Source organism: Dactylosporangium darangshiense (assembly GCF_039537565.1).
Lineage (GTDB): Bacteria > Actinomycetota > Actinomycetes > Mycobacteriales > Micromonosporaceae > Dactylosporangium > Dactylosporangium darangshiense.
This window is the reverse complement of the sequence record NZ_BAABAT010000031.1, coordinates 1-55820: the sequence shown is the minus strand read 5'-3', so window position 1 is coordinate 55820 and position 55820 is coordinate 1. Positions and strand designations below refer to the sequence as shown.

The window sequence follows — 55820 nt, the reverse complement described above, 5'->3', positions numbered from 1 at the left end:
CGCCTTGTCGATGGCCTTTCTGGTACTGCTGGAGGCCCTCTCCCCGGTCGAGCGCGCCGTCTTCATGCTCCGCGAGGTCTTCGGCTACGCGTACCCGGACGTCGCGCGCCTCATCGGCAAGAGTGAGGTCAACTGCCGCCAGATCTTCGCCCGCGCCCGGCAGCGCATCTCCGCCGCGCCCGCCACGCCCGCGATGAGCCGGGCCGTGGGGGAGGAACTCGCCCGCCGCTTCTTCGCCGCCGCGGCCGGCGGCGACCTGGACGCCCTGCTCGGCCTGCTCGCCCCCGACGTCGTGCTGTTCGGCGACGGCGGCGGCAAGACGCAGGTCGTCGGCCACCCCCTCGCGGGCCGCGACCGCGTCGCGCGCCTCCTGGCCGGCCTGTTCCGCCGCGGCCGCACCCTCGGCGTGGTGCTGCGCCCCGCATGGGTCAACGCCCGCCCCGGCGGCGTGCTGTACGACGCCGAGGACCGGGTCATCGCCGTGTTCGAGCTCGCCGTCGCGGATGGCGCGGTCCAGACCATCCGCAGCGTGGTCAACCCCGACAAGCTCGGCCACCTCGGCCCCGTCTCCGACCTGGCGCGGGTCTCCGGCGTGATGTGACACCGCGTAGGGTTCCGATGCATGGAACTGCAGCGCCGCCGCCGTTCGTTGGGCCTGGCCGTCCTCGTCGTCGTGTTCGGCCTGGTCGCCCTGGTCTGCGCATGGGGCGCCGTCAACACGGCCACGCGGATCGTCTACGCGGCCTGCGGCGTGCTCGCCCTGCTCATCGGCACCGTGCTCATGCGCGACGAACTGCGCCCGTTCCGCTTCGTCATCAACGCGGACGGCCTGACCCTGCGCGACGGCACCACGCTCGCCTGGTCGCAGGTCGACCGGATCATCCTGGACGAGCCGACCCCGCCCGCCACGTCGGGCCCGCACCTGATCCTGCAGCCCGGCGACCGGATCGTGCTCAAGCTCGACGAGGTCAAGCAACCCCAGGCCCAGATCGCCGAGGCCCTGCAGCGCTACGCCGGCGACCGCTTCGACAACCGCATGGCCCGCCGCGGCGACCGCGCCGAGTTCCTCGTCGTGCTGCGCGGCTACGAGCCCGGCCGCGTCGACAACCTGCTCCGCCGGGCCGGCGACGCACTACTCTCGGGCGACCCCGCGCAGCGCGCCGAGGCCCGGGAGGCCCTGGAGAACCCCGACCTGCTGGTCGCGATGCGCGGCTACGACCGCGCCCAGGTCGACGCCCACCTGCGCAAGCTGGCCGCCCGCCTCACCGACTAGCGTTGCGTCACGACAGATAGCGCTGCGTGACCGGCTCGGTGATCGGTTAGGTGGCGGATGGTAGGGTGAAACTGCGGAACAGGGGAGCGTGCCCCACCTCTCCGATTCAGCGATAGCCTCCGGTCCGGCGCCCTTCGGCGGCGGCAACGGCCAACTCGAGATGCCAGTCGCTCACGTCATCGACCTCAGAAGGCGGTGTCTTCGGGCTGGCGGCGCGCAACGCCTCGAGGTACCACTCCTCGTCCGCCGGCCGCATCAACAACCGCAACCACGTCACGTTCCGCGCCCGCCGGCACTCGTCGACGGACATCACCGACCGCAGCGCCTCGACCGGATTCTCGCCCGGCAGCAGCAGCCGCAGGATCGGCGCCGCCCCCGGCGGCTCGACCCCCGCGGCCAGCAGCCGCGCCGCCAGCGCATGCGCCGCCCGGGTCAGCAGCAGCGCCCGCCGCGCCGCCGTCGTCGGCCCCCGCACGGGATCGGCGGCCCGGTGCTGGAGGTCGTCGAGCGCCACCCGATACGCGACCATCTCCCCGGCCGTCATCACCCGCTCCGCGTCGTGGCTCGCCACCGCCTCGGCCATCTCGGTCATGTCCGCCGCCTCGCGGTCCGGCGCGACCGCCGCATCGGCCGCCTGCCGCGCCACTTCGCGCAGGAACCGGTCGTCGCGCAAGATCCGGCCGTCGGCGAAGGCGCCCTGGTCGTCGCCAAGGCCACCGCGCGAGTCGCCGAATCCGCCGCGGACGCCTTGGTTGTCGCCAAGGCCGCCGCGTGAGTCGCCGAACGCGCCGGGGCTGTCGCCGAAGCCGCCCCGGCCGTCGGTGAAGGAGCCGTCGTAGGAAGCGGCCCGCGCGGCCCTGGGCGGCACCGACAGCAGCGCGCCGAGCGCGTGCCGGTCGCCGTCGAAGTTCGCGTACCGGTGCAGGCGCTCGATCAGCGGGCGCAGCTCCGGCGCCTCCTGCAGCAGGGGGCGGAACCGCAGCAGCTCGGCCAAAACGGACTCGTCGGGCTCGGCGAGGACGCGCAGGGCGATCGCGGCGCCGGCCAAGGGTGCCGTGGCCGGGTCGGCCGTGTCGCGCAGGGCCTCGGCAGCGGCGCGGCGGACCGCCGCCACGCGGTCGCCGAGCAGGCCGATGATCGCGCGCACCGCGGCCGGGTCGCGGCGGCGGTGTGCCAGGCAGGCCACCAGGGCCGCGCGCACACCGGGATCGGTCTCGCGGCGCGCGGCCTCGGCGAACGGCTCGATGCCCGTGGCCGTGAACCGCAGCAGCAGGGCCGCCTCCGCGCGTACCTCCGGGGCGGGGTCGGCGATCATCAGGTGCAGGCAGACCCGGTCGTCGCGCACGCTTGCCGGGACCTGCAGGCCCTCCAGGCGCAGCAGCGGCGCAGGGTCGGCCAGCAGGCGCGTCGCGAACGCCGCGGTGCGGTGGATCGACAGGACCGCCCGCGCCGCGCGCAGGCGGACCCGTGGCTCCGGGTGCGACTCCAGGCGCTGGCGCAGCGGCTCGTAACGCTGGCCCAGGTAGTACAGCAGCGTCGCCACCCGGTCGTCGTCGTGCTCGAGGTCGGTGACCTCGGACGCCACGCGCGGGTCGATGCCGCCGCGGCGGCCGAGGATCTCGCCGAGCGCGACCGCGGCCGCGTCGCCGACGTGCTCGATGGACTCGCCGAGGCCGCCGGGCATCCGGACCTCGGCCCGGTCGCGCAGCGCGACCTCCAGCAGCGGGCCGACCAGCCGGTGGTCGCCGGAGTCGGCGGCCCGGCGCGCCGCATCGAGCCGGACCACGGCGTCGGGGTCCCGCAGGGCGTCGCGGAGCCGGTCATACAGCGCCATCGTGGTACACCATAGACGGATGGACGCCGTCCGCATCCGATCCGTTTCGGCGGCCCTGCTCCTGGCCGCGACACTGCCGATCGCCGCCTGCAACCTGCGCGAGAAGATCTGCCGCGGCGGGGAGTACCCGGTGAAGGCCGTCGGCAACCGCACCGGCGCCGCCTGCGTGGCGAAGGACCAGGACCCGCCGCGCGGCTACGTGCGCTACCCGGCGGGCAAGGAGCCCGTGTACGTCGACGACGAGTGGGACCGCTACTGGCACACGGTCGTCGTCGACGAGCACGGCAACGTCGTGCCGGGCTGAACCCGGCCGTCAGTCGCCGAGCAGCCGCCACGCGGTCAGGGCGAGGCGCGCCCGCAGCAGGCCGTCCGGCGCCGCGAGGTCGACGCCGAGCGCGCGGCCGATCTGCTCGAGGCGCCGGGCGACGCTGCTGTGGTGCAGGTGCAGGCGCTGCGCCGCCCGGCGCTGGGAGCCGGTCGCGCAGTACGCGTCGAGGGTCTCCAGATCGCCGGGGCACGCGGCCAGGGAGGCGATCGCGGCCACGTCCGCGTTGTCGCGCACGGCCTCGGCCGGCACCTCGGCGAGCATCGCGAGGGCGCCGAGCGCGTCGTGGTGTACCACCGGATCGCGTGCGGTCGCGAACCGCAGCGCGGTGCGGGCCCGCCGCCAGGCGACGTCCGGACTCTCGGCCGTGGCGACGCCGGCCCGCACGCCCTCGGGGAAGCGGGCGGCGTCCACGTCGGCGGCGAGCAGGACGCCGACGCCGCCGACCCGGGCGGTGCGCGCCGGGCGGGACGGGCAGGCCAGGCCGGCGACCCGGTCGAGGGGCACCTCGCCGCGCACGGCGACGACCCGGACCGGCCGGCCGGGCGCGAACCCGAGCAGCCGCAGCGCCCGCGCCCGGGCCGCCTCGTCGCTGCCGGCGCCGATGGCGAGCTCGACGAGCGCCGGGTCGGCCATCGTGGTGTGCGCCGGGCCGTACCGCTCCACGACCCCCGCCGCCGCGATCGCGAGCCGGTCCAGCAGCACCTCGTCGAGCGCGCCGGGCGGGCCGGGGCGCTCCAGCCACACCGTGCCGATCTCCTCGTCGTCGAGGGTGATCGGCGCCGACGTCGACGCGGGCGCGGCCGGGTCCGGCGCCGGCCGGCCGTCGGGCGCGAAGCGCAGCGTGCGGCCGGTGCCGTCCAGCCGGATGCCGGCGACGCACTCGGCCAGGCCCGCCGAGGCGCGGGCGAGGGCGTCGAGGTCGACCCGGCGGCGCATCAGCGTGTCGTAGAACGTGACGACGCGGATCGCGCCCTCGACGTGCGAATCCAGGCTCGACAGCCGCTCGGCCAGGGCTTCCATGGCTGGAGGATACGACCCGCGCGCCCCCGCCGCGGGCGACGAGCGGTGCGCGATCGGCGCTGGATGCGCGGCGGATGGCGGCTGCCCGCACGGCCGCCGGCGGTGAGGATGGGGGCATGGATCCCGAACTGGAAGCCTATGTACCGCTGATTCCCAGGGCCGACCTGTCCGACCCGCCCGCCGAGCGCAAGCGCCTCGCCGCGCTCGTCGCCGGCGTACCGGCGCCCGACCTCGACGGCATGGACGTGCACGACCCGATGGTGCCGGGCGCGACCGGCGACCCGGACGTCCCCGTGCGCGTCTACCGCCCGGCCGGCGCGCACGGCGCCCTCGTCTGGCTGCACGGCGGCGGCATGACCGTCGGCGACGTCGACACCGAGCACCCGCTCGCCGCCCGGCTGGCCGCGGCGTCCGGCGAGGTGGTGATCTCGGTCGGGTACCGGCTCGCGCCCGAGCACCCGTTCCCGGCCGCGTTCGACGACGCGTACGCCGTGCTGCGCTGGGCCGCCGGCCACGCCGCCGACCTGGGCGTCGACCCGGGCCGCATCGCGGTCGGCGGGATGAGCGCCGGCGGCGCGCTCGCGGCCGGGCTGGCGCTGCGCTCCCGCGACGAGCAGGGCCCGCCGATCCGCTTCCAGCTGCTCAACCAGCCCGGCCTCGACGACCGGCAGGAGACGTGGTCGCAGCGGCGGTTCACCGACACGCCGCGCATGGACCGCACCGTCGTCGGCCAGGCCTGGGCGAACTACCTGGGCGGCGCGCCGGCCCCGTCGCCCTACGCGGCGCCGGCCCGCGCCACCGACCTCGCCGGCCTGCCGCCCGCGTACATCGCCACCGCCGAGTTCGACCCGCTGCGCGACGAGGGCATCGACTACGCCCTGCGGCTGCTGCAGTCCGGCGTCCGCGTCGAGCTGCACCAGTGGCCGGGCACGTTCCACGGCTCGCAGGCCCTGCTGTCCGCCGGCGTGTCGCAGCGGCAGAACGCGGAGCTCGCCGCCGCGCTGCGCCGGGCTCTCGTGGACTGAATTCAGGCCGAAGTCCTGATCTAATGCTGGCGTGACGTTCCGTCTTGAGGCGCCCGCCCTGCAGGGCACCCGGGTGCGGCTCGAGCCGCTCGGCCCGCAGCACGCCGCCGACCTGGCCGAGGCCGCCGAGGGCGACCGTGCAACCTACGGCTTCACGTGGGTGCCGCGGGCGCAGGAGATCCCGGAGTACCTCGACGGGATGTGGGAGCGCCAGGACACCGGGCGCATGCAGCCGTACGCGCAGATCTCCACTGCCACCGGCCGGGCCGTCGGCGCGACGTCGTTCTGGGACCCGCGCTTCTGGCCCGGCACCGAGCGGCTGTGCGCGGTCGAGGTCGGCTTCACGTGGCTGTCCGCCGCCGCACAGGGCACCGGCATCAACGCCGAGGCGAAGCTGCTGCTGTACACGCACGCCTTCGAAACCTGGTCCGTCGCCCGCGTCGACCTCAAGACCGACGCCCGCAACGAGCGCTCCCGCGCCGCCATCGCCTCCACCGGCGCCGTCTTCGAGGGCGTGCTGCGCAGTTGGTCGCAGTCGTGGGTGCCGGGCGAGGACGGCCGCCTGCGCGACTCGGCGATGTTCTCCATCGTCGCCGCCGACTGGCCGGCGACCCGCGAGCGGCTGCGCGCCCGCGTCGCGCGCTACGCGTGATCGAAATGCGTAGCGACCCCCCGGCTTCGGCCGTGGGATGAGCGCGTCAACGTCGCACGGATAGTAGATGGCGCAGCGCTGTATGCTGTCGTGTGCCCGTCACGCTGCGATCGAACAGCGATGTCGCCTTTCACGTGGTGTGGTACCCGAACTGCCGGCGGGGTGTGCTCGGCGGTCGGATCGAGGAACGGCCCAGGCAGATCGTCCGCGAGGTAGTCGATGAGAGAGGGCGTGGCTGGTGGCCCTGGAGGTCATGCCCGGTCACGTTCATCTGTTGGTCGAGGTTGCGCAGTTCGGTGTCCACAGGCTCGTCAAGGCCGTCAAGGGCCGCACGTCGCGGGTGCTGCGCGAAGCGTCCCGTCCCTGCGCTCTCGGCTGCCGACGTTATGGACCAGCTCGTATGTTGTGGCGACCACTGGCGGCGCGCCGGTGGCGGCGGTGCAGGGGTATGTCGAGCAGCAGCAGGGCCGCTGAATGTTGACCGGCCGCCGCTATCTGCTGGCGTTCACGCCTGAGCAGGCCGGCTACGCCGAACGGGTGGGTGCGATCTGCCGGGCGGTGTGGAACACCGGGCTGGAGCAGCGCCGGGAGTACCGGCGCCGCGGCGCGTTTGTGTCGTATGTGGAGCAGGCTCGGCAGTTGGCGGAGGCGAAGCAGGACCCGGACTGCGGGTGGTTGGCCGATGCCCCGTCGCACACGCTGCAGCAGACTCTGCGTGACCTGGAGCGGGCCTGCAAGGCTCACGGGACGTGGCGGGTGCGGTGGCGGTCGAAAACCCGGACCGCGCCGTCGTTCCGGTTCCCCGACCGCAACCACATTGCGGTCCGCCGCCTGAACCGGCGGTGGGGCGAGGTCCGGCTGCCAAAGTTCGGCCCGGTCCGGTTCCGCTGGACGCGGGCGATTGGCGGCACGATCCGTAACGCCACTGTCTCCCGTGACGGTGGGCGCTGGTACGTGTCGTTCTGTGTCGAAGACGGTGTGGCTGAAGCCGTCCCGAACGGCAAGCCGCCGGTCGGTGTCGACAGGGGTGTCGCTGTTGCGGTCGCCACCTCCGACGGTGACCTGCACGACCGGGCGTTCGTCACCCGCGGTGAGGCGGCACGGCTCAGGCGGTTGCAGCAACGGCTGTCGCGGTCGCTGCGTACGCATGGCCGGAACCGGCGGTCCGGGCGCCGTGACACGGTGCGTGCCCAGCTCGGCCGGTTGCACGCCCGGATCCGAGATCGCCGGTGCGGGTTCGCGGTGCAGACCGCGGTGCGGCTGGTTCGTGACCACGGCCTGGTCGCTGTCGAGGATCTTCGGGTCAAAGATATGACGGCCAGCGCCAGGGGCAACGTCGAACAGCCGGGCCGTAACGTGCGGGCCAAGGCGGGGCTGAACCGGAGCATCCTTGGCAAAGGGTGGGGCAGGTTCCTGCTGCACTTGGAACACGCGGCCCGCTATCACGGTGCGGCTGTGGTCAAGGTCAATCCTGCGTTCACGTCGCAGACCTGTCACGTCTGTGGGCATGTCGCCCGGGAGTCCCGCGAGAGCCAAGCGGTCTTTCGGTGTGTTGCCTGCCGGCATCAGGCGAACGCCGACGTCAACGCAGCGAAGAACATTCTGGCCGCCGGGCTGGCGGTTACCGGGCGTGGAGACCTCGGCATCGGCCGGTCTGCGAAGCGCCAACCGCCCGTGAGGTCCGCGGCATGAACGCCGCGCAGCCACGGGAATCCCCGCCTTTTGGCGTGGGGAGGAAGTCAAGCGGTAGTATCTCCCGCGGCGGTGGGGCCCGCCGACCCGCAGCCACGCGGGTGAACCGCGACGATGCCAACGGTCCCTACCAGTGCGCTGCAGCATGCCCTGGTGGGGAAGGAGACATCGTGGAGCACGAGCCGGTCCCGATCGACGCCGACATCGACCTGCACGTCCCGGCCGAGCGCGCCGAGCTGCGCCCCAGCCCCGTGCCGGTCCTCGCGGCCATCTCCGCCGGTGGCGTGTGCGGCGCGCTCGCCCGCTACGCGGTGGCGCTGATGTGGCCGCACGATCCCGGCGGCTTCCCGTGGGCGACGCTCGTCATCAACGTGACCGGGTGCCTGCTCATCGGCGTCCTGATGGTCATTGTCACCGAGGTCGCCACCGGACGCCGCCTGCTGCGGCCGTTCCTCGGCGTCGGGGTCCTCGGCGGGTACACCACCTTCTCCACCTATGCCGTCGAGATCCACCAGACCGCCGCGGCCGGCGCGCCCTGGACGGCGCTGGCGTACCTGGCCGGGACGCTGGCCGGCGCGCTGCCCGCGGTGTGGGCCGGCTCAGCGCTGACGCGGGCCCTGATCGTGGCGAAGGTGCCGCGGTGACCCTGCTGCTCATCGCCGTCGGTGCCGCGATCGGCGCCCCGCTGCGCTACCTCACCGACCGCGCCATCCAGGCCCGCCACGACTCGGTGTTCCCGTGGGGCACGCTGACCGTGAACGTCGCCGGCTGCCTGGTGCTGGGCGTGGTCACCGGACTGCCCGCGACCTCCGCCTGGACGGCCCTGCTGGGCACCGGCTTCTGCGGCGCGCTCACCACGTACTCGACGTTCAGCTACGAGACCCTGCGCCTGGCCCAGGAGGGCGCCCGCTTCTACGCCGTCATGAACGTCGTCGCCTCGGTCGTCGCCGGCCTGGGCGCCGCCGCCGTCGGCTTCGTCTTCGCCCAGGCACTGCAGTAGCACCGCGGACACCCCGGCCGCTCCCGAGAAGTTTGGGCAGCTGGCCGGTCCCGGCCCGGGGTGTTCCGCGGTGCTGTCATCACAGTGCCAGGGCGTCCTGACGCGGCGCTGAAACGATCCTGAGCTGCGCTCGCGGTGCAATGTGACCCCGCCCATAAAGGAACGATCATTCTTGACCGTTCGTTCCTCAACTCGTACGGTTGATCCATGGGACGACCGAAGGGCTTTGACGAGCAGGAGGTGACGCGTGCGGCCGTGGCGTTGTTCGCCGGCCGGGCCTACGACGGCCTGTCCGTCGACGACCTGGTCACCGGACTGGGCGTGCACCGCAACAGCCTGTACAAGACGTTCGGCAGCAAGCGGGGCCTCTACCTGACGGCGCTGCGCTGGTACCTGGCGAACGAGGTCGAGCCCCTGCTGGCGCGCGCGGCCGCCAGCGATCAGCCCCGGTCCGTGCTGCTCGAGGCGGGCGAGACGCTCGACCTGCTGCTCCTGGCGGCGGCCGAGCAGGCCCCGCTGGACGCCGAGGTGGGCGCCTTGATCAGAACCACGTTGTCTCGCCTCGACGCGGTCCTAGGTCAGTCCCCGGCGAACGAGCTGCTGGGCGAGCGCCTACGCGCCCGCCTCCGGACGGACGACCGGTGAACGACATGACACGAAACGGAATGCGGCGGCGACGTCGCGGAAGGAGCCGGCAATGGCCACTGTCAGCATCGACGGCGAGTCGCTCGTCGTCGAGATCGAGGGGCTCGACAAGCTGTGGGCGCTCAAGAGCCGCCTGGTGATCCCGCTCGCCAACGTCCGGGGCGCAACCGCCGACCCGGGTGTCGCGCACGAGCCCAAGGGGATTCGCGCGCCCGGGGCGTACATCCCGAACGTCATCACCGCCGGCACGTTCCACCTCGATGGCGAGAAGGTGTTCTGGGACGTTCACGACGCCCGCAAGGCGGTCGTGATCGCGCTCGCGGACGAGAAGTACGCGCGGCTGGTGGTCGAGGTCGACGACCCCCGAGCCACCGTCGAGCTGGTCGAGCGGGCCGTTCGCCGGTAGAGGCACATCCGGCTGCGCGGGCCGTCCGTGCTTCTTCTTGCATCCTACAGGACCCAACCAAATTATGGATCTTCTCAAATGCGCAGCGTCAGCAAACCGTCACGCTACTAACAGGTCGGAGGGGGCAGGGACGGAGAGGGCGACGACGGGGGAGACGAGGGCGCCGAAGATGACTCCACTGTGGACGGCGACGGCGACGGGCCGCCGTAGAGGACGGTCTGGCTGGGCTGGAAGTCGTTCTTGCCCAGCGCCAGGCCGCTGACCGTCGCCTGGTGGCCGTAAATGTCCGAGATGCGCAACGACACGGGCGACGGGACAGCGCCCGACGGGGCGGTCCAGGTGTTGTCCTCGCCGTGACGCATCGTCGTGAAGCCCGTCGCGGTCTGTAGCTCCACTGCGGACAACGGGTTGCCGTGGTTGTTCACGATCGCGGTCAGCGACGAGTACGCGGTGCCGCCCTTCAGCTTCACCTGCAGCGGGCCGACCTGGGGGTCGCGGACCGTCGCGTACGTGACGGGGATGATGCCGGCGCTCAGGGCGCCGATGCGGGCGAACGCGGCCTTGCCCAGGTCGACCTTGCCGGCGGGGCAGCTCGGGCACAGGTCGACGACCTGGACGCGCGTCGTGCCGTTCGGGCCCGTAACGTCCAGGTAGGTGCCGCAGCCCTTGCCGCCGGCGTACTCGGCGCGGCCGACCGCGGCGTAGGCGCCCTCGGCGGGGGTGCCCAGGTTGCACATGCCGTTGCGGCCCGCGGTGTAGTACGAGGCCTGGCCGCCCGCCGCGCACGCCGCGCTGCCGCCGACCTGCGTGGCTAGGACGACCGCCACCACCGTGGCTAGGACGGCGGTGGCGGCGGGCACGATCCAGCGCAGGTGACGGCGGTTCATGTCGGGGATCGTAGCGTCTGGTAATTCATACGCATGGACTTCCCGTCGTACCTCGGAACCATGCCGATGCACGCGATTACGGAAATCTACGGCGAACCTGGGCTCCGGGAGCGGTACCGCCTGGAGATCGAGCGCTTCGCGCCGGGCGAGCGGGAGCGGCTCGCGGCGGCGCTCGCGCTCGCGGCGCAGCTGCACCGCGACGACCGGCGGGTGCGTGAGCCGTACCTCAACCACCTGCTGCGCGTCTCGATCCGGATCATGCACCACTACGAGGTGTCCGATGTGGACGTCATCGCCGCCGCGGTGCTGCACGACGCCGTCGAGGACCATCCGGACGAGCTGGCGGGCCGGGCGGGTGCCGGTGCGCAGGAGGCCCTCGCCGTGCTCGCCGAGCGATTCGGGGAGCGGACCGCGCGGTTCGTCGGGGCCGTCACCAACCCCGAGTACGACCCGTTATTCGACAAGCACGAGCAGTACCGCGAGCACGTCAGGGAGAGCCTCGACCGCGAGCCGTGGGCGCGCGTGATCAAGGTGTCCGACTTCACCGACAACGGGGTCGGTGTGATCCACACCACGGGGCCGAAAGTCGAGCGGTCGGCAACAAAATACCGCCCTATGGTGCCCGTCCTGCGCGAACTCGTCGCCCGGGCGGACACGCCGCTGTCGCGGCTCGTGAAACAGCACATCTTCCGGCAGCTCGACCTTGCCGAGGAGCGGTTCGCGGCCATTCTTGACGGGCGGTGAAGTATGCGAAGGTATGCACCGTGACGATGGTGGAACTGGCGGTCGGCTGGCTGGCGTCGCACCTGTGGAGCCGCGGGCAGGCCGATCCGGCCGAGCCCGCGGTCGAGGAGCAGCTGCGCGGGCTCGCCGGGCTGGTGCAGGCCAAGCTGGAGGACGATCCGGCCCTGGCCAGCCTGCAGCGGGAGGCCGCCGGTTCCCCGACCCCCAGCGCCGGCACCCGCCGCCGCATCGTGCAGGCCCTCGAGGACGCCGTCTGGACCGACCCGCACTTCGGCGAGGCCCTGGCCGCGACCGTCCAGCGACTCGGTCCGGTCATCCCACGACCAGCGGACTAGAGCACACCGGTCACGTCGTCGAGCAGCTCCCGGAACGAGCGGTAGACGACCCGGGAGCCGCCGCCGGGCTCGAGGAGCAGCACGCACTCCGTCTCGTCGGTCGCGGCGGCCAGGACCGAGTCCCCGCAGCGGCCGACGATCATGCGGCCGCCGGCGACGTCGAGGCCGAGCTGCCAGGCGCGGCCGGGGAGACGGCCCAGGTGCAGCGGCGGGGCGTCGCGCAGTAGCAGCCACCTCGGGATCCGGGCCCGCAGCAGGTACGCGCCCGGCAGCAGCGCCGCGTAACGGCGGGCGGCGGCGTCGAGCGCCGGCGGCGGGTCGGTGCGCAGGGCGACGTGCGGGAAGCGCTGGGCGAAGCGGTCGGCGCCGAGGCGGTCCTCGGCCCACAACTCCAGGAACGCCCAGCGCAGCAGCGCGGCGCCGGGCGGGTCGGCCGCCGCGGCGACGAGGGAAGCGGCGCCCGGCGGGGTCAGCGCCGAGTAGCGGGCGAAGACGCGCTCGAGGGAGAACCCCGGCGCGGCGAGCTCGCGCTCCAGCTCGGCGGCGGCGATCCGCACCGCGTCGAACGGGGCGGCGGTGAACGCCGCGGGGCCGGGACGGACCAGGACGCCCGCGCCGAAGACGGCCCCGGTGCGCCGCCAGAGCCGCACGCACTGGACCCGCTCGTACTGCGAGGCCACGTCCCCGAGCTCCGCCCGGTACGCGGCGGCGGAGCGCGAGTGCGGCACCCCGGCCACGATCCCGCCCGCCCCGGCCAGCAGCACCTCGTCGTCGCCGGCGTCGAGCCGGTCGAAGGCGCTGAAGAGCAGATCGCGCCGGTACAGCGCGGGCGCGTCGAGCAGCGCGCCCAGGTCGCCGAGGCGGCAGGCGACGAACCGGACCTGCGTGAGCGAGGGCAGGTGCGGCAGGCGGCGCACGTCGGCGCCGACGACGGTCAGCCGCCGCAGCCCGGTGCGGCCCGCCAACCCGTCCAGGGCGGCGGGGCCCGCGACGGTGAGGGCTGTCATGGCCGACAGCGTGGCACCGCACGCTGACGGCGGCCTGAAACCGGCCGTCAGCGTGCGGTGCCACCCGAAGGAACCGAGGGTCAGCCGCCGGTGAAGCTCGGCGTCGTGCCGCACTTCGCCTTCTGGTCGAGGCAGATCTTGACCAGCGGCCCGAGGTTCTCCGGCTTCCACGCGTTCATGAAGTCGCCGTGCATGGAGGAGGCCATGCCCGAGGAGAGCGCCAGGCCGTTGCCGCCGAGCGAGTCGTAGTTGACCATGAATGAGAGGTTGGGGACGGCGACCGGGTACTTGCCGGTGCACTGGCCGTTCTGCATCGGGCCCATGTGCGACTTGTGGTCCGGCGAGTCGATGTGCTGGCCGTCCCAGCAGTCCTGGAACACGAGCTGGAAGATGAGGTTGCCGCCCGGCGCGCAGACCGGCCAGTTGCCGTCGGCGCTGCGGCCCGTCTCGGCGCTGCCGGCGCACCAGAACTGGCCGCTGGCGCCCTTCGGCGTGTCCACCTGCCGCTTCGCGTCGCCGTGCACCATGACCAGGCCGGGCGGGAACGGCACCGTGACCGACGGGTCGGCCAGCCGCGATCCGTAGTACACCCGGAAGCTCTTCATCTTCACCGGCTGCCCGTTCAGCGTCAGCTGCGGCACCCAGTACGCGCTGTTGTCGCCCTTGGCGTTGCAGTTCGTGGTGCGGACGAACAGGTCGGCCGGCTTCGTCGCGGCGTCGACGGCGGGGCCGAAGAACGTGTGCATGTGCGAGGCGCCCGGCAGCGAGGGGAAGACGATCGGGTCGTCCTTGGCCTCGCCGGACACCGCGCAGTCGGTGTGGAACTCGGCGACCCGGGTCGTGCCGGCCGGCACCGGGACCGTCTTGATCGCGTTGAAGTCGGCGAGCTGCTGCTGCCAGGCGGCCCGGTCGACATCGACCCAGCCCGCGGCCGGCGCGGACGTCGCGGTCGGGCTGGTCGGGGTGGTCGAGGCGGAGGCAGAAGAGGAGGGCGGAGCGACCGTCGCCGTGGCCGGGGGCCGCGTGCCGGAGCCGAGCGCGAACCAGTTGACATTGACGAAGTCGCTCGCCTGCGCGCTCTTCATGACCGCGACGAGGCTCTGCGGGCCGGACGGCACGCGCGCGGCGTGCGCGGTGACGCTCGTCCACTTCTGCCAGCCACCGGTGTAGGCGACGGGGAACGTCGCGAGCAGCTCGCCCGACGGCGAACCGAGCCGCAGCTCGATGGAGCCGCCGGCCCGGTTCTGCGCCGCGATGCGGGCGGTGAGGTCCGCACCGCCGATGGTCACGTTGTCGTACCGCAACCAGTCTCCGTTGGCGAGCCACCCGACGTTCTTGCCGCCGCCGGTGTCGGCGGTGTTCTCGGTCTGCGCGCCGGACTGCGCCGAGAAGGCCTCGGCCTCGATCTTGCCTGCGGCACCGACCTCGTCGGCGCTGGCGTTGGCGAGGTAGATGCCGCCGGTGGCGCCGAGCGCCGCGACGACTGCAACCCCGAGCAGCACGCGCGTCGCCCGGCGCCTTACGGGCCGGTCTGGGCCGACGCGCCCTGAATCTGTACGCATTTCGATCCTTGTCTTCCGACGGAAATGCCAGGATCGAAGTATGTGCAGCTCAGAGCCTTTGTTCAAGTTTCAAAGGAAGATTTACAAGTGCCCGGAGAGCGCTCTCGCGCCGGGCTTGGGCATTCGCGGCCGATTACGGTTTTTCCAAAATTGCCGGCTTAATTTTGGCTTACGCTATTGCTGGCGATCACTGAGCGGTACCAGTCGGCGCTGGCCTTGTGGGTGCGCCGCTGCGTGGCGAAGTCGACGTGGACGATGCCCCACCGCTGCGTGTACCCCTCCGCCCACTCGAAGTTGTCCATGAGCGACCACAGGTGGTAGCTCTCCAGGTTGACGCCGGCCTGGATGGTGCGGTGCGCGGCGGCGAGGTGGTCGCGCAGGAACGCGATGCGGTCGGTGTCCTGCAGCGGGTTGGTGGTGGCCATGCCGTTCTCGGTGATGGTCAGCGGGATGTCGCCGTAGTCGCGCTTGATGCGGGTCAGCAGATCGAACATCCCGTCCGGGTAGATCTCCTGCCACGTCGCCTGCGACGTCGGGTGCTTCATCACGCGGGCGCCGGTGCCGGTGACCGTCGTGGCGCCGTAGTAGTTGACGCCCATGATGTCGTTCTTCGCGCCGATGATCGCCAGGTCGCCGTCCTTGATGGCGGCGCGCACCGGCGCGTCCTTGGGCTGCGCGGCCAGCCAGTCCTGCGGGTAGCGGCCCTTGAGCACCGGGTCGAGCCAGCGGCGGTTCTCCTCGGCGTCGGCGGTGACCGCCTGGCGCTTCGCGGCCTGCGAGTCGTCGGCGGGGTAGGTCGGCGACAGGCTCAGCGCCGGGCCGATGTGCGACTTCGAGCCGGTGGCCCGCAGCGCCTGCACCGCCAGGCCGTGGCCGAGCAGCAGGTGGTGTCCGACGACGTTGGCGAGCTGCCGGTCGCGCTTGCCCGGCGCGTGGGTGCCGGCCGTGTACCCCACGTCGACCACGGTCTTGGGCTCGTTGAGCGTCAGCCAGACCGGCACCGCGTCGCCGAAGGCGGAGAAGACCGTGTGGGCGTAGTCGGCGAACCACTTGGCGCAGTCGCGGTTCTCCCAGCCGCCGAGCTCCTGCAGCGCCTGCGGGGTGTCCCAGTGGAACAGGGTGACCACCGGCCGGATGTTGCGGGCGAGCAGGCCGTCGACGAGGCGGTGGTAGAAGTCGAGGCCCTTCGGGTTGACCGCGCCCCGGCCGGTCGGCAGCACCCGCGACCAGGACATCGAGAAGCGGTACGTGGTGAGGCCGAGGTCCTTCATGAGGTCGAGGTCGCCGAGGTAGCGGTGGTAATGGTCGGCGGCCACGTCACCGGTGTCGCCGTTGCGGATGCGGCCCGGCTCGTGCGCGAACACGTCCCACACCGACGGCCCGCGGCCGTCCTCCTTCGCCGCGCCCTCGATCTGGTACGCCGACGTCGCCGCCCCCCACCCGAACCCGGTGGGGAAGACGAGCTCGGTCTGTGTCGCCGGTGCCGCATCGGCCGTCGTTCGCAGGCCCGGGCCGGCGACCGCGCCGGCGGCCGCCAGGGTGAGGAGATTTCGGCGTCGCATGCGGCGAACGTAGCTCGACCCCGCTCATACCCACAAAAATCGCCTCGAATAGTGATGAGATGTGGCAAAAAGCCCTCGCCCATCCCGTGTCAGGCGGCGACTGGGGCCGGTGCGACGCGGGCCGGCAGCAGCAGGGCCAGCGCCGCCGCGGCCAGGGCGAGGCCGGTCAGGATCGCGCCGATCTCGTGGAAGCCGGCGATCGGCCCGACCGCGGCCGCCCGGGCCGCGAGCAGCGAGCCGAGCACGCCGACGCCGATCGAACCGCCGAGGCGCTGCGCAATGTTGAACAGCGTGCTGCCGTCGGCCATCTGGGTGTCGCTCAGCGGCGCCAGCATGACGGACAGCAGGGGCGTGAGGCCGAAGCCGATCGCCGCCGCCCGGCCCGACAGGATCGTCGCGGTGACCCACAGCGGCGTGTCCTGGCCGACGAGCAGCAGCCCGGCCCCGGCGACGGCCAGCAGCGCGAACCCGGCGAAGACCAGGGGCCGCACGCCGTAGCGTTCGGCGAGGCGCTGGCCGGCGGCGGTGCCGACGCCGGTGATAAGGCCCTGCGGGAGCAGCGCGAGCCCCGTCGCGAAGGCGGTGTGGTGCTGTACCGACTGCGTGAAGACGGGCATCAGGAACACCGCGGCGAACGCGACCACCGATGCGGCGACGCTCAGGCCGAGGGCGAGGGCCGAGCGCCCGTGCCGCAGCAGCGCGAGGTCCAGCGCGGGCTGGGAAGTGCGAAGGGCCCAGCCGGTGTACGCCACGAGCAGCGCACCGCCGCCGCACAGCGCGACGAGGGCGACGGGCTGTCCCCAGCCGTCGACGGTGGCGCGGCTGGCGCCGTAGAGGGCCGCGACCAGGCCGGCGCTGAGCAGGGCCAGGCCGAGCGGGTCGGGGCGGGCGCGGCCGTCGGCGTGCGGTGCGACGCCGTCCGGCAGGCGCCGCACGCCGAGCAGGGCCAGCAGCCCGACGGGCAGGTTGACCAGGAAGATCCAGCGCCAGCCGCCGGCGGCGATGAGCAGGCCGCCGAGCGACGGGCCGATCGCGGGTGCGAGGAAGAACAGCAGCCCGGCGGTGACGGGAATGCGGCGCGCCGCACCCTGGCGGCCCAGCAGCACGCTCATGGCCAGGGGTACCAGCGGGGCGCCCGCGAGGCCCTGCAGGGCGCGGGCGGCGATGAGCACGCCGATGCCGGGCGCGGCCGAGCAGAGCGCGGAGGCGAGGACGAATGCGGCCAGGGCGGCGCCGTAGACGCGCATGGTGCCGAAGCGGCGGGCGAGGTACGACGTCGTGGTGAGCCCGGCGGCCAGCGCCAGGAGGTAGCCGCTAACCACCCACTGGGTCGTGGGCAGGCCGGCGCCGAGCTCCCGCGCGATGTCCGGCGCGGCCACGTTGACGATCGACGAGTCGACCATCGTCAGCAGCGGGCCCGCGAGCAGCCCGAGCTGCATGAGCCCGCCGAGCCGGGGCCCGGCGTCGTCCTCGTTCACGGCGCGTCCTGCTCCGCGGCGGCGTCGAGCTCGGCGATCCACGCCAGCTCGCGCTCGATGCGGGCGGTGAGCTCGGCCACGACGAGGCCGCCCCACCGGTGGTTGCGCGGGCTCGCCGCCGTCTGCACCGCCAGGGCCCCCATGTGCTCGGCCTGCGCCCGCAGCGCGCCGGCCCGCGCGGCGAGGACGCGCCGCCGCTCGGCCGGGGTGAGCTGCTCGAACTGCCCGAGGCGGGTGAGGAACTCGGGCTCGTCGCCGGCCTGCTCGGCCGGCAGGTCGGCGAGCATGTCGTGCAGCAGCTCGCGGCCGACGGCGGTCAGCTCGTACACATGCCGGGGCGGCTTGCCCTCCTGCTGCTCGGCGCTCTTCGTGACCGCGCCGGCCTCCTCGAAGCGGCGCAACGCCGGATAGAGCGTGTTGTTGTGCAGCGCATACGCGGTCGTCGCCGAGACACGCCGCTTGAGCTCGTAGCCGTGAACCGGCCCCCGCTGCAGGTGGCTGAGGATCACGATGTCCATGTACATGCCGTCCAGTCTGACATAGGTACAACTGGACGAACAGGGGTCGACGATGTCTACTGCTCGCCGCGGCCCGGCCCGGCTCCCCGGTGCCGCCGGCGAGGACTTCCTCGACGCGCTGCTGGACGCCGCCCTGGACGCGCACGCCGGGCCGGCGTCGTGATGCCGCCGCTGTACGGGCTGGCGCGGGCGACGGCGGGCACCGCGCGATTCAGAGCCGCCGCAGTGTCTCGGCGTCCTCGAGCCCGTCGAAGTAGCGGTCCAGGACCCGGGCGAAGCGGTTCTCGGCCGGGTCGGCGTGCGCGAACAGCGTCATCGACGAGCGCAGCTTGATCGAGTCGATCGAGCCGAGGATCGCCTCGGCGGTGTGTTCCGTGTCGGCCAGCAGCGCGTCGGCGCACTCCAGCAGGCGCGGGCCCAGCATCGGATGCTGCAGGTACGCGCGGGCCTCGTCGAGCGAGCCGATGGCGTAGCGCTGGGACATCGAGCTGAGCCCGAGCCCCGCGACCTGCGGGAAGACGAACCACATCCAGTGGCCGGTCTTGCGCGCGCGGCGCAGCTCGGCGAGGGCCTCCGCGTACACGTACTCCTGCGCCTGCACGAACCGGGACAGCTGGTACGGATCCTCCATACCGCCCACGGTACCGATCGTGCGCACTCCTCCAGCCGTCGGACTCGACGTCACGAGTCCTCGGGGGACGGCGGGGGCTGGGTCGGGTCGACGCCGGCGAGGAACGCCGTCGCCTGTGCGGCGGTGCGGGCGGCGCCGATCGCGTTTGCCCAGCGGGCCACCTCGGCGGCCAGGGCGGCCGCGCCGGCCTCGTCCCCGGCGTCGCGGGCGAGCACCGCCAGGAGCAGCTGCTGGGACAGGGTGCCCGGCACCGCGCCGGCCCGGGCGCCGGCCTCGGTCGCCTCGCGCCAGCGGGACAGGGCCAGGTCGTGCTCGCCGGCCTCGTGGTCGTGGTCGCCGAGGTGGCGCAGGGCCTCGCGGCGCAGCAGGTCGTCGCCGCCGGAGCGGGCGAGGGCGGCCTCGTAGTGGGCGGGTGCGTCGGCCCGCTCGTCGAACAGGTTGTCGGTGATGAGGCCGAGGTAGTGGTGTGCCCAGCCGCGGCGGCGCTCGTCGGGTGCGGTCTCGGCGAGGCGCTCGCCCTGGTGGCGCACGTTGCGGTCGGGCCGGCCGAGGTGCTGGCGGTACTCGTAGCGCAGCCACGCGAACTCGAGGTCCCAACGCTGCGCGGGGTCCAGGCCGTACTCGTCCACCTTGGACAGCCGGGCGCCCTCGTCGCCGCCGCCGGTGAACCAGCCGGCGTCGACGGCGACGTCGGCGGCGGCGAGGGCCAGGCGGGCCGCGTTGCCGCGCGCGGCGTCGTCCTCGGGCACGGCGGCGATCGCGGCGTCCAGCAGGGTCGCGGCGCGGTCCCAGCGGCCGGCGACGGCCAGGTCGCGGGCCGCCCCGATGATGGTCTCTACAGGGATCATGCGGACGACGGTAGTAATCGAAAAAACTATCCACAAGAAAACTAGTACGCTGCCGGCATGGCGGAGCAGCAGGACACGGTCGACGAACAGGTCGCGGTGTGGGTGCGCGAGCTCGAAAACCTCGACCCGGTCGGCGAGGCCATCTTCATGCGGCTCGCGGTGCTCGGCCGGCAGCAGACGCAGCGGCGCCGCGACGTCCTGGAGGCCGGCGGGCTGCAGCACTGGCAGTTCAAGGTGCTGCTGATGCTACGGCGGGCTGGCCCGCCGTATACGCAGAGCCCATCGCGCCTGGCGGACCTGCTCGGGCTGACCCGCGGCGCGCTGTCGGCCCGGCTGGCGGCCATCGAGGAGGCGGGCTGGATCGTGCGGGAGTCCGACGCGGGGGACCGGCGGCGGGTCCACGTGCGGCTGACGCCGGCCGGCAACGAGACACTCGTGCGGCACCTCGGCGAGGAGGAGCGCGGCGAGCGGGCACTGCTCGCCGCGCTCACGCCGGCCGAACGTCAGGTCCTGGCCGACCTCCTGCGCAAGATGGTGCTGGCCGCCGAGGGCGGCGAGCCTACTTCCAGCTCGTGTTGACCGTCTGCGCCGACGTGCCGGTGTTCAGGGTGCGGTTGGCGCCGCTCTCCCAGGTCACCGAGCCGTCGCTGTTCTTCTTGATGAACTTGTACTCCACGGCGGTGTTCGCCGGTAGCGTCACCGTCGCCGACCAGACCGGGTAGGCCGCCGACGACAGCGCGATCGCGTTCGCCGTGTTCCAGGAGCCGAGCGCCGGGATCGAGCCGACGACGAACACGTTCTGGCCCCAGGTGGTGGTCGCGTTGACGTTGAAGGTGACCGCCGGGTTGGTGGCCGACGAGCCGTTCCACGTCGTGTTGATGGTGCCGGTGCCCGAAGCGGGGACCGTGTAGGTGTGGTTGCTGCCCGGCTCCCACGTCACGTTGCCGGCCGAGTCCTTCGCGATGAACTTGTACTCGATCGCCGTGCTCGCCGGCAGCGTCACCGTGCGGGTCCAGGACGAGCCGCTGGCCGTCATCGGCAGCGCGCTGGCGGTGTTCCAGGAGCCGAGCGCGGCCACCGAGCCGACGAGGTAGATCGGGTTGCCGGCCGGCGCGCCGGTGACGGTGAACGACACGCCGCCCGCCGTCGGGGTCGGCGACGCGGTGGGCGTCGAGGTCGGTCCGGCGCCGACGCGGGCGTTGACGTGCAGGGCGACGGCGTCCTTGGCCGCCACGCCGAGGGTGGCCTGGCCGCTGCCGTTGACCGTGACCGTCGGTCCGGAGCAGGTCTGCGCGGCGGCGTTGTAGTCGCCGTGGATGACGTCGCAGTAGACGCCCGCCGCCAGGCCGGTGCTGAAGGTGCGCGACGAGAGTGCACCGGATCCGTTGTTGATGGCGATCCATCCATTGGTACCGCGGGAGAATGCGATCGCGTTGGACCCGTCCGACCACCAGTTGCCAACGGTGGTGTCGGCCCGGGTCGCGTTGTGGAACCCGACCATGTTGCGGATCGAGCGCTGCCGGTGCTGGCACTCCCAGCCGCTGCCGCAGCTCACCGCGGTCACGTAGCCGTTGCCGTCGGCGGGCGGCGAGGCGTCGTTGTTGCTGAAGCTGAACGAGCTCATCACGTTGGGCGTGCCGAAGTTCCAGGCCAGCATGAACACGTTGGCGAGGGTGTCGGTGGCGCCGGCCTTGTAGTTGAGGGTGGAGCCGTTGCGCTCGGTGTCGTGGTTGGAGACGAACACGGTGGACTTCGCGCTCGGCTCGAGGCCCCAGCTCGGCCCGAACGTCTGCAGGTTGGCGATGCTGCCGTTGAACTGGTTCTTGAGGTTGGTGGCGTAGTTGAACTCCAGCACGCCGCCGATGCCCTCGTACGCCGACGGGGCCAGGTTGCCCGAGCCGCCCGGCATGACCTCCTGCGCCCAGTACACGTCCTGGTTGCTCAGCTTGCCCTTGATGGCCGACAGGTCCGCCTGGGCCATGTGCTTGGCCGCGTCGACCCGGAACCCGTCGACGCCGACCGAGATGAGGTCGTTGAGGTAGCCGGCGATCTTCGTGCGCACGTAGTCGGTGCCGGTCTTGAGGTCCGACAGGCCCACCAGCTGGCAGTTCCAGACCTCGGCCTGGTTGTTGTAGTCATGGATCTGGTTGTCCGGCTGCGGGCAGTCGGCGGGGTAGAAGTGGAAGTCCGAGGAGCTGTAGCCGGCGCTGGGGTAGCTGTAGTTGTTCGTGAAGCTCGCGCCGCCGTACGCGGTGGTGCTGGACTGGTTCGCGCCGGTCATGTGGTTGATGACGGCGTCGACGTACACCTTGACCCCCGCCGCGTGGCAGGCGCTCACCATGGCGCTGAACTGGGCGCGGGTGCCCATGCGGCCGTTGAGGTCATACGCGGCGGGCTGGTAGATGTCCCACCACGGGTGGCCGGCGGCGCTGATCGAGTCCTCCGGCGGGGCGACCTGCACCGCGCCGTAGCCGGCCGGGCCGAGCACGTTGGTGCACTCGGTCGCGATCGACGTCCACGGCCACAGCCACAGGTTGGCGATCACGTCGTTGGTGCCGGTGGCGGCCTCGGCCTTGCGGTCGCCGGACAGCAGCGGCGCGGCGAGCGCCGCCGACACGAGCAGCAGGCCGGCGGCCGCGGCGAGGGTGCGGGAGACGGTTCTGGACAGGCGGGGTAGGCGCACAGGAGCCTCCGGAATGGCGGTAGCGGAGGAGCGATTGACGCAGAGCCTGTTCCGCGGTGAAACACAATGTCAAGGACCTTGCAAGATTTGCCCGCCGGGCAGTTCTCGCAAGGTCCTTGAGCTGCGGAAATGATCAGAAAGATCCGGCAGTTCTTGCAAAGATCCACACTGCGGCGTTGGGCGGCAGCGTGTCGCGGTCGATCGTGCCGCCGGCCAGCACGACCTCCCCGGCGGGCAACGGCACCGGGTCGCCGGAGAGGTTCACCACGCACCGCAGGTCGCCGCGGTTGAAGTCCAGCACGCCGGCCGGGCTGTCGTTCCAGCGCAACGGGCCGCGAAGGCCGCGGCGCAGGCGCAGGGCGGCGCGGTACAGCTGCAGCGTCGAGCCCGGGTCGGCGGCCTGCGCGTCGGCGGCCAGGCCGGACCAGTCCGGCTGGGGCAGCCACGCCTCGCCGGTCGCGGAGAACCCGTGCGCCGGCGCCGCCGCCGTCCACGGCAGCGGCACGCGGCAGCCGTCGCGGCCGGGGTCGGTGCCGCCGGAGCGGAACCACACCGGGTCCTGGCGCGCGTCCGCGGGCAGGTCGAGGACCTCGGGCAGGCCGAGCTCGTCGCCCTGGTACACGTACGCCGACCCCGGCAGCGCCAGCATGAGCAGCGCGGCGGCGTTGGCGCGGGCGAGGGAGCCGAGGCGGGTCGGGTGCCGGCGCACGTCGTGGTTGGACAGCACCCACGTGGTCGGCGCGCCGACGGACTCGGCGGCGTGGATGCACGAGTCGATGCCGGCCCGCACGGCGGCCGGATCGGCCCAGTCGGCCTGCAGGAACTCGAAGTTGAACGCCTGGTGCAGCTCGTCGGGGGCGGTGTAGCGGGCCAGGCGCTGGGGGCTGGACGCCCACGCCTCGGCCACGGCCATGCGGTCGCCGGGGTAGGAGTCGAGGATCTTGCGCCAGGCACGGTGGATCTCGTGCACGCCGTCCTGGTCGAAGTAGGGCAGCACCCGGCGGCCGAGCAGCCCGATCTGGCCGCTGGTGCCGGCGTGCGGGTAGCCGTCGGCCTTGACCATGCCGTGTGCGACGTCGATGCGGAAGCCGTCGACGCCGCGGTCGAGCCAGAACCGCAGTACCGACTCGAACTCCGACCGGACGTCGGCGTTGTCCCAGTTGAGGTCCGGCTGTGCGGGGTCGAACAGGTGCAGGTACCACTCGCCGTCGGCGACCTGCGTCCACGCCGGGCCGCCGAAGACGGACTCCCAGTCGTTCGGGGGCCCGCCGTCGGGGGCCGGCGGGCGGAAGTGGTACCGCGCCCGGGCGGGGTCGTCCGGAAGGGCTTGCAGGGCTTGCGCAAACCACGGGTGGGCGCTGGAGGTGTGGTTGGGCACCACGTCGATGATGACGCGCAGGCCCAGGCCGTGCGCGGCGGCGAGCATCGCGTCGAAGTCGGCGAGGGTGCCGAAGGACGGGTCGACGTCGCGGTAGTCCGACACGTCGTAGCCGCCGTCGACCATGGGGGAGCGGAAGAACGGCGTCAGCCAGATCGCGTCGACGCCGAGGTCAGCCAGGTGCGGCAGGCGTTCGCGCAGGCCGATGAGGTCGCCGATCCCGTCGCCGTTGCCGTCGGCGAAGCTCCTGACGTACACCTCATAAATGACGGCATTACGCCACCATTTGTCCGGATATTCGGGCATAGTGGTCCCTTCAAGTGGCGTTTTGGGGCTTCTAGCGGGGCGCGATGCCGGTCGAGGCGCGCACCACGAGCTCGGGGGCGAACATGAACTCCGAGTGCGGGCTGGGCTGTCCGTTGATCGCGTCGATGAGCGACTGCGCCGCCGCGTTGGACATCGCGCGCACCGGTTGGCGCAGCGTGGTCAGCGGCGGGTCGGTGAACGCGATGAGCGGCGAGTCGTCGTAGCCGACCACGGACACGTCGCGCGGCACCGACAGCCCGCGGCCGCGGGCGGCCCGCACGGCGCCGAGCGCCATGAGGTCCGAGCCGCAGACCAGGCCGGTGACGCCGCGCTCGAGCAGCCGGTCGGCGGCGGCGTGCCCGCCCTCGACGCCGAACAGCGACAGCTCGATGTGCTCCTCCAGGCCGTGGCGGCGCATCGCCTCGCGGTAGCCGTTGGTCTTGCGCTGCACCGGCAGGAACCGCTCGGGGCCGGAGATGAGCCCGATGCGGGTGTGGCCCATGGAGGCCAGGTGGTCCACGGCGATCGCGCTGGCCCGCGCGTCGTCGCAGGAGAAGCACGGCGCCTCGAGCTCGCCCATCCCGGTCAGCATGACGATCGGCAGCGGCCGGTCGATGAGCTTGCGGTAGCGGTCGTGATCGGCCGTGGTGTCGGCGTGCAGGCCGGAGACGAAGATGATGCCGGCGACCGCGCGGTCCAGCAGCATCTCGACGTACTCGTCCTCGGTCACGCCGCCCGGTGTCTGCGTGCACAGCACCGGGGTGTAGCCGTAGCGCGCCAGCGCCGACTCGATGACCTGCGCGAAGAGCGGGAAGATCGGGTTCTCCAGCTCCGGGGTCACCAGGCCGACGAGGCCGGCACTGCGCTTGCGCAAACGTTCGGGGCGTTCGTAACCGAGCACGTCGAGCGCCGTGAGCACCGCGTGCCGGGTGTCCGCACTGACCCCGGGCCGGTCGTTGAGCACCCGCGAGACGGTGGCCTCGCTGACCTCCGCCTGCCGGGCGATGTCAGCGAGGCGAGCTCGTGGAGCGTCCATGGCCATGGGACGAGAGTAAGGGGCCCGACGGCCAAAATGAAAGTCGACTGGAAGCTCTTTCATTCGCTGCAACTCCTTGCTACGGTCTGCGCCACCGGCAATCGATCGACACCCCTTCTGACCCTTGCCGGCCCACATTCCCCTGGAGTTCTTCATGCGCATTCCGCTGCGCGTCGTCGGCGTGCTCGCCCTCGCCGCGTTGACCCTCACCGCCTGCGGCTCCGAGAAATCGCCCGCAAGCTCTTCCACGCAGGGACCGACGGCGACGCTCACCATCTGGGCCGACGACCAGCGCTCCGCCGCCCTGAAGCCGTTCGCCGAGGCCTTCGGCAAGGCCAACCACGTCGACGTGCAGGTCCAGGCGGTCTCCAAGGACCTGCAGACCGTGTACGTGACCGCCGCCCAGTCCGGCAAGGGCCCGGACATCGTCGTCGGCGCGCACGACTGGATCGGCAACCTGGTCCAGAACGGCACCATCGACCCGATCCAGCTCTCGGACTCGCAGAAGTCCGGCTTCGCCGACGTCGCGGTCAAGGCCGTCACCTTCAACGGGCAGGTCTACGGCGTGCCGTACGCCATCGAGAACCTCGCCCTGATCCGCAACACCGACCTGGCGCCGACCGCGCCGGCGACCATGGAGGACCTGGTCGCCGCCGGCAAGGCGCTCAAGGACGCCGGCAAGGTCAGCAACATCATGTCGCTGCAGGTCGGCACGAACGGCGACGCCTACCACATCTACCCGCTGTTCGCCTCGGCCGGCGGCTACCTGTTCGGCACCAAGGCCAACGGCGACTACGACCCGGCCGACCTCGGCGTGGGCAAGCCCGCCTCGGTCGAGGCGTTCAAGAAGATCGCCGCCCTGGGCGAGAAGGGCTCGGGCGCGCTGACCCGCTCGGTCAACAGCGACAACGCCATCCCGACCTTCACCGGCGGCAAGGCGCCGTTCCTCATCTCCGGGCCGTGGGCCGTCGCCGACATCAAGAAGGCCGGCATCAAGTACGACATCACCCCGATCCCGGCCTTCGCCGGCGGCAAGCCCGCGCAGCCGTTCGTCGGCGTGCAGGCGTTCTACGTGGCCAGCAAGGGCAAGAGCAAGGCCCTGGCGAACGAGTTCATCACCAACTACCTCACCAAGCCCGACCTGCAGGTGGCGCTGTACCAGGCCAACCCGCGCCCGCCGGCGCTGACCGCCGCGCTGGACCAGGTCAAGGGCAGCGACCCGGACATCGAGAAGTGGCTCACCGCGGGCAAGGGCGGCGCCGTGCTGCCGGCGATCCCGGCGATGGCCGCGGTGTGGGACCCGTTCGGCAAGGCCGAGTCGGCGATCATCGGCGGCGCGGACGTCAACACGACGCTGACCGGCGCGTCCAAGACCATCACCGACGCGATCAACAAGTAACGCCATGACGAATCTGCACCCCCGGGGCGTCGTCGTGAAGATCGCGGTCCTCGGGCTCGCCCTGGCGCTGGCGGTGTACGCCGCCTTCCCGCTCGCCGACGCCCACGCGTGGGGATGGCTCGCCGTCCTCGTCGTCGTCACCGGGCTGATCTTCGCGATCTACCTGTCGCCGCGGCCGGTCCCGGCGAAGTACCTCGTCCCGGGGGTGCTGTTCCTCCTGGCCTTCCAGGTGGTCCCGGTCCTGCTCACCGTGACCACCGCGTTCACCAACTTCGGCGACGGGCACCGCGGCAGCAAGCAGGACGCGATCACCGCGATCCAGAGCGCGTCCGTGCAGCAGGTGCCCGGCTCGACGGAGTACGCGCTGTCGGTCGCCCTCGACGACGGCGGCCTGAAGTTCCTGCTGCTGTCCTCCGACGGCAAGGCCTTCGTCGGCGACGCGGAGGGCCTGCACGACCTCGCGCCGGGCCAGGTGACCGTGACGGCCGGGCGGATCACCGCGGCCGACGGCTTCGAGCTGCTCGACCTCGGCCAGGCCACCCAGCGCAACGACGAGGTCCTCGCCTTCGCCGTGCCGACCACCGGCGGCGCGATCCGCGCCTCCGGGCTCACCCGGGCCTATACCGGCCAGGCGACCCGCTTCTACGACGCCGGCTGCGACTGCATCACCGACCGGGCCAGCGGCGCGAAGTGGTTCGCCGACGAGAGCAGCGGCGAGTTCGTCGGCGCCGGCGGCGAGCACCTGGCCCAGGGCTGGAAGGTCAACGTCGGCCTGCACAACTTCGCCCGCGTCGTGAGCGACCCGCGCATCGCCGGGCCGTTCGTGAAGACCCTCGTGTGGAACGTCTCCTTCGCGGTCGCGTCGGTGCTGGTGACGTTCGCGCTCGGGCTGGCCTGCGCGCTGGCCCTGCACTCCGACAAGCTGCGCGGGCGCGGGATCTACCGGGTGCTGCTCATCCTGCCGTACGCCATGCCGTCCTTCGCCATGCTGCTGGTCTGGCGCGACCTGTTCAACCAGGACTTCGGCCTCATCAACCGGATCACCGGCCTGCACGTGGACTGGTTCGGCTCGCCCTGGACCGCCCGCCTCGCCGTCATCCTGGTGCAGCTGTGGATGGGCTACCCGTACATGTTCCTGGTCGCCACCGGCGCGCTGCAGGCCATCCCGAAGGAGATGACCGAGGCCGCCTCCATCGACGGCGCCACAGCCTCGCAGCGCTTCCGGCGGGTCACGCTGCCGCTGCTGCTCGTCGCGCTGACGCCGCTGCTCATCTCCTCGTTCGCGTTCAACTTCAACAACTTCAACGCCATCTACCTCACCACCGAGGGCGCGCCGTTCCCGCCCGGCGACTCGAGCGTCGGCGCCACCGACCTGCTCATCACCTACACCTACCGGCTCGCGTTCGGCGGCTCCGGCGCCGAGTTCGGCTTCGCCGCGGCGATCACCGTCTACATCTTCGCCATCGTCGCGCTCATCTCGGTCGTCGGCTTCCGCCGCAGCCGCAAGCAGGAGGAGGTCTACGCGTGACCGCCTGGGTTCGCACCGTCGGGTGGCGCCATGCCGCCGGCGTCGCCGCCGTCGTCTTCTCGCTGTTCCCGATCGTCTTCGTGGTCTCCGCCGCGCTCAACCCGCTGGGCACCCTGAGCTCCACCGGCCTCGTGCCCGAGGCGGCCGGGCTGGGCAACTTCGCCGACCTGTTCCGCAACACCGATTTTCCGCGGTGGTACCTCAACTCGATCCTCGTCGCGGGCCTGGCCGCCGCCGCGGGCGTGTTCCTGTCGATCCTGGCCGCCTACGCGTTCTCCCGCATGCGCTTCCGCGGCCGGCGCGTCGGCCTCGTCACGCTGCTGCTCATCCAGACGTTCCCGCAGTTCCTGTCGGTCGTGACGATCTACATCATCTTCGCCGGGGTCAGCGACTACTACCCGCCGTTCGGCCTCGACAGCCCATGGGGCCTGATGCTGCTGTACCTCGGCGGCGCCCTCGGCGTGAACACCTGGCTCATGAAGGGCTTCCTGGACACCGTGCCCAAGGAGCTCGACGAGTCCGCGGTCATCGACGGCGCCAGCCACGCGCAGGTCTTCTTCCGCGTCATGCTGCCGCTCGTCGCGCCGATCCTCGCCGTCACCGCCCTGCTCGGCTTCATCGGCACCATCAACGAGGTGCTGCTGGCCAACGTGTTCCTGCGCAGCGACGACGCCAAGACCCTCGCGGTCGGCCTCTACGGCCTCGTCGCCGAGAAGCGCAACGCCAACTTCGGCATGTTCTGCGCCGGCTCGCTGCTCACCGCTATCCCGACGGTCGTGGTGTTCCAGGCGCTGCAGCGCTACATCGTGACGGGCCTGACGAGCGGGGCGGTGAAGGGATGATGCACCACGACGGGTCGGCGCTGCACGTGCCCGACCAGAACCCGCGCCTGGGCTCCAACGTGGACGTCTGGCTGCGCACCGGGCCGTCCGTCCGCTCGGTGCACGTCCGGTCCGTCGAGGACGGTGAGCCGCGGTTCACGGCCGCTTCGGCCGAGCGGCGCGGCGCCGAGCTGTGGTGGCGCGCGTCCGTGCTGGTGCGCAACCCGGTCACGCGGTACCGCTTCATCGTCGACGGCGACTGGTACACCGTCCTCGGCCGCTTCGCGCACGACGTCCCCGACGACACGGACTTCCGGCTCGTCGCGCACCCCGGCCCGGCGCCGTGGACGCGGGAGGCGATCGTGTACCAGATCTTCCCGGACCGCTTCGCCCGCTCCGCGACGGCGCCGGCCACCCCCGACTGGGCGGTGCGCCGCGAGTGGGACGACCCGGTCGTCGGCCGCGGCCCCGACGCGTCGCGGCAGTTCTACGGCGGCGACCTCGACGGCATCGCCCGGCGCCTGGACCACATCCAGGACCTCGGCGCCGACACCGTCTACCTGACCCCGTTCTTCCCGGCCCGCTCCAACCACCGCTACGACGCCGTCGCCTTCGACCGCGTCGACCCGCTCCTCGGCGGCGACCGGGCCCTGCGCCGCCTCGCCGACGCCCTGCACACCCGCGGCATGCGCCTGGTCGGCGACCTCACCACGAACCACACCGGCGTCGAGCACCCGTGGTTCGACCAGCCCGACCTGTACTACATGAGCGCCGACGGCGGCTACGAGTCCTGGCTGGGCGTGCCCAGCCTGCCGAAGCTGAACTGGCACTCGGCGCGGCTGCGCGAGCGCTTCGTCACCGACCCGGACTCGATCGTGCGGCGCTGGCTGCGGTACCTCGACGGCTGGCGCATCGACGTGGCCAACATGACCGGCCGCCGCGACGGCGACGACCTCACCCACGAGGTCTCCCGCCTGATCGCCCAGTCCGTGCGCGCCGCCCGCCCCGACGCCCTGCTCGTCGCCGAGCACGCACACGGCGCCGGCCCCGACCTGGATGCCGACGGCTGGCAGGGCACCATGAACTACGCCGGCTTCCTACGTCCACTGTGGACCTGGCTGCGCGCCGACGACCTGGACCTGCCCGACTTCCTCGGCGTCCCCGGCGGCGTGCCGGCCCGCGACGGCCACGCGATGGTCGCCACCATGCGCGCCATGATGGCCACGATGAGCTGGCGCTCGTGGATCCACTCCTGGAACCTGCTCGGCAGCCACGACACCGCCCGCATCCGCACGGTCGTCGGCGACCTCGGCCGGATGGAGGTCGCCGTGGGCCTGCTCGCAACGCTGCCGGGCGTCCCGATGATGTTCGCGGGCGACGAGTTCGGCCTCACCGGGTCGTTCGGCGAGCAGTCCCGCACCCCGATGCCGTGGCGGACGAGCATCCAGACCCTGCCGTGGTACTCGAGGCTGCTGTCGCTGCGCCGCAAGCACCCGGCCCTGCGCGGCGGCGGCCTGCGCTTCGCCCACGTCAGCGCCGACGCCGTGGCGTTCTGGCGCGAGACACACGACGAGCGCCTCCTGATCCTGGCCCGCCGCGCCCCCGGCGCCCCGCTCCCCATGCCAATTTCGGAGGCCACGAACCTCTACGGCGGCGCCGAACTGCGCGGTGAGCTGCCCGGGGACGGCCCGACCGTGCAGATCTGGTCCTGTCCCTCGTAGCGTTTTTTGTCGTACCCCGGCGTTACTGTGCGGTCATGGATGAGCTCGAGTACTACCGGACGCACAGCGCGGCGACCGATCCGGGCGCTCACCGCAACCTGCTCGACGACCGGCCCGCCGACCCCGCCGCCTTGGCGAAGCTGGTCGGCGGCCTGATCGTCCACCGCGACTGGACCTGGCGCTTCGGCTTCACCCTGCCCGAGCACCGCCGCGACGAGGCCAACACCCGCACCGTGTCCGCCATGCTCGACCGCCTCGGCTCCCTCGACGAGCGCCAGCCGTCCGAGCGCCTCGCCGGCACCTGCCGCGACTTCACCGTCCTGCTCGTCGCCCTGCTGCGCGCCGCCGGCGTCCCCGCCCGCGCCCGCGCCGGCTTCGCCGGCTACTTCACCGAGGGCTTCTACGACGACCACTGGGTCGTCGAGACCTGGTCCGCCGCCACGTCGTCGTGGCACCTGGTCGACGCCCAGGTCGCCGGCGCCCCACCCGGCACCTACAACACCGCCGCCGGCCTCGACCCCCTCGACGTCCCACGCGACGCCTTCCTGGTCGGCGGCCAGGCCTGGCGCGACTGCCGCACCGGCGCCCACGACCCGTCCACGTTCGGCGTCGCCGTCGCCGGCCTGACCGGCATGTGGGAGATCCAGGGCAACGTCCTGCGCGACCTCGCCGCCCTGAACCGCGCCGAGACCCTCCCGTGGGACAACTGGGGCCTGATCCCCGTCCACTACGACGAGCTGCCCCACGCCGACCTGGACCTGCTGGACCGCGTGGCGGCCGTGAGCGCCGCGGGCGGCCCACTTCCGGTCAGCGAAGCCGCCTACGCGAGCGACCCCCGCATCCCCGCCCCGTCCAGCGCGCCGTAGCCCCGCCCCGCGCTGCCGCCGGGTGTCATTTGCCTCGGTCATCCATCATCGTGAGCATGGCTCGTGGGTCGGATCTCGGCTGGTGGGGGCGCCACCCGTATGCGTATGTGGCCATCACCAACGGCCTGTTGCTGCTCTGCATCGTCCTGGCGGTGATCGCCGGGCCCGGGGCCGCGATCATTCCCGGGTTCTTCGGCCTGCTGTTCGTGATCGCCGCGGCGTATTCGTGGCACTGGCTGCTGAAGGGCCGCCACCAGTCCAAGGCGAAGAACGACCGGCTGCGCTGGAAGATCGACAAGGTGCTGCTGCGGATCGGCTGGGTCGTGCTCACCGCGGTCTTCCTCTGCCTGGCGGGAACGTCGATCATCGGTATATACGGCTCATGGCGCCTGGATCGCTACGGCGTCACCACCGAGGCCACCGTCGCCGACATCGACGGCAGCACCATCACGGTCAGCTTCCGGACCGGCGACGGCCTCCGCGAGGGAGACCTGCGCACCGAACGCGGCGACGGTTCCCGGCTGCACGTGGGTGACCCGGTCCAGATCCTCCACGACCCGGACCCCGGCTACCGCGAAGTCGTCCTGGCCGAGCGCTCGCCGTACGCGGGCTGGCCGTTCGCCATCGGCATCGGCGCCATCGTGGCCGGCTACTTCGTCGTGGTGCCCGCCGGCCGGCGAGTCATCAACAGCCAGGCCTCGCGCCATTGGCGCAAGGCCTGAACACGATGCGGGCGGGGCGCGTCCGGCTGCGCTAGAACGGCGCCGGGCCGCGGCCGGCCAACGTCATCAGGATCTGCGTGGCGAGCAGACGCCGCGTGCCGGTCACCGCCACGTCACCGAACTCTTCGTACGGCAGCTCGATCTGCAGGCCGTCGCCCGCGGCCCGGACGGCGGCGGTGGCTTCGTCGGGCCGGAACGTGCCACCCCAGCCGGCGGGACGACCGTGCTGGTTCGTCTTGAGCGAGGCCGTGCCCGGCACCCGTGTGCCGTCGGCGAGGATGAGCCGTGCCGGCCCCGAGTAGATGCTCATATCCTCCTACCCTAGCTGCCGGGGTGTCACCCCACCCCTTCGGCCGGGTCGTTGATCACGAGCCAGCTGTCCGTGTTCGCACTGGCCGTCGTCTCGGTGTTCGTGATCGCTATGGCCGGCTCGTTCCACCGGCTACCGGACCTGCGGCGCAGCGGGAGTCGAGCGGCCGCGGCCGCCGCCGTTGTAGACGATGACGTCGGGGCGCTCGCCGTACTCGCGGAACGTGGCCAGGGCCTCGGCACGCAGCACGTCGGTGCGGACCTCGACCCCGCGGGCGGCGAGCTGCTCCTTCCAGTCGGGGCGCATGGGGCCCTCGTCGAAGCCCGTGAGGTGCTCGACCTCGTCGCCCTCGCCGGCGATGACGAGGCGGGCGACGCCGGACCACAGCACGGCGCCGTAGCACATCGCGCAGGGGCGCCAGTTCACGGCGAGTTCAACCGGCGGGCGGCCGGCGGCGCCCAGGTCCCAGGTGGCGGCGCCGGCCTGGGCCAGGCAGAGGGCGACGACCTCGGCATGCATCCCGGACAGGCCGCTGGCCAGCACCAGGTTGACGCCGACGGACAGGACGGCGCCGGTGGCGGCGTCCGTGACGACGGCGGCGAACGGGCCGCCGGTGCCCTCGAGGTGGTTGCGCCGGGCCAGGCGGTGCGCGAGGCTCATCCGGGCCTCGACATCGGGCAGCGACGGCTCGACGGCGGCGAGCTCGGCGGCGACCCAGCCGGGCAGCCGGGCGCCGAAGTGCGTGGTGGCGAGCTGCATGCGGTACCCCCTCAGGCCGTGAAGAAGTGGCTCAGGCCCATGGCCTTCAGTCCGCGGCGGTACGCCACGGAGCTGCGGTCGGCGGCGATGTTGACCTCGATGCGCGGGTCGAGCGGCAGGTTCTCCGGCCGCTGCGCCTCCACGACGCGCCGGTCCTCCTCGAAGACGCGCAGGTTGAAGGCGAAGATCTCGCTCGCCGGCTGTGCGGTGGCGAAGTCCTTCGCGATCGGCGCGAACATGCGCGTGCGGCGGGCCGAGACGGGCGTGGCGGCGTTCATGATGCACAGGCGGCCGCCGTCGGGGAAGTGCACGACCAGGGTGGCGGTGAACGGCAGGTGCAGCGCGAAGCGGCGCAGCCAGCGGTACCCGTCGGGGGCGCGCTGCCCGGCGCCGTGCGGGTAGTTCGCGACGGTCGAGCAGTAGTCGACGGTGAAGCCGTCGGCGGTGGCGACCGGGTTGTACGGCGGGACGACCGGGTTGTCCGGGTCGCCGAACGTGCCCGGGTGCACGAACCCGAAATGCGCGACGTCGAGGAACCCCTCGACCTGCCGGCCGGCGAACGCGGCAACGTCGAACGGCGGACAGGTCACGCGCTGGAAGCCGGCCTCGTCCCAGCCCGGCATCGGCGGTACACCGCCGCCGCGGTGGTCGAGGCAGGTCCACACCAGGCCGTAGCGCTCGAGGACCGGGTAGGTGCGCAGGTGCATCCGGGCCGGGACCTTCGCCGCGGGGTCGGCGGGGATCGCGACGCACGCGCCGCCCGCGCCGAAGCGCAGCCCGTGGTAGGCGCAGGCGATGGTGGTGCCGTCGCCGGTGCCGAGCGAGAGGGGCACGCCCCGGTGCGGGCACAGGTCGTCGGCGACGACGATGCCGGACCCGGTGCGGTACACGACGAGAGGCACGTCCAGCAGCGTCGCCGCGAGCGGAGCGGTGCCGACGTCCTCGGCCCGGGCGAGGGCATACCAGCCGCGGGCCAGGATCGCCCAGTCGGCGGGGTCGAAGGTGCAGTCACGCGGCGGCGCCGGCGCGGCCGCGGAGGGGGTTTGTGTCACGGACACGGCAGGGCTCCCGGAGGCATCGGTGGCAACGGCGAGGGATGGGCGCGGCCCATCGCGGCCGTGCTCAGCCGTGCGCGATCCGCCCGCGGGTCCAGGCGGTGCGGTGGACGCGGCGGCGGGCGTCCACGCCCTGCGCGTGCGCGGCGGTCACGACCCACCTCCCGTCGCCGTCCGGATGCTGCCTCCCATGCTCTGGCCGGAGGGTTTCGGCGGGGTTTCCGGGGCGTCTCACCCTGCCGCGTGACGCGGCCGGTCGTCCCCGGACTTTGGGGTATCCGGGGACGACCGGCCGCGGCTGTTACGAGGCGTACACCTCGAATTCGGAGATCTGGCCGGCCGGCCAGCCTGTGTTGGCGGTGAAGGTCAGTCGCAGGTAGCGCTGTGTCGTGGCCGGGAACGTGATCGTCACCGTGTTACCCGTGGCCGGGTTGAAGGTGTATCCCGCCGACCCCACGACCGTGGTGTACGACGAGCCGTCGGTCGAGCCGAGTACGGACAGGGTCTGGGTACGGGTCTGCCAGGAGGTTGACGGCGGCAGTTTGAGCACCACGCGGGAGACGCTGACCGAGGAGCCGAGGTCGACGGTGAGCGACTGCGGGAAGGCGTTGTTCGCGCTCTCCCAGTACGTCGATGCGTTGCCGTCCACCGTGTTCCCCGCGACGTACGACTGCGTCACGCTGGTCGCGGTGACCGGCCGTCCGGCCGCCAGGTTCGAGGTGGCGGAGGTGCCGCTGCCGGACAGGGCCACGGAGTGCGGGCTGCCCGGCGCGTTCGAGCCGACCGAGAGCGTGCCGGCACGGGCGCCGGTCGCGGCCGGTGTGAAGGTCACGTTGACCGTGCAGGAGGCGCCCGCGGCCAGCGTCGACCCGCACGTGCTGGTCTGCGCGAAGTCGCCGGTGATGGTGACGCCGGTGAGCGTCGCCGTGCCGGTGCCGGTGTTGGTGACCGTCACCGCCGATGCCGGGCTGGTCGACCCGACCGTACGGCTGCCGAAGGACAACGTGCCCGGGGAGACCGAGATCGCCGGGGCGGTGGTGCCGCCGTCGGCGTACACCTCGAGCTCGGAGACCTGGGCGGCGGGCCAGCCCGTGTTGGCGGTGAAGGTCAGCCGCAGGTACCGCTGCGCGCCGGACGGCAGGTTGATCGTCACCGTATTGGCGCTGGCCGGGTTGAAGGTGTAGCCGGCCGAGCCGGCGATCGTGCTGTACGACGAGCCGTCGGCCGAACCGAGCACCGACAGCGTCTGGGTGCGGGTGCCCCAGCTCGCCGGCAGCTTGAGCACCACCCGGCCGACGGTGACGGCGGAGCCGAGGTCGACGGTGAGCGACTGCGGGAAGGCGTTGTTCGCGCTCTCCCAGTACGTCGATGCGTTGCCGTCCACCGCGTTGCCGGCGACGAACGACTGGTTCGTGCTGGTCGCGGTGACCGGCCGGCCCAGCGCGAGGTTGCCCGACGGGCTGGCGCCGGTCCCGGTGAGCGCCACGGTCAGCGGGCTGCCGGGCGCCGACGAGGCGACCGCCAGCGAACCGCCGCGCACGCCGGTGGCGGTCGGCCTGAAGGTCACGCTGAGCGTGCAGGAGGCGCCCGCGGCCAGGCTCGACCCGCACGTGTTGGTCTGCGCATAGTCGCCGGTGACCGTCACGCCCGTGACCGTCACCGCCGCCGTTGCGGTGTTGCGCACGGTCACCGTGCGGGCGGCACTGGTGGTGTTGACGTTCTGCGCGCCGAAGTCGAGGCTGCCCGGATCGGCGACGAGCCCGCCGCCACCGCCGCCGCGGCGCCGCTCGAACTCGGCCGTCCAGTAGGCGGTCCGGTCGAGGTACGCCGTCTCCGAAGCGGTCCCGGTGAGGCCGTAGGCGCCGGAGTAGGTCTGGTAGCCGAACCCGGCCGGCGGGTTGCTGCGGGCCGGCTCGATCGACGACCCCTCGTGCCACTCGTTGAACGAGGTGATCGAGACCCAGGTCGGCAGCCCGCCCTTGGCCGGGTCGAGCGCGTTGTTCCAGACCTGGTCGTACGTGGCGCCGTTGTTGCGGGCCAGGGTGGGCGTGGTGTTGCCCGGCACCGCCCGGTCGTCCAGGTAGCCGGGGCCGATCGAGGGCGACCAGACCAGGCCGTGGGACTGGGCGTACTCGCCGGCCGCCTCCCAGCCCGGCGCGGTGGCGGCGGCGATCGCGTCGTAGGTGTACATGCCGGAGAAGTTCGCGATCTTCGTCGTGTCCGTGGTCTGCGCCAGGATGATGTTGTTGCCGTTGACCTGGGACAGCGCCGACCAGTCGGTGATGTTCAGGCTGTCGAAGATGTAGTACGCCGGGCGGTTACCGCGGTCCGCCGCCCGGAAGAACGCCGGGTGGCTGCCGTAGCGGCTGTTGATGTAGTTGATGTCCGACACCGTCGAGGCGGCGGTCCGCCCGGCGTACGGCTCCAGGTGCCAGGCGACCTTGATCCCCTGCGCCTGGGCCGCGTTGAGCACGCCCATGGCGAGGCCGTCCTCGTAGGAGCCCTGGCCCCACCAGCTGTAGATGATCACGCCCGCGCCGGACTGCCGTACCCACGCCATCTGCTGCGCCACCGCGCCGGCGAAGTCGCCGGAGTCGTACGCGCCGAGCGTCGGGTAGTAGTCGGCGCCGATGTCGTTCGGCGGGGTGTGCCCGCCCTGCTGCCAGTGCCGGTAGCTGCCGTTGACCGACGGGCTGCCGTACCACGGGTAGTAGAAGAGGTGCACGTTCGGCGAGAGGGTCGGCGGCGGGTTGTTCTGGCCGACGCCGGGGCCGACGAAGTCGACCCAGTTGACGTTGAGCAGCCCGCCGGTCCCGCCGCCGGCCGGTGGCCGGGCGACGAAGTAGAGGGGCTGGCTCACCGTGCTCGCGGGCAGCGTGACGGACACGTCGGTGTACGTCTGCCAGCCGCCCGTCCCCGGCACGTTGGCCGAGCCCAGGAGCGTCCCGGTGGGCGAGCCGGCGCGCACGTCGACCACGGCGCCCGAGCCGCCGGACGCGGCCCGCAGCCGCAGCGACTGGATGCCGGTGAGGTTGGCCGGCGTGAACGACCACCAGTCGCCCTCTTCGATGAAGCCGATGTTCTGCAAGCCGCCCTGCGCATCGCCGGTCGCCTCGCGCTGCACGCCCGGGTCGCCACCGGCGGGGGCGCCGGCGACCCGGCCGGTCGCGCTGAAGTACTCGGCCTGCTTCCGCTTCGGCTGCAACTGCACCTGCGACCGTCCGGTCAGTGCGGCCGCGCCGCCGGCGCCGCCCTGGTCGGTGTAGCTGGCCTCGAGGACGGCGAAGAGGTTCGCGTCGGCGCCGTGCCCGCTGTCCAACGAGGTCTGGATGCTTCCCGAGCAGCCCGCCTGCTGCTGCAGCGGGTGCGCGTGCTCGTCGTGGCCGAGCAGGTACTGCAGTACCACTCGGGAACAGTCGATCGGGCCGTCCTCCGGATCGGTGACCGTGATCGTGTAGTTGACCTGGGTGCCCCAGTCGAAGAACCCGCCGTTCGGCGGAAGGTTCAGCGTCACCGTCGGGGCGGTGTTGCCGACCGTGATGGGCACGTTCGCCACGCCGGTGCGGCCGCCCGGGTCGGTCACCGTGAGCTGGGCGGTGTAGTTGCCGTTCGCGGTGTACGTGTGGCTCGGGTTGGCCTGCGTCGAGGTGCCGCCGTCACCGAACGTCCAGGCGTAGGTGATCGGCTGTCCCGCGGGGTCCCGCGAGCCGGCGCTGTTGAACTGTACGGTGAGCGGCGCGACACCAGTGGTCGGCTGGCCCGCCGCCGCGGCGACCGGCGCCGCGTCCACGGTGCGGTAGTCGATCCGGTAGACGCCGGAGTCGTCGTTGTTGCCGCCGAAGCCGCTGCCCCACTCGATCAGGTAGAGCGCGCCGTCGGGCCCGAAGTCGAAGTCCATCGGGCGGACGAAGGACATCCCGTTGAGCAGTTGGTTGATGTCGACGAGGCTCTTGCCGTCCGCGCCGACCTGCATCGTGTACATCTTCGACTGGTTCCACTCGCCGAAGAGGGCCTTGCCGTCGAAGTACGCGGGCCACTTGCGATCGGAGACGAGCCCGGCGTTGTACCGGTAGACGGGGCCACCCATCGGCGCGCCGCCGCCGCCGATCTCCGGGAACAGCGGGTTGCCGTCGTAGTCGTAGTCGACGGTGGCCGCGACGGCCGGCGGGAGGTTGGTGAGCCCGGTGTTGTTGGGGGAGTTGTTGACCGGGGCGGCGCAGTTGAAGGCCGGCCCGCTCGGCCCGGACGGGAACGTGAAGTCCCGGTAGGCGTAGTTGTTGCCGACGCAGTACGGCCAGCCGTAGTTGCCGGGCTGCCCGACGATGTTCCACTCCACGGTGTTGCCGGGCCCGCGGTTCGGGTCGGCCGCGCCGGCGTCCGGCCCGTAGTCGGCGACGTAGAGGACGTTCGTCTTCGGGTCGATGCCGATCCGGAACGGGTTGCGGAAGCCCATCGCGTAGATCTCCGGCCGCGTCTGCGCGGTGCCGGGCGCGAAGAGGTTGCCCGTGGGCACCGTGTACGTCCCGCTCGCCTCCGGGTGGATGCGCAGCACCTTGCCGCGCAGGTCGTTGGTGTTGGCGGCGCTGCGCTGCGAGTCGTAGTCCTGCCGGCCCGACCGCTCGTCGATCGGGGCGTAGCCGCCGGACTCGAACGGGTTGGTGTTGTCGCCGGTGGCCAGGTACAGGTTGCCGGCGCTGTCGAAGGTCATCGAGCCGCCCTCGTGGCAGCACGTGTTGCGCTGGGTGTCGACCTGCAGCACGACCCGCTCGCTCGCGAGGTCCAGGGTGTCCCCATTGACCGTGAAGCGGGACAGCAGGTTGCGGGCCGCCCCTGTCGCGGGCGAGTAGTAGAGGTACACCCAGTGGTTGGTGGCGAAGTTCGGGTCCAGCGTGAGTCCGAGCAGCCCGTCCTCGTTGCCGGTGAAGACGCTGACCGTGCCGGCGTTGACGGTGGTCTGGGTGTCCGGCTTGATGATCCGCAGCCGGCCGTCCCGCTCGATGTAGAACACCCGGCCGTCGGGCGCGACATCGAGCTCCATCGGGTTGTTGGTGTTGCTGTCCAGCGTCACCTTCTGGAAGTTGGCGGTCTTCGACGCGCCGCAGTCGGCGGCCACCACGCCGGCCGCCGTCTGGATGCCGCCGAGCAGGTGGGCGCGGAACTGGGCGTCGGAGTACGACGCGATGGTGTGGCCGCCGCCCGTGTACCAGGCCCGGCCGCCGTCGTAGTTCTGGCACCACGTCGTCGGATGGTCGGCGCCCATCGCGCCCGCGCCCGGCGTGTACGACGTCTCGTCGAGGCTGGCCAGGACGTGTACGGCGGCGCGCGGGTTGGTCCGGAAGTTGTACCACTCGTCGAATCGGGACCACTTGGCCGGCAGCGACGCGGTGGAGGGGTGCGCCGGGTCCTCGACCTTCACGGTCGCCTGCTGTTCGGCCGGGTGCGAGTTGAAGTACGCCCCGACCAGCCCGCCGTACCAGGGCCAGTCGTACTCGGTGTCGGAGGCGGAGTGGACCCCGACGTACCCGCCGCCGGCGCGGATGTAGCGCTCGAAGGCGGACTGCTGGGTCGCGTCGAGGACGTCGCCGGTGGTCGAGAGCCAGACCACCGCCTTGTACCTGGCCAGGTTGGCGTCGGTGAAGGCCGCGGCGTCCTCGGTGGCGTCGACGGTGAAGTCGTTCGCGGCGCCGAGCTGCTGGATCGCCGTGATGCCGGCGGGGATCGAGTCGTGCCGGAACCCGGCGGTCTTCGAGAAGACCAGGATCGAGTACGTCGCCGCGGCGGCCGGGGTGGCGAAGGCGGCGAAGACGGCCATGGTGCACGCGGTGGCGAGGGCCGTGACGGCGGCGAGCAGCCGGATCGGCCGGTGTCGAGTCGAGGCTGGGCGATGGAAGGCGAACATGCCGGTCTCCTTCCCGGGGGTGGTCCGGGACAGGGCGCGGCGGCCTGACGGAGCCGTCGCGCCGTGAGGGCAGGCGGTCAGGTCCTCGCCGACGGACCGACAGCAGGCTTCGCTGCCATGCGGCCGCGGTACAGCCGCATGTTGGCCGATAGATTAGCGTTGATCGTCGCAAGAAGCCACGAGTGCACCGAAAAATTTGTACAGATGAACGCCAAATTCCGGGTGAGCGCGGCCTCACGTGTGTCACGCCGAGCACCACCCGGTCGGCGTGCGCTCGACCGGATCCTCAACGATCAGCCGCGCAGACGTCTGTGCCTGGTCTACCGGATCATGCCGTACCTCGGGCGAGCACCGAGAGCTGGGCGTGGTCGATCGTGTGCACCAGTGCGTCGGCGTGCCGGTGCACCAACCGCCACTCTCCGTCGTCGCGGCGGAAGACCAGCGTGACGCGCAACGACCAGTCCTGCGCCGGGAGCCCGCCGACCACGCCGTGCTGCCGTTCGATCGCCGCGATCACGGCCAGGTCGCCCGCGCGGTAGGTCTGCACGACCTCGAGCTGCGCTTCGCCGCCCTGGAACCATGCGGCGGTCGCGTCGAGGGACGCGTCGGAGTGATCGAAGCCGTGTGCAGCGCCGCCGTACGGCGACATGAGCGTGTAGTCGTCGGCGTGCGGAAGGAGGCCCAGGTAGGTGCGGATGTCGCCGCGGATGAAGGCAGCGGCCGCGTCGGCCGCACGACGCACGAGCGCCGCGAGCTCCTCGTCATCGTTCACCGTCATACCCGCATCCACGCAACCGACGCCTCCGGCGTTCAGCGACGGGTGCGCACGTCCGCGGTCATGGAGCGTCTGCTGCATCCACTCCTTGGCGACAGGCGATCAGTTGCTCCGCGTCCGTTCACCGTCGAGGAACTGCCGGCTGCCGTCATGTTGGTCTTGTGGCATCGTGGGGAAAATGAACGCCGCTGCCTGGCAGGGGCCGCCCAGCGGCATCCTGGGCAGCCCTGTGCCCATCCAGCAGTTCGTCGCCAGAACGGCCCATGCTGTCGTCGCGCTGCAGCATGTCATCGCCTTCCGGGAGGGCTGCACCCTCAACCTGCACCTCGCCGCCCGGCGGGGCACGCTGGAGGAGTCCGCATGGGAGCGCCTCCTCGGAAGCCTTACCGGGCAACATCCATACGTCACACCGGCCGACGCTGCCCTCAAGTTCGGTGTCCGCTTTCCTGACGGCTCAAAAGCCACGACCATCGCCAACGCCTTCCGAGGCTGGGCGCACCCCACCGACCGGCCGGACCCTCCCATGCTCGTCGAGACCGGCAGCGGATCCAGCAGCTCCGACCGCAGCTACGAGGGCGACCAGCAGCTCTGGCTCTGGCCACTCCCGCCGCCGGAGCCCTTCGAGTTCGTCATCGAGTGGCAGAGCATGGGCATCGACACCACCGCCATAACACTCGACGGAAGCGCCATCGCCCGCGCGGCGGAACAGGCCCTGCCGTACTGGCCGTGACGGCACCGCCCAGGAGTTGATGAAGGGCCTGAAACCACCCGACTGAATACGCTGCTGACGGTCGCTCGTCGCCAGTGAGCCTTCGGGGGGTTGGCGGTGGCCGGGCGCAGGCTCGGATCTTGGGGGTGGACTGAGGTCCCGGTGGTGAAGGGGCGTCGGTCCCGGATGGTTGGGGCGGTTCGGCACGGGCGCCCGGCACGGGCCGGGGATGACGATGGATGTGTCAAAGGGACACGGCAGGAGGCCGGAAATGCGCACCGCACACATCCACCAGGTCAACCACCTCGAGCGCGTCGAGGCCCCGGGCAGCATGCTCACCAGGACGGCCGCCAAGGCCCTGGCCGTGCTGCGCTACGCCACCGGGTTCGTCTTCCTCTGGGCGTTCGCCGACAAGACCTTCGGCCTGGGCTACTCGACCCCCGAAGCCAAGGCCTGGATCAACGGCGGCAACCCGACCAAGGGCTTCCTCGCCTCCGTCGACGCCGGTCCCCTGCAGGGCTTCTTCCACACCATCGCCGGCACCTGGTACGCCAACTGGGCGTTCATGCTCGGCATGCTCGGCATCGGCATCGCGCTGACCGCCGGCATCGGCCTGCGCATCGCCGCCGTGTCCGGCACCCTCATCATGGCCGGCATGTGGCTGGCCGAGTACCCCCTGGCGCAGCACGCCGCCAACGGCGCACCCACCGGCTCCACCAACCCGCTGACCGACTACCACGTCATCTACGCCGCCGTGCTCATCGTCCTAGCCGCCGCCTACGCCGGCCACACCTGGGGCCTCGGCCGCCGCTGGGCCAAACTCCCCATCGTCCAGCGCAACCGCTGGCTCATCTGATCCGCACCGACCCACGAAGCCCGGAGACCTGGCGGCGACCGTCTCCGGGCTTCACCGTGCGCCCGCACGGGCCACCGTCCGAAGGACGTGGCCGTCAACCGCATGCAGGAGCTCGAACCAAGCCCGGAGGCCCGATCGTTCGGCCCCGCCGACCCTCCTCCGCGACCCCCGCTACCACCCCCGAGCCGTCCGCGCTCGACCTGGCCGTGTTGAACGATTCCCGGACAGCGGTCGATCAGGCTGGCACGCTCAGGGCGACGTTCACGGTCAACCTGTCGAACACCTTCGGGACGGCGACCGGAGTGGCCGACATCGTCGCCGGCACGGCGATCTCGGTCAAGTTCCACGCCGTCTCGTGGCCGTAGGTTTACGCTGCATCAACTTCTCTGACCGAACAAACTCGGAGGTGCCGGGGTCATGCTGCCCGAGGTCTCGGAGGAGCACGGCTTGCTCGTCCGCACGGACTTCTCGGACGACGCGGCCTGGGACGAGCTCTGCGTTCATTTACAGCAGATTCTCGATACCATCCACGCCATCCTGATGCCGATCGACAATCCCGATCTTGTCGGCTTGACCCCCGCCGGACTCGCGGGCCGCATGACGCAGTCTGACGTCTCGCATGCCTTTCTGGCTGACCACGTTACCTTCAGCGACCCTGGGCGGTCGCTGGTGGCCGTCGATCTCTACGACGATCCCGGACGCGTCGTACGCGTCACGCCTGCGGGCTTCCTCCACGTCCAAGCCGGCCTCACCGCAGGCAACGTCCTCTTCTGGGAAATCGCCGAGCACTGGACCGCAGAACAGGGCATCTGCCGGTAGGGCGTAGTCTCGCCGCCGCCCTGACGTGCACGTGACCTTGCTGAGTTGGGAGCCTCGCGAAGCTTGCCGCGGTCGCGGTGCCCTTCAGCCAGCCGACGCCTGGAGCGACCGGGCTCGTCGGAACAGCACGCCAAGCAGATGCGCGTAACCTGCAACGATGCCCGTCGGCCAGTCAACGGGCGGCCTGGGAAGTCCGGTTGTTGTCGTACCCTCCGCCTAGGCTCGGTTCGTGACTGTGCGCACCCTGTCCCGCACCGACGCCCGCCGCCTTGCCGTGCGCGCCCAACTGCTGGACGCCCACCGCCCGAGCGGGATGTTCGACGCTGTCCGCCGGTTGACGTTGCTGCAGAACGATCCGACCGCGGCCGTCGCGCCCAACGCCGACCTGGTGCTGTGGAGCCGTCTTGGCTCCTCGTATTCCCCGGCGCAGCTGCGCGACGCCATCGACGAGCAGGCGCTGCTGGAGCTGCGCGGCCTGATCCGGCCGCCGGAGGACCTCGCGCTGTATCGGGCCGAGATGGCTGAGTGGCCGGGGCGTCCTCCGCTGCGTGATTGGCAGGAGAGCGTGCAGGGCTGGGTGGATGCCAACAATGGCTGCAGGCTGGACATCCTCGCCCGGCTTCGTGCCGACGGTCCGCTGCCGGCGGGTGAGCTGCCGGACACGTGCGTGATCCCGTGGCGCTCCTCCGGCTGGACGAACGATCGCAACGTGCTGAAGATGATCGACTTCCTCGTGCAGCGCGGCGAGGTCGCGGCCGCTGGCCGGCGCGGCGCCCACCGGCTGTGGGATCTCGCCGAGCGGGTTTACCCGGACGACGTGGTGCCCTACGAGGACGCGTTGCGGATCCGTGACGAGCGCCGGCTGCGCGCGCTGGGCATTGCGCGCGCCCGTGCCCCGGAGAACCCGGTCGAGCCGAATGACGTGCGGGCCGTGGGCGAGCCCGCGGTGGTCGAGGGTGTGAAGGGCGAATGGCGGATCGACCCGGAGGTGCTGGACCGGACGTTCACCGGTCGCGCCGCGTTGCTGTCCCCGCTGGACCGGCTCGTCTACGACCGCAAGCGGATGACCGAGCTGTTCGAGTACGACTACCAGCTGGAGATGTACAAGCCGGCCGCCAAGCGCCGCTGGGGCTACTGGGCGCTGCCGATCTTGTACGGCGACCGGCTGGTCGGCAAGCTCGACGCCACCGCCGACCGCAAGGCCGGTGTGCTTCGGGTGGACGCCGTCCACCAGGACGTTGCGTTCAGCAAGGCGATGACCGCCGCAGTGCGGCACGAGATCGATGACCTGGCGAGCTGGCTGCAGCTGACCCTGGCCTGGGCGACCTGAACGCCCGGCGAGGCCGGCTCCCGCGGGGGAAGCCGGCCTCGCACGAGCAGGGCGATCAGGAGCAGGGATCAGGCGCGGGCGTCCGCCAGTTCCGGCTCCGCGGCCGGGGCGTGCGACGCGGTGACGGTCGTGTGGCGGGCGCGCGGGATGAGCAGGCCGACGGCGACCGACAGGGCCGCGGCCACGGCCAGGGCGACGAACGCGGTGGTGAACGCGGACTCCGTCGGCAGGCCGTCGGCGCGCAGGTCGCCGGTGACGATCGAGCTGACCACCGCGGTACCGATGGAGGCCCCGATGGTGCGGATGTTGGCGTTCATGCCGCTCGCCGCGCCCGTCTGGGCCATCGGGACCGAGTGCACGATGAGGCTCGTCATCGACGAGTAGGCCAGGCCGATGCCGACGCCGAAGACCGCGGCGGCGGTGGCCACCTCCCACGGCGCGGAGTGCGCGAAGGCGAACGCGGCGCTCGCGGCGGTGGACAGCAGCGCGCCGGCGACCACCTGCGCGCGGCTGGGGAACCACGCGGCCATCGGGCCGCTGAGCATGCCGGCGACGGCCATGGTGGCCAGCATCGGGACCATGAGCAGGCCGGCCTCGCCGACGGAGGAGCCGAAGCCGTAGCCGGTGGCGCGGGGGATCTGCATGAACTGGGGCAGGAAGGCGTACACCCCGAACATGCCGGCGCCGAACAGCAGCGCGACGATGTTGGTGGTCCACACGGTGGGCAGGCGCATCATGCGCATGTCGATGAGCGGGTTGCCGGAGCGGACCTCGACCGCGACCCACGCCGCGAGCAGCACGACGGCGAGCGCGAACAGCCCGACGGTGCGCGGCGCCGCCCAGCCCCACGCGTTGCCCTTGCTCAGCGGCAGCAGCAGCGCGACGAGCCAGCCGGACAGCAGGGCGGCGGCGGGCCAGTTGACCCGGCCGGCCGAGCGCACCGGCGACGGCGGCACGAAGCGCCACGCGAGCAGGCCGGTGACGGTGACGATGCCGAGCGGGATCCAGAACAGCCAGCGCCAGTTCAGCGCGGACACGACGGGGCCGGCCAGCACGATGCCGGTGCCGCCGCCGAGGGCGATGACCGCCGACATCGCGCCGACCGCGGACACGACGCGGCCGGGCGGGAACTCGTCGCGGATGATGCCGAACGACAGCGGGAACAGCGCGCCGCCGAGGCCCTGGATGACCCGCGCGACGATGAGCACGGCGACGTTCGGGGCGAGGGCGGCGAGCAGGCAGCCGAGGGCGATCGCGGCGAGCGCGGCGAGCAGGGTGCGCTCCTTGCCGATCATGTCGCCGATGCGGCCCATGAGCGGGGTGGCGACGGACGCGGCGAGCAGCCAGGCGGTCAGCACCCACGTCACGGTGCCGGCGGAGGTGTGCAGGTCGCGCTGGATGACGGGCAGCACCGGGCTGACCAGCGACTGCAGCATGGAGAACGCCGCCGTCGACGCCGCCAGCACGGCGAACGTCAGCCGGTACGATGACCGGGGCTTAACTTGAGGCATGCCTCCACACTAGCGGAGGCTGGCCTCCGGTCCACGGAGTTTTACTCGCTCGGTGTGCGGCGCCCGTCACACCCGGCCATGGACGCGCGCGACCTGGCCGCCCTGCCCTGAACGCCCCTCGAAGCCACCCGGCGGGGATTGGCACGGGGCCGCGCGCCCGCCGGGCGCAATGATGGCACCGTGATCGATTTCGCGGACCTCACCACCCCGCTCGTCGCCGACGCCTGTGTGCGGGCCGGCGTGCCGCCACGCTTCGCGCCCGCCGGGGTGCGGCCCGTCGTCCCGGGCTCCCGGCTCGCCGGGCGGGTGCTGCCGGCCCGGCACTACGGCAGCGTCGACGTCTTCCTCGAGGCGTACGACGACGCCCGCCCCGGCGACGTGCTCGTCGTGGACAACGGCGGGCGCACCGATGAGGCCTGCGTCGGCGACCTCACCGTGCTCGAGGCGGTCGCCGCCGGCGTGGCCGGGCTCGTCGTGTGGGGCCTGCACCGCGACACCGCCGAGCTCGCCGAGATCGGCGCGCCGGTGTTCAGCTACGGTGCCCTGCCGGCCGGGCCGCTGCGCGTCGACGAGCGCGAGCCCGAGGCCCTCGTCACCGCCCGCTTCGGCCCGCACCTGGTCGGCGCCGGCGACGTCGTGTTCGCCGACGACGACGGGGTGCTGTTCCTCGCCGCCGACAAGGTCGACGAGGTCCTCGCCCTGGCCCGCCCGATCCGGCACACCGAGCGCGACCAGGCGCGGCGCATCACGGCGGGGGAGACCCTGCGGGCCCAGACGCGCTTCGCCGACTTTCTGGCCGTCCGGGCGCAGGATCCGGGGTACACCTTCCGCGCCCATCTGCGCAGAGTCGGCGGAGCCATCGAGGAATAAGCGCAGGGCAGGACAAAGGGTCGCCGCCGTTGACGGGCACGTTCGTCGATGTGAGATTGCCAATCACATTGACGGGTGGCTACGCGCGAAGCACACGACGCATCGCGCGTACCCCAACGAAGGGAACCCCCATGCCCAAGAGACGGACCCTCGCAGTCGGTGCGGCGATCCTCGCCGTCGCCGCGAGCGTCGTCGCCGCACCCGCCCCCGCCCAGGCACTCTCGGTCACCGGCCTGGGCGCGACGATCGCGCTGAACAACTGCTCGGGCTCGCTGGTGCGCTGGCCGCAGTCGGTCGACGCCGACCGGGCCATGCTGCTGACCAACGGCCACTGCTACGAGAACGGGTTCATCAACGCCGGTGTGGTGCTGCAGAACCGCACCAGCAGCCGCTCCGGCACGCTGCTGAGCGACACCGGCGCCTCCCTGGGCACGGTTCGGGCGGACAAGCTCATCTACGGCACGATGACGAACACCGACGTCGCGCTGTACCAGCTCACCGACACGTTCGCCTCGATCAAGACCAAGTACAACACCACCGCGCTGACCGTCGCCGCCGCCCGTCCGGCCGACGGCACCGCGATGACGATCCCGTCGAGCTACTGGAAGCAGGTCTGGACCTGCAACGTCAACGGGTTCGTGCCGACGCTGCGCGAGGACCAGTGGACGTGGCATGACTCCATCCGGTACGACACCGGCTGCCAGACCACCCACGGCACCTCGGGCTCGCCGATCATCCGCTCGTCGGACCGGCAGATCATCGGCATCAACAACACCGGCAACGACGACGGGCAGAGCTGCACGCTGAACAACCCGTGCGAGGTCGACGCGAACGGCAACGTGACCGTCCACCAGGGACAGTCCTACGGCGAGCAGACGTACTGGTTCACCACCTGCCTGAACTCCTCGCGCGCGATCGACCTGACCGTCTCCGGCTGCCTGCTCACCGGCGCCAGCACGCCGGGCAACACGGTCACGGTCACCAACCCGGGCGCGCAGACGGCCACCGTCGGCACGGCGACGTCGCTGCAGATCACCGCGACCGACTCGCAGTCGGGCCAGACGCTGACCTACTCGGCGACCGGCCTGCCGTCGGGCCTGAGCATCAACGCGAGCACGGGCCTGATCTCCGGCACGCCGACGACCGCGCAGAGCACCAGCACCACGGTCACGGCGCGCGACACCACCGGCGCGACGGGTAGCGCGACGTTCAGCTGGACGGTCAGCGGCGGGGGCGGCGGCAGCTGCAGCGGCCAGAAGCTCACCAACCCGGGCTTCGAGTCCGGCGCCACCGGCTGGAGCGGCACCACCGGCGCCATCGGCCAGTGGGCCTCGCAGGGCCAGGCGGCGCACGGCGGCACGTACAGCGCGTGGCTGCTCGGCTACGGCTCCACGCACACCGAGAGCGTCTCGCAGGCAGTCACCATCCCGGCCGGCTGCAGCGCCACGCTGACGTTCTGGGTGCACATCGACTCGGCCGAGACGACCACGACGGTGCAGTACGACAAGCTCACCGTCACGGCCGGCTCGACCACCCTGGCGACGCTGTCGAACCTGAACAAGGCCAGTGGGTACGTCCAGAAGACCTACAGCCTGAACGCGTTCGCCGGGCAGACGGTCACGCTCAAGTGGAACGGCACCGAGGACTCCTCGCTGCAGACGTCGTTCGTGCTCGACGACCTCGCGGTCACCCTGTCCTGATCCCGTGGCGGTGGGGGCCGGGTCCCGGCCCCCACCGCCGCACCGCTACGAGTCCTGCGACTTGCCCGTCGTCAGCCGGGCCAGCACCAGCGCGACGAGGATGACCAGGCCGTACACCGCCTGGATCCACTGCGCCGACACGCCCGCGAGGGTCAGGATGTTGCTGACCAGGCCCAGCACCAGCACGCCGCACAGCGCGCCGAACAGGGTGCCCTTGCCGCCGTTCATGCTCACGCCGCCGATGACCGCCGCCGCGAAGACCTGGAAGATCATCTGCGAGCCCTGGTTGGACGCGATGGAGCCGAGCCGGCCGGCCATGAGCAGCCCGGCGAGCGCGGCCAGCAGGCCCGCGATCATGAAGACCACGTACATGACCCGGTCGGTGCGGATGCCGGCGGCCCGGGCGGCGTCGGCGTTGCCGCCGATGGCGTAGACGGCACGGCCCTGGCGGAACCAGCCGAGCGCCGCGATCCCGGCGGCGAACACCACCACACAAAGCCAGACCGACAGCGGTACGCCGAGCCAGATGGTGTTGCCCAGGTACGTCACCGACGGCGGCAGGTCGAACAGGCTCTGCCCGCCGGTGATGCCGATCTGCACGCCGCGCAGCGTGATGAGCATGCCGAGCGTCACGATGAACGCCGACAGGCCGAAACGCAGGATCAGCACGCCGTTGAGCGCCCCGATGAGGATGCCGACGAGCAGGCAGATCGGCACCGCCAGGGCGGTGGCCCACTCGGTGCCGATGCCGTGGCTCGCCGCCGGGATGACCAGCGCCACGCCGAGGGCCGGCGCGAGCCCGACCGTCGACTCCAGGGACAGGTCGAAGCGCCCGCCGATGAGGATCAGCGTCTCGCCGAGCACCAGCAGCGACAGCTCGGTCTGCTGCTGCAGCACGTTGACGAGGTTGGCGCGGGACAGGAACACCGGGTCGATGAGCGCGCCGACGACGAGCAGCGCGACGATGGCCGGCACCAGCGCCAGGTCGCGCAGGCGGGCCAGGGGCACGGCCCGCCGCGCCGGCGCCGGCGCGGTGACAGTCGTGGTCATGCGGAGACTCCTTCGACGGCGGCGACCACCTCGGTGTCGCTCCAACCGGCCTGCAGTTCGGTGGTGACGCGCCCGTGGAACATGACGAGCACGCGGTCGCAGTGGCGCAGGTCGTCGAGCTCGTCGGAGACCATGAGCACGCCGGTGCCGGCGTCGGCCGCGGCCCGCACCGCCCCCAGCAGCGACTCCTTGGAGCGCACGTCGACGCCGGCAGTGGGGTTGATGAGCACGAGGACCTTCGGCTCCCGCGCCGTGGCCCTGGCCAGGACGACCTTCTGCGCGTTGCCGCCGGAGAGGCTGGCGACGGGCGCGTCCGGGCCCTCGGTGCGGATGTCGTAGCGCTCGATGGCCGCCTGTGCCGCCGCCCGCCGCCGTCCCGGCAGGATCATCCCGGCCGGGCCGAGCCGGTCGGCGATCGGCATGGTGGCGTTCTCGCCGACGGACAGCAGCGGCACGAGCCCCTCGCGGTGGCGGTCCTGCGGCACCAGGCCGATGCCGGCCCGCAGCGCGGCGGGCACGCCCGCCCCGACGGTGGCGCCGCCGACGCTGACGGTGCCGGCCGAGGCGCGCCGCAGCCCGCCGACGGTCTCGGCGAGCGACACCTTGCCGCTGCTGCCGGAGCCGGTCACGCCGACGATCTCGCCGGCCTTGACCTCCAGCGTCAGCGGCTCGTAGGCGCCGTCGAGGGCGAGGCCGTCGATGCGCAGCGCGGCCGGCACCGAGGCGTCCCGCGGCGGGCGCCGCGCGACGTCGGTCAGGCCGACCGCCTCGCCGGTCATCGCGGCCACGAGGTCGTCGTGCCCGATGTCGGCGACGGGCCTGGTGAGGATCCACCGGGCGTCGCGCAGGACGGTGACGGTGTCGCACACGGTGTACACCTCCTGCAGATGATGCGAGATGAACAGCATCGTCACGCCGGAGGCGGCCAGCCCCCGCAGCCGGGCGAAGAGCCGGTCGATGGCCGCGGCGTCGAGGCGGGCGGTCGGCTCGTCGAGGATGATGAACCGCGCGCCCTGCGACAGAGCCCGCGCGATCTCGACGAGCTGGCGCTGCTCGACGCCGAGGTCGGCGGCGGGCGCGCCCGGGTCGACGCCGACGCCGTACTCCTCCAGCAGCTGTCCGGCCCGCCGCCGCAGCGCGCCCCAGCGGATCGGGCCGCCCTCGCTCTGCCGGTTGAGGAACAGGTTCTCCGCGACGGTGAGCGTCGGGATGATGGTCGAGCGCTGGAACACGCAGGCGACCCGCCGGCGCCACGCGCCGCGGTCGGCGGCGGGCGGCGCCGGCTCGCCGCCGAAGCGGATCTCGCCGCCGTCGGGCCGGTGCAGGCCGGTGAGCAGGGACACGAGGGTGGACTTGCCGGCGCCGTTGCGCCCGACGAGAGCGTGCGTCTCGCCGGGCGCGATGCGCATGGTGACGTCCGACAGCGCCGTGGTGGCGCCGAAGTGCTTGCTCACCCCGACGGCCGCCACGGCACTTTCAGTTACCGACATCATTTACCGATCTGGTTTCCCCACAACGCCTTGTCATCGACGTTGTCCTTGGTCACGAGCGGAGCGGGCAGCTGGTCCTCGAGCACGCCCTCGCGCACCTGCACGATGGTGCTGTCGTGGTCGGTCTTGCCGGGCTCGAACTTCTTGCCGTCCACCGCCGCCTTGGCGTAGAACAGCGCGTACTTCGCGTAGAGGTCGGCCGGCTGCGACACGGTCGCGTCGATCTCGCCCTTGCGGATCGCGTCGAACTCCTGCGGGATGCCGTCGTTGGACACGATGAAGATGTGCTTGGAGTCCGTGGGCGGCACGAGGAGGTTCTTCGAGCGCAGCAGCTGCAGCGTCGGGGCCAGGAACACGCCGCCGGCCTGCATGTAGATGCCGTTGATGTCCGGGTGCTGCGCGAGGCGGGTCTGCAGCGCGGCGGAGGCCTTGGCGCCCTCCCACTCGGTCGGCTCGGCGAAGACGGTGATGCCGGGGTACTTCTGCTGCATGCACTCGGCGAAGGCCTCCGAGCGGTCGCGGCCGTTGACCGAGGACAGCGAGCCCTGGAACTCCACGACCTTGCCCTTGCCGCCGAGCTTCTGGCCGAGGTACTCGCACGCCTTCTGCCCGTACGCCCGGTTGTCGGCGCGCACGACCATGTACACGTTGCCCTTGTCGGGCCGGGTGTCGACGGTGACCACGGGTATCTTCTTCTGCTCCAGCGTGTTCAGGGTGGTGGCGATGGCGCCGGTGTCCTGCGGTGCCATCACGATCGCCTTTGCGCCCTGACTCGTCAACGCCTGTGTGTTCGCGACCAGCTTCGCGATGTCGTTCTGCGAGTTGGTCGGCGTCATCAGGTTGAGGTTGGCCTCCTTGGCGTACTGCGGGATGTACTTGGCGTAGGAGTTCCAGAAGTCGGAGTCGGCGCGCGGCAGGTCGACGGCGATCGGCGCGCCGGCGCCGCCGGTGGACGAGCCGCCCGGCTTGTCGGTCGTGGAGTTGCAGGCCGCCAGGGTGACGACCAGCGCGGCGGCGACGAGCGGTGCCAGCTTTCTCATGGCGAACTTCCTCAGGGGGTGTCGGGATTCCAGATTGGGCCGTCCGGAAACGCGTAGCGGGCAATACTCTCCGCCCGCATGGTGGAGCTGAAACCCGGGGCGAGCGGAGCGAGGTAGCGGCCCCCCCGCAGCCGCACCGGGTCGGCGAAGTGTTCGTGCAGGTGGTCCACATACTCGATCACGCGGTTGCGCATGCTGCGCGAGACCGCCACGTAGTCGAACAACGACAGATGCTGCACCAGCTCGCACAGCCCGACCCCACCGGCGTGCGGGCACACCGGGACGCCGAACTTGGCGGCCAGCAGCAGGATCGCCACGTTCTCGTTCACCCCGGCGACGCGGGCGGCGTCGAGCTGGACGAACGAGACCGCGTTGAGCTGCAGCAGCTGCTTGAAGACCACCCGATTCTGCACGTGCTCGCCGGTGGCGACGGGCACGGGCGCGATACGGCGGGCGATCTCGGCGTGCCCGACCACGTCGTCGGGCGAGGTGGGCTCCTCGACCCACCACGGGTGGAACGGTGCGAGGGCGCGCACCCACTCCACCGCGGTGCCGACGTCCCAGCGCTGGTTGGCGTCGACGGCGATGCGCACGTTCGGCCCGCACACGTCGCGGGCGATGCGCATCCGGCGCAGGTCGTCGTCGAGGTCGGCGCCGACCTTGAGCTTGATCTGCGTGAACCCGGCGTCGACGGCCTCGCGGCACAGCCGGGCGAGCTTGTCGTCGTCGTAGCCGAGCCAGCCCGGCGACGTCGCGTACGCCGGGTAGCCCTCCGCGAGCAGCGTGGCGATGCGCTCCTCGCGGCCCTCCGCACCCGGCCGCAGCAGCTCGAGGGCCTCTTTCGGGGTCAGGGCGTCGGTGAGGTACCGGAAGTCGACGAGTTCGACGAGCTCCTCCGGGTGCATGGAGGACAGCAGCTGCCACAGCGGCAGCCCGGCCCGCTTCGCCTTGAGGTCCCACAGGGCGTTGACCACGGCACTGATAGCCATGTGCATGACGCCCTTCTCGGGACCGAGCCAGCGCAGCTGGGAGTCGTGCACGAGCTCCCGCCACAGGCCGCCGAGGTCGTCGAGGACCTCCTTCACCAGCCGTCCGACGATATAGGGTCGAAGAGCCAGAATTGCCGCCGTTTGTACCTCGTTGCCGCGCCCGATCGTGAAGGCGAACCCGTGCCCTTCGTGACCGTCGACGGCGTCCGTGCGCAGCACGACGTACGCGGCCGAGTAGTCCGGGTCCGGGTTCATCGCATCGGAGCCGTCCAGCTGCCGCGACGTGGGGAACCGCACGTCGTAGGTGGAAAGCTCCACGAACCGGTTGCTCATCGCCCCGTCCTTGCCTCGTTCGTCGCGCGGTCGCCCTCGCGTGGTCGCCCGCGCTCGGTGAACTCGCTCGGTTGAACTCGCTCGGTTGATCCTCACGAATACATCCGATGTTTAGCAGGCGAAGGTCATCAAGGCAAGGCTTTTGTGCCGACGAACAGAAGTGCGGCGAGAACTTGACGCGGGCATACCTCGGATGTTCACTATCGCTCGAGGGTTGCCCATGGTTCGATGGCCGGAGCCACCGCCGCGGCCGCGGGCGACGCCCTTTTGCCGTGACGCCGACGCGGCAAACAGGGCCGGGTGCCGGCCGCGGGGCCCCGCGGCCGGCACGTCATGTGTTGTGGTTGCGGTTTCCTGCTATGCCCTACCGTCGCGTCGTGAGTGACGTCGACGATCATCGTGAGGCCGTGTTCGCGGCCCTCAACCGGCCGCGCCTCGTCGAGGCGCTGGGCCGGCTCAGCCTGCCCGGCCTGATAGACCTGCTCGACGAGGTGTTGCGGTCCCGCACGATCACCCACGACGGGGGCGACGAAGAACGGATCGTGCTCGCCGTCGCGGCCTGGTATCCGCCGCGCGCCAAGCAGGAGGGCTCCGACGAGGCGTACCTGGCCGCGCTCGGCCTGCCGGACCTGGGCCCGAACGACAGGTACTACCCGTCCGGATTCTGCCAGATGGGTACGTGTCGCACGTGCAGGACCGAGATCGTCTCGGACGTCAAGCGGGTGCTGTGCCCGGTGTGCCGGACACCGCGGTCGCTGACCTGAACCTGAGGCTTTGCGTGGCTTTGCTGTACTAGGGCTGCGCTGTTCCGACGGGGGAGGGGACGTTCATGAAGCTCAAAGTGGTCGCGGCCGTTGTGGCCGTGGCGGTGGCCGTCGCGCTGGGCGGGTGCAGCAGCGACGACGCGAACGCGCACGACCTCAAGGGCGTGCCGTGGAAGACCCCGGACAAGATCGAGGTGTACGCCAACGTGGACGGGCACCCGAACATCACGCGCGTATGCATCGACGGGGTGGCGTTCGCCACGACCAGCCGGGACGCGGGGCAGAACTTCATGCGGGTCCCGGAGTGGGACGTGTCGTTCTGCGGCGGGGAGCCCTCGCCCTACGTGCCGCGCGTCGGCTCGCCCAACACCGATCCGTCGCCGACGCCGAAGTCGAACTGACGGGACAGCGCCGACCGCCGCCGCCAACCAGCTCAAGGAGCAGCGGAGCGTCGCTGTGCGGTGACCGTTTCCAAAAACTGTCACACCCGTATGGTGCAATCGCAGGCATGAGGGGGCGCGTCGTCGATCTGGTGCTCGCCGGCAGCGGGCTGGCGGCGGGCGCACTGATGTTCGTCACCGGGCAGTATCAGGCCCGGGTGCATCCGCTGTGGCTGTTCGTGCCCCTCGTGGTGTGCTGCGGCGCGCTGCTGCTGCGCCGCACCGCCCCGCTGGCGAGCGTGATCGTCGGCACCGCGGCCGTCGCCTGCGACGTGGTCATCGGGCCGTCCCTGGCCACCCCGCTGGTCTACACGCAGGTGCTCTACGACGCCTGCGTGCACGGCCGCGCCGCTCTCGCCCGGGCGTTGCTGGTCGTCTCCGTGGTCGGCTCCGTCGTCACCGGCGTGGCCTTCCTCGTCGTCGTCCGCGACGTGCGCGCGCTGGGCCTGGGCGTGCTGCTCGCGCTCGTCACCGTCGTGCCGGTGCTGACCGGCACCCACGTCCGCCACCACCGCGACCGGGCCGCCGCCGCCCGCCGCGAGGCCGACCAGGTCGCCCGGCTCGCGGCGGCCGACCGCGCCAACGCCGTCGCGGCCGAGCGGGCGGCGATGGCCCGGGAGCTGCACGACGTCATCGCCAACCACCTCAGCGCTGTGGCCATCCACGCCACCGCGGCGCTGTCCGCCGACCTCGGCGCCGACGGCACCCGGCAGGCGCTCACGGTCATCCGGGAGAACAGCGTGCAGGGCCTCGCCGAGATGCGGCGCATGGTCGGGTTCCTGCGCGACCCGGCCGCCGGGCCGGACACCGTGCCGGACAACGCGCCCGGCGGGCTGAGCGCGCTGGATGCGCTCGCGACGCGCGCCGGGCTGCCGGTCGACCTCGACGTGCGCGGCGACGTCGGGGGCGTGCCGGTGAGCGTGGATTTGGCGGCGTATCGGATCGTGCAGGAGTCGCTGACCAACGCCCTGAAGCACGGCGACGGCGGTCCGGTCTCGGTGCGGGTCGCCCGCACCGGGGACGTTGTGGACGTGCGGGTTTCGTCCGGGCTGATCGGGATGCGGGAGCGGGCCGAGTTGCTCGGCGGGGAGCTGAGCGCGGGGGCAGAGGGGGATCGGTGGGTTGTGAGCGCGCGCCTGCCGCTGGAGGGGCCGTGACGGCCGGGGGCGTGGTGGCCGAGGGTTCGGGGGTGGGGGGCCGGGGGCGGGGGCCGG

52 protein-coding genes and 1 pseudogene (1 of these 53 running past the window's edge) are annotated in these 55820 nt (G+C 71.9%); 30 read left to right on the top strand and 23 right to left on the bottom strand.

The genetic code is table 11. The features are described from left to right. Positions 1-601, top strand: the 3' portion of a protein-coding gene (locus ABD901_RS39625; protein ID WP_345135411.1) for an RNA polymerase sigma-70 factor. 326 nt of this gene lie to the left of the window's left edge; only the last 601 of its 927 coding nucleotides appear in the window; the start codon falls outside the window, past its left edge; its stop codon occupies positions 599-601. A gap of 21 nt (positions 602-622) precedes the next feature. Further along, entirely contained in the window at positions 623-1273 is a 651-nt protein-coding gene (locus ABD901_RS39620) for a DivIVA domain-containing protein (protein WP_345135410.1), read from the top strand. 106 nt (positions 1274-1379) lie between these two features. Here the strand turns inward: ABD901_RS39620 and ABD901_RS39615 are convergent, their stop codons facing one another. Beyond that, positions 1380-3107 carry a HEAT repeat domain-containing protein gene (locus ABD901_RS39615; protein ID WP_345135409.1) on the bottom strand — a complete coding sequence of 576 codons (1728 nt, stop codon included), beginning with the start codon at positions 3105-3107 and terminating at the stop codon, positions 1380-1382. Between the two features lie 19 nt (positions 3108-3126). Between ABD901_RS39615 and ABD901_RS39610 the strand changes: the two genes are divergently transcribed. Beyond that, a complete protein-coding gene (locus ABD901_RS39610) occupies positions 3127-3411 on the top strand; it encodes an SCO0607 family lipoprotein (protein ID WP_345135407.1) in 285 nt (94 codons plus the stop codon). A gap of 9 nt (positions 3412-3420) precedes the next feature. On the opposite strand, the gene ABD901_RS39605 is transcribed toward ABD901_RS39610, so the two are convergent. Beyond that, the gene (locus ABD901_RS39605) at positions 3421-4455 is read right to left on the bottom strand and encodes a helix-turn-helix domain-containing protein (protein ID WP_345135406.1); all 1035 of its coding nucleotides are present in this window, start codon (positions 4453-4455) and stop codon (positions 3421-3423) included. 116 nt (positions 4456-4571) lie between these two features. Here ABD901_RS39605 and ABD901_RS39600 point away from each other — a divergent pair, with 116 nt between their 5' ends. The 8 genes and pseudogenes from ABD901_RS39600 to ABD901_RS39565 all read left to right on the top strand — a co-directional run bounded on the left by ABD901_RS39600 (position 4572) and on the right by ABD901_RS39565 (position 9875). After that, on the top strand, positions 4572-5480 hold the full coding sequence (locus ABD901_RS39600) for an alpha/beta hydrolase (protein ID WP_345135405.1): 909 nt from the start codon (positions 4572-4574) through the stop codon (positions 5478-5480). Between the two features lie 31 nt (positions 5481-5511). Continuing rightward, positions 5512-6132, top strand: a complete 621-nt coding sequence (locus ABD901_RS39595) for a GNAT family N-acetyltransferase (RefSeq protein WP_345135401.1) — start codon at positions 5512-5514, stop codon at positions 6130-6132. A gap of 92 nt (positions 6133-6224) precedes the next feature. Beyond that, positions 6225-6606: pseudogene (gene tnpA / locus ABD901_RS39590) on the top strand (IS200/IS605 family transposase). After that, positions 6607-7824 (top strand): RNA-guided endonuclease InsQ/TnpB family protein, encoded by a 1218-nt coding sequence (locus ABD901_RS39585; RefSeq protein WP_345135399.1) that lies wholly within the window; start codon positions 6607-6609, stop codon positions 7822-7824. Positions 7825-7991: 167 nt separating this feature from the next. Next, positions 7992-8468 carry a fluoride efflux transporter FluC gene (locus ABD901_RS39580; protein ID WP_345135533.1) on the top strand — a complete coding sequence of 159 codons (477 nt, stop codon included), beginning with the start codon at positions 7992-7994 and terminating at the stop codon, positions 8466-8468. Beyond that, positions 8465-8824 carry a fluoride efflux transporter CrcB gene (crcB, locus tag ABD901_RS39575; RefSeq protein ID WP_345135396.1) on the top strand — a complete coding sequence of 120 codons (360 nt, stop codon included), beginning with the start codon at positions 8465-8467 and terminating at the stop codon, positions 8822-8824. The genes ABD901_RS39580 and crcB overlap by 4 nt, the downstream gene beginning before the upstream one ends. 207 nt (positions 8825-9031) lie before the next feature. After that, entirely contained in the window at positions 9032-9469 is a 438-nt protein-coding gene (locus ABD901_RS39570; protein ID WP_345135393.1) for a TetR/AcrR family transcriptional regulator, read from the top strand. Between the two features lie 52 nt (positions 9470-9521). Then, entirely contained in the window at positions 9522-9875 is a 354-nt protein-coding gene (locus ABD901_RS39565) for a hypothetical protein (protein ID WP_345135391.1), read from the top strand. 107 nt (positions 9876-9982) lie between these two features. On the opposite strand, the gene ABD901_RS39560 is transcribed toward ABD901_RS39565, so the two are convergent. Continuing rightward, positions 9983-10762 (bottom strand): expansin EXLX1 family cellulose-binding protein, encoded by a 780-nt coding sequence (locus tag ABD901_RS39560; protein ID WP_345135388.1) that lies wholly within the window; start codon positions 10760-10762, stop codon positions 9983-9985. A gap of 33 nt (positions 10763-10795) precedes the next feature. On the opposite strand from ABD901_RS39560, the gene ABD901_RS39555 reads away from it, so the two are divergent. Together ABD901_RS39555 and ABD901_RS39550 are read left to right on the top strand one after the other, a co-directional pair. After that, a complete protein-coding gene (locus ABD901_RS39555) occupies positions 10796-11506 on the top strand; it encodes an HD domain-containing protein (RefSeq protein ID WP_345135386.1) in 711 nt (236 codons plus the stop codon). A gap of 20 nt (positions 11507-11526) precedes the next feature. Continuing rightward, entirely contained in the window at positions 11527-11841 is a 315-nt protein-coding gene (locus ABD901_RS39550) for a hypothetical protein (RefSeq protein WP_345135383.1), read from the top strand. On the opposite strand, the gene ABD901_RS39545 is transcribed toward ABD901_RS39550, so the two are convergent. The 7 genes from ABD901_RS39545 to ABD901_RS39515 form a co-directional block, all read right to left on the bottom strand. Continuing rightward, positions 11838-12848, bottom strand: a complete 1011-nt coding sequence (locus ABD901_RS39545) for a hypothetical protein (RefSeq protein WP_345135381.1) — start codon at positions 12846-12848, stop codon at positions 11838-11840. The two genes, ABD901_RS39550 and ABD901_RS39545, sit on opposite strands and share 4 nt — an antisense overlap. An 80-nt stretch (positions 12849-12928) precedes the next feature. Further along, positions 12929-14350, bottom strand: a complete 1422-nt coding sequence (locus ABD901_RS39540; RefSeq protein ID WP_345135379.1) for a DUF1996 domain-containing protein — start codon at positions 14348-14350, stop codon at positions 12929-12931. 218 nt (positions 14351-14568) lie between these two features. Continuing rightward, entirely contained in the window at positions 14569-15972 is a 1404-nt protein-coding gene (locus tag ABD901_RS39535; protein WP_345135377.1) for a GH1 family beta-glucosidase, read from the bottom strand. Between the two features lie 89 nt (positions 15973-16061). Continuing rightward, positions 16062-17450, bottom strand: a complete 1389-nt coding sequence (locus ABD901_RS39530; RefSeq protein ID WP_345135375.1) for a DHA2 family efflux MFS transporter permease subunit — start codon at positions 17448-17450, stop codon at positions 16062-16064. Then, complete coding sequence (locus tag ABD901_RS39525) at positions 17447-17974, bottom strand: PadR family transcriptional regulator (protein ID WP_345135373.1); 528 nt, start codon at positions 17972-17974, stop codon at positions 17447-17449. Before ABD901_RS39525 ends, ABD901_RS39530 begins: the two co-directional genes overlap by 4 nt. A gap of 205 nt (positions 17975-18179) precedes the next feature. Next, positions 18180-18599 carry a DUF1810 domain-containing protein gene (locus ABD901_RS39520; protein ID WP_345135370.1) on the bottom strand — a complete coding sequence of 140 codons (420 nt, stop codon included), beginning with the start codon at positions 18597-18599 and terminating at the stop codon, positions 18180-18182. 50 nt (positions 18600-18649) lie between these two features. Further along, a complete protein-coding gene (locus ABD901_RS39515) occupies positions 18650-19447 on the bottom strand; it encodes a hypothetical protein (protein WP_345135367.1) in 798 nt (265 codons plus the stop codon). 57 nt (positions 19448-19504) lie between these two features. Here ABD901_RS39515 and ABD901_RS39510 point away from each other — a divergent pair, with 57 nt between their 5' ends. Continuing rightward, on the top strand, positions 19505-20026 hold the full coding sequence (locus tag ABD901_RS39510; protein WP_345135365.1) for a MarR family winged helix-turn-helix transcriptional regulator: 522 nt from the start codon (positions 19505-19507) through the stop codon (positions 20024-20026). Here ABD901_RS39510 and ABD901_RS39505 read toward each other — a convergent pair. The 3 genes from ABD901_RS39505 to ABD901_RS39495 all read right to left on the bottom strand — a co-directional run bounded on the left by ABD901_RS39505 (position 20007) and on the right by ABD901_RS39495 (position 24850). Next, on the bottom strand, positions 20007-22130 hold the full coding sequence (locus ABD901_RS39505) for a carbohydrate-binding module family 20 domain-containing protein (RefSeq protein WP_345135363.1): 2124 nt from the start codon (positions 22128-22130) through the stop codon (positions 20007-20009). The genes ABD901_RS39510 and ABD901_RS39505 overlap by 20 nt on opposite strands. A 133-nt stretch (positions 22131-22263) precedes the next feature. After that, on the bottom strand, positions 22264-23814 hold the full coding sequence (locus ABD901_RS39500) for a glycoside hydrolase family 13 protein (RefSeq protein WP_345135360.1): 1551 nt from the start codon (positions 23812-23814) through the stop codon (positions 22264-22266). A gap of 31 nt (positions 23815-23845) precedes the next feature. After that, the gene (locus ABD901_RS39495; protein WP_345135531.1) at positions 23846-24850 is read right to left on the bottom strand and encodes a LacI family DNA-binding transcriptional regulator; all 1005 of its coding nucleotides are present in this window, start codon (positions 24848-24850) and stop codon (positions 23846-23848) included. Positions 24851-25004: 154 nt separating this feature from the next. On the opposite strand from ABD901_RS39495, the gene ABD901_RS39490 reads away from it, so the two are divergent. Genes ABD901_RS39490 through ABD901_RS39465 form a run of 6 tightly spaced genes read left to right on the top strand, consistent with a single transcriptional unit; the run spans position 25005 to position 31907 of the window. Next, entirely contained in the window at positions 25005-26249 is a 1245-nt protein-coding gene (locus ABD901_RS39490) for a sugar ABC transporter substrate-binding protein (protein WP_345135358.1), read from the top strand. A gap of 4 nt (positions 26250-26253) precedes the next feature. Next, a complete protein-coding gene (locus ABD901_RS39485) occupies positions 26254-27777 on the top strand; it encodes an ABC transporter permease subunit (protein ID WP_345135355.1) in 1524 nt (507 codons plus the stop codon). Further along, the gene (locus ABD901_RS39480) at positions 27774-28619 is read left to right on the top strand and encodes a sugar ABC transporter permease (protein WP_345135353.1); all 846 of its coding nucleotides are present in this window, start codon (positions 27774-27776) and stop codon (positions 28617-28619) included. Before ABD901_RS39485 ends, ABD901_RS39480 begins: the two co-directional genes overlap by 4 nt. Next, positions 28616-30319, top strand: a complete 1704-nt coding sequence (locus tag ABD901_RS39475) for a glycoside hydrolase family 13 protein (RefSeq protein WP_345135350.1) — start codon at positions 28616-28618, stop codon at positions 30317-30319. Before ABD901_RS39480 ends, ABD901_RS39475 begins: the two co-directional genes overlap by 4 nt. A 35-nt stretch (positions 30320-30354) precedes the next feature. Continuing rightward, positions 30355-31185 carry a transglutaminase-like domain-containing protein gene (locus ABD901_RS39470; RefSeq protein ID WP_345135348.1) on the top strand — a complete coding sequence of 277 codons (831 nt, stop codon included), beginning with the start codon at positions 30355-30357 and terminating at the stop codon, positions 31183-31185. A gap of 56 nt (positions 31186-31241) precedes the next feature. Further along, on the top strand, positions 31242-31907 hold the full coding sequence (locus ABD901_RS39465) for a DUF3592 domain-containing protein (RefSeq protein WP_345135345.1): 666 nt from the start codon (positions 31242-31244) through the stop codon (positions 31905-31907). Between the two features lie 31 nt (positions 31908-31938). Here ABD901_RS39465 and ABD901_RS39460 read toward each other — a convergent pair whose 3' ends face one another. From ABD901_RS39460 to ABD901_RS39440, 5 genes are all read right to left on the bottom strand, one after another. Next, the gene (locus ABD901_RS39460) at positions 31939-32217 is read right to left on the bottom strand and encodes a hypothetical protein (RefSeq protein WP_345135343.1); all 279 of its coding nucleotides are present in this window, start codon (positions 32215-32217) and stop codon (positions 31939-31941) included. Between the two features lie 132 nt (positions 32218-32349). Then, the gene (locus tag ABD901_RS39455) at positions 32350-32976 is read right to left on the bottom strand and encodes a tRNA-specific adenosine deaminase (protein WP_345135341.1); all 627 of its coding nucleotides are present in this window, start codon (positions 32974-32976) and stop codon (positions 32350-32352) included. A gap of 11 nt (positions 32977-32987) precedes the next feature. Continuing rightward, a complete protein-coding gene (locus tag ABD901_RS39450) occupies positions 32988-34034 on the bottom strand; it encodes a Rieske 2Fe-2S domain-containing protein (RefSeq protein WP_345135339.1) in 1047 nt (348 codons plus the stop codon). Between the two features lie 298 nt (positions 34035-34332). Further along, the gene (locus ABD901_RS39445; RefSeq protein WP_345135336.1) at positions 34333-39930 is read right to left on the bottom strand and encodes a ThuA domain-containing protein; all 5598 of its coding nucleotides are present in this window, start codon (positions 39928-39930) and stop codon (positions 34333-34335) included. A 328-nt stretch (positions 39931-40258) separates the two neighbouring features. Continuing rightward, the gene (locus ABD901_RS39440) at positions 40259-40708 is read right to left on the bottom strand and encodes a nuclear transport factor 2 family protein (protein WP_345135334.1); all 450 of its coding nucleotides are present in this window, start codon (positions 40706-40708) and stop codon (positions 40259-40261) included. 175 nt (positions 40709-40883) lie between these two features. Between ABD901_RS39440 and ABD901_RS39435 the strand changes: the two genes are divergently transcribed. The 5 genes from ABD901_RS39435 (at position 40884) to ABD901_RS39415 (ending at position 44419) form a co-directional block, all read left to right on the top strand. Then, entirely contained in the window at positions 40884-41435 is a 552-nt protein-coding gene (locus ABD901_RS39435; RefSeq protein ID WP_345135332.1) for a hypothetical protein, read from the top strand. A gap of 250 nt (positions 41436-41685) precedes the next feature. Beyond that, positions 41686-42270, top strand: coding sequence for a hypothetical protein (locus ABD901_RS39430; RefSeq protein WP_345135330.1), 585 nt, complete (start codon positions 41686-41688; stop codon positions 42268-42270). 206 nt (positions 42271-42476) lie between these two features. Further along, positions 42477-42635, top strand: a complete 159-nt coding sequence (locus tag ABD901_RS39425; protein WP_345135328.1) for a hypothetical protein — start codon at positions 42477-42479, stop codon at positions 42633-42635. Between the two features lie 52 nt (positions 42636-42687). Then, positions 42688-43089, top strand: a complete 402-nt coding sequence (locus tag ABD901_RS39420) for a DUF6924 domain-containing protein (protein WP_345135325.1) — start codon at positions 42688-42690, stop codon at positions 43087-43089. A 229-nt stretch (positions 43090-43318) separates the two neighbouring features. Next, the gene (locus tag ABD901_RS39415) at positions 43319-44419 is read left to right on the top strand and encodes a DNA glycosylase AlkZ-like family protein (RefSeq protein ID WP_345135323.1); all 1101 of its coding nucleotides are present in this window, start codon (positions 43319-43321) and stop codon (positions 44417-44419) included. Between the two features lie 68 nt (positions 44420-44487). Here the strand turns inward: ABD901_RS39415 and ABD901_RS39410 are convergent, their stop codons facing one another. Next, positions 44488-45930 carry an MFS transporter gene (locus ABD901_RS39410; RefSeq protein ID WP_345135321.1) on the bottom strand — a complete coding sequence of 481 codons (1443 nt, stop codon included), beginning with the start codon at positions 45928-45930 and terminating at the stop codon, positions 44488-44490. 180 nt (positions 45931-46110) lie between these two features. Here ABD901_RS39410 and ABD901_RS39405 point away from each other — a divergent pair, with 180 nt between their 5' ends. Further along, positions 46111-46800, top strand: a complete 690-nt coding sequence (locus ABD901_RS39405) for an RraA family protein (protein WP_345135320.1) — start codon at positions 46111-46113, stop codon at positions 46798-46800. A 131-nt stretch (positions 46801-46931) separates the two neighbouring features. Then, a complete protein-coding gene (locus ABD901_RS39400; RefSeq protein WP_345135318.1) occupies positions 46932-48500 on the top strand; it encodes a putative Ig domain-containing protein in 1569 nt (522 codons plus the stop codon). A 45-nt stretch (positions 48501-48545) separates the two neighbouring features. Here ABD901_RS39400 and ABD901_RS39395 read toward each other — a convergent pair whose 3' ends face one another. Genes ABD901_RS39395 through ABD901_RS39380 form a run of 4 tightly spaced genes read right to left on the bottom strand, consistent with a single transcriptional unit; the run spans position 48546 to position 53402 of the window. Next, entirely contained in the window at positions 48546-49550 is a 1005-nt protein-coding gene (locus tag ABD901_RS39395; RefSeq protein ID WP_345135314.1) for an ABC transporter permease, read from the bottom strand. Further along, on the bottom strand, positions 49547-51019 hold the full coding sequence (locus ABD901_RS39390) for a sugar ABC transporter ATP-binding protein (RefSeq protein ID WP_345135312.1): 1473 nt from the start codon (positions 51017-51019) through the stop codon (positions 49547-49549). Before ABD901_RS39390 ends, ABD901_RS39395 begins: the two co-directional genes overlap by 4 nt. A 20-nt stretch (positions 51020-51039) precedes the next feature. Next, on the bottom strand, positions 51040-52080 hold the full coding sequence (locus ABD901_RS39385; RefSeq protein WP_345135310.1) for a sugar ABC transporter substrate-binding protein: 1041 nt from the start codon (positions 52078-52080) through the stop codon (positions 51040-51042). A gap of 11 nt (positions 52081-52091) precedes the next feature. Further along, positions 52092-53402, bottom strand: a complete 1311-nt coding sequence (locus tag ABD901_RS39380; RefSeq protein WP_345135309.1) for an L-fuconate dehydratase — start codon at positions 53400-53402, stop codon at positions 52092-52094. 377 nt (positions 53403-53779) lie between these two features. On the opposite strand from ABD901_RS39380, the gene ABD901_RS39375 reads away from it, so the two are divergent. From ABD901_RS39375 to ABD901_RS39365, 3 genes are all read left to right on the top strand, one after another. Continuing rightward, the gene (locus tag ABD901_RS39375) at positions 53780-54166 is read left to right on the top strand and encodes a hypothetical protein (protein ID WP_345135307.1); all 387 of its coding nucleotides are present in this window, start codon (positions 53780-53782) and stop codon (positions 54164-54166) included. 65 nt (positions 54167-54231) lie between these two features. After that, positions 54232-54567, top strand: a complete 336-nt coding sequence (locus ABD901_RS39370; RefSeq protein WP_345135305.1) for a hypothetical protein — start codon at positions 54232-54234, stop codon at positions 54565-54567. Positions 54568-54674: 107 nt separating this feature from the next. Then, positions 54675-55763 (top strand): sensor histidine kinase, encoded by a 1089-nt coding sequence (locus ABD901_RS39365; protein WP_345135303.1) that lies wholly within the window; start codon positions 54675-54677, stop codon positions 55761-55763. Positions 55764-55820: the final 57 nt, after the last annotated feature.

What these genes read in the sequence shown, in the direction of transcription:
- ABD901_RS39510 (WP_345135365.1), top strand. Translation starts at nt 19,505, where the DNA reads ATGGCGGAGCAGCAGGACACGGTCGACGAACAGGTCGCGGTGTGGGTG.
- ABD901_RS39610 (WP_345135407.1), top strand. Translation starts at nt 3,127, where the DNA reads ATGGACGCCGTCCGCATCCGATCCGTTTCGGCGGCCCTGCTCCTGGCC.
- ABD901_RS39395 (WP_345135314.1), bottom strand. Translation starts at nt 49,550, where the DNA reads ATGACCACGACTGTCACCGCGCCGGCGCCGGCGCGGCGGGCCGTGCCC.
- ABD901_RS39365 (WP_345135303.1), top strand. Translation starts at nt 54,675, where the DNA reads ATGAGGGGGCGCGTCGTCGATCTGGTGCTCGCCGGCAGCGGGCTGGCG.
- ABD901_RS39410 (WP_345135321.1), bottom strand. Translation starts at nt 45,930, where the DNA reads ATGCCTCAAGTTAAGCCCCGGTCATCGTACCGGCTGACGTTCGCCGTG.
- ABD901_RS39555 (WP_345135386.1), top strand. Translation starts at nt 10,796, where the DNA reads ATGGACTTCCCGTCGTACCTCGGAACCATGCCGATGCACGCGATTACG.
- ABD901_RS39385 (WP_345135310.1), bottom strand. Translation starts at nt 52,080, where the DNA reads ATGAGAAAGCTGGCACCGCTCGTCGCCGCCGCGCTGGTCGTCACCCTG.
- ABD901_RS39400 (WP_345135318.1), top strand. Translation starts at nt 46,932, where the DNA reads ATGCCCAAGAGACGGACCCTCGCAGTCGGTGCGGCGATCCTCGCCGTC.
- ABD901_RS39620 (WP_345135410.1), top strand. Translation starts at nt 623, where the DNA reads ATGGAACTGCAGCGCCGCCGCCGTTCGTTGGGCCTGGCCGTCCTCGTC.
- ABD901_RS39535 (WP_345135377.1), bottom strand. Translation starts at nt 15,972, where the DNA reads ATGCGACGCCGAAATCTCCTCACCCTGGCGGCCGCCGGCGCGGTCGCC.
- ABD901_RS39560 (WP_345135388.1), bottom strand. Translation starts at nt 10,762, where the DNA reads ATGAACCGCCGTCACCTGCGCTGGATCGTGCCCGCCGCCACCGCCGTC.
- ABD901_RS39615 (WP_345135409.1), bottom strand. Translation starts at nt 3,107, where the DNA reads ATGGCGCTGTATGACCGGCTCCGCGACGCCCTGCGGGACCCCGACGCC.
- ABD901_RS39565 (WP_345135391.1), top strand. Translation starts at nt 9,522, where the DNA reads ATGGCCACTGTCAGCATCGACGGCGAGTCGCTCGTCGTCGAGATCGAG.
- ABD901_RS39525 (WP_345135373.1), bottom strand. Translation starts at nt 17,974, where the DNA reads ATGTACATGGACATCGTGATCCTCAGCCACCTGCAGCGGGGGCCGGTT.
- ABD901_RS39600 (WP_345135405.1), top strand. Translation starts at nt 4,572, where the DNA reads ATGGATCCCGAACTGGAAGCCTATGTACCGCTGATTCCCAGGGCCGAC.
- ABD901_RS39470 (WP_345135348.1), top strand. Translation starts at nt 30,355, where the DNA reads ATGGATGAGCTCGAGTACTACCGGACGCACAGCGCGGCGACCGATCCG.
- ABD901_RS39490 (WP_345135358.1), top strand. Translation starts at nt 25,005, where the DNA reads ATGCGCATTCCGCTGCGCGTCGTCGGCGTGCTCGCCCTCGCCGCGTTG.
- ABD901_RS39460 (WP_345135343.1), bottom strand. Translation starts at nt 32,217, where the DNA reads ATGAGCATCTACTCGGGGCCGGCACGGCTCATCCTCGCCGACGGCACA.
- ABD901_RS39380 (WP_345135309.1), bottom strand. Translation starts at nt 53,402, where the DNA reads ATGAGCAACCGGTTCGTGGAGCTTTCCACCTACGACGTGCGGTTCCCC.
- ABD901_RS39420 (WP_345135325.1), top strand. Translation starts at nt 42,688, where the DNA reads ATGCTGCCCGAGGTCTCGGAGGAGCACGGCTTGCTCGTCCGCACGGAC.
- ABD901_RS39500 (WP_345135360.1), bottom strand. Translation starts at nt 23,814, where the DNA reads ATGCCCGAATATCCGGACAAATGGTGGCGTAATGCCGTCATTTATGAG.
- ABD901_RS39515 (WP_345135367.1), bottom strand. Translation starts at nt 19,447, where the DNA reads ATGATCCCTGTAGAGACCATCATCGGGGCGGCCCGCGACCTGGCCGTC.
- ABD901_RS39545 (WP_345135381.1), bottom strand. Translation starts at nt 12,848, where the DNA reads ATGACAGCCCTCACCGTCGCGGGCCCCGCCGCCCTGGACGGGTTGGCG.
- ABD901_RS39370 (WP_345135305.1), top strand. Translation starts at nt 54,232, where the DNA reads ATGAAGCTCAAAGTGGTCGCGGCCGTTGTGGCCGTGGCGGTGGCCGTC.
- ABD901_RS39585 (WP_345135399.1), top strand. Translation starts at nt 6,607, where the DNA reads ATGTTGACCGGCCGCCGCTATCTGCTGGCGTTCACGCCTGAGCAGGCC.
- ABD901_RS39455 (WP_345135341.1), bottom strand. Translation starts at nt 32,976, where the DNA reads ATGCAGCTCGCCACCACGCACTTCGGCGCCCGGCTGCCCGGCTGGGTC.
- ABD901_RS39485 (WP_345135355.1), top strand. Translation starts at nt 26,254, where the DNA reads ATGACGAATCTGCACCCCCGGGGCGTCGTCGTGAAGATCGCGGTCCTC.
- ABD901_RS39520 (WP_345135370.1), bottom strand. Translation starts at nt 18,599, where the DNA reads ATGGAGGATCCGTACCAGCTGTCCCGGTTCGTGCAGGCGCAGGAGTAC.
- ABD901_RS39430 (WP_345135330.1), top strand. Translation starts at nt 41,686, where the DNA reads ATGCGCACCGCACACATCCACCAGGTCAACCACCTCGAGCGCGTCGAG.
- ABD901_RS39435 (WP_345135332.1), top strand. Translation starts at nt 40,884, where the DNA reads ATGAACGCCGCTGCCTGGCAGGGGCCGCCCAGCGGCATCCTGGGCAGC.
- ABD901_RS39495 (WP_345135531.1), bottom strand. Translation starts at nt 24,850, where the DNA reads ATGGACGCTCCACGAGCTCGCCTCGCTGACATCGCCCGGCAGGCGGAG.
- ABD901_RS39605 (WP_345135406.1), bottom strand. Translation starts at nt 4,455, where the DNA reads ATGGAAGCCCTGGCCGAGCGGCTGTCGAGCCTGGATTCGCACGTCGAG.
- ABD901_RS39445 (WP_345135336.1), bottom strand. Translation starts at nt 39,930, where the DNA reads ATGTTCGCCTTCCATCGCCCAGCCTCGACTCGACACCGGCCGATCCGG.
- ABD901_RS39475 (WP_345135350.1), top strand. Translation starts at nt 28,616, where the DNA reads ATGATGCACCACGACGGGTCGGCGCTGCACGTGCCCGACCAGAACCCG.
- ABD901_RS39465 (WP_345135345.1), top strand. Translation starts at nt 31,242, where the DNA reads ATGGCTCGTGGGTCGGATCTCGGCTGGTGGGGGCGCCACCCGTATGCG.
- ABD901_RS39440 (WP_345135334.1), bottom strand. Translation starts at nt 40,708, where the DNA reads ATGACGGTGAACGATGACGAGGAGCTCGCGGCGCTCGTGCGTCGTGCG.
- ABD901_RS39570 (WP_345135393.1), top strand. Translation starts at nt 9,032, where the DNA reads ATGGGACGACCGAAGGGCTTTGACGAGCAGGAGGTGACGCGTGCGGCC.